The organism is Streptomyces sp. NPDC024555 (genome assembly GCF_055559335.1).
In genome coordinates this window covers 56,622-100,341 of sequence record NZ_JBVHKV010000028.1, presented here as the reverse complement: position 1 = coordinate 100,341, position 43,720 = coordinate 56,622, and the positions used below count along the sequence as shown (strand labels likewise).

General features: G+C 72.6%; 42 protein-coding genes and 1 riboswitch (1 of these 43 running past the window's edge). Of the genes, 26 read left to right on the top strand and 16 right to left on the bottom strand.

Features of this window, described 5'->3' with window-relative positions; all coding sequences use genetic code 11:
* Nucleotides 1–157 precede the first annotated feature (157 nt).
* Nucleotides 158–1,693, top strand: coding sequence for a long-chain-fatty-acid--CoA ligase (locus ACZ4FH_RS33940; protein ID WP_467309609.1), 1,536 nt, complete (start codon nucleotides 158–160; stop codon nucleotides 1,691–1,693).
* Nucleotides 1,694–1,776: 83 nt separating this feature from the next.
* On the opposite strand, the gene ACZ4FH_RS33935 is transcribed toward ACZ4FH_RS33940, so the two are convergent.
* The 6 genes from ACZ4FH_RS33935 to ACZ4FH_RS33910 form a co-directional block, all read right to left on the bottom strand.
* Nucleotides 1,777–2,898 (bottom strand): LLM class flavin-dependent oxidoreductase, encoded by a 1,122-nt coding sequence (locus ACZ4FH_RS33935; RefSeq protein WP_467309608.1) that lies wholly within the window; start codon nucleotides 2,896–2,898, stop codon nucleotides 1,777–1,779.
* 42 nt (nucleotides 2,899–2,940) lie between these two features.
* On the bottom strand, nucleotides 2,941–3,663 hold the full coding sequence (locus ACZ4FH_RS33930) for a ketosynthase (protein WP_467309607.1): 723 nt from the start codon (nucleotides 3,661–3,663) through the stop codon (nucleotides 2,941–2,943).
* Nucleotides 3,664–3,718: 55 nt separating this feature from the next.
* Nucleotides 3,719–4,912 carry a beta-ketoacyl-[acyl-carrier-protein] synthase family protein gene (locus ACZ4FH_RS33925; RefSeq protein ID WP_467309606.1) on the bottom strand — a complete coding sequence of 398 codons (1,194 nt, stop codon included), beginning with the start codon at nucleotides 4,910–4,912 and terminating at the stop codon, nucleotides 3,719–3,721.
* On the bottom strand, nucleotides 4,902–5,165 hold the full coding sequence (locus ACZ4FH_RS33920; RefSeq protein ID WP_467309605.1) for a hypothetical protein: 264 nt from the start codon (nucleotides 5,163–5,165) through the stop codon (nucleotides 4,902–4,904). The genes ACZ4FH_RS33925 and ACZ4FH_RS33920 overlap by 11 nt, the downstream gene beginning before the upstream one ends.
* Entirely contained in the window at nucleotides 5,162–5,437 is a 276-nt protein-coding gene (locus ACZ4FH_RS33915; RefSeq protein WP_467309604.1) for an acyl carrier protein, read from the bottom strand. Before ACZ4FH_RS33915 ends, ACZ4FH_RS33920 begins: the two co-directional genes overlap by 4 nt.
* Nucleotides 5,438–5,518: 81 nt before the next feature.
* On the bottom strand, nucleotides 5,519–6,355 hold the full coding sequence (locus ACZ4FH_RS33910; RefSeq protein ID WP_467309603.1) for a 2-amino-3,7-dideoxy-D-threo-hept-6-ulosonate synthase: 837 nt from the start codon (nucleotides 6,353–6,355) through the stop codon (nucleotides 5,519–5,521).
* A gap of 348 nt (nucleotides 6,356–6,703) precedes the next feature.
* Between ACZ4FH_RS33910 and ACZ4FH_RS33905 the strand changes: the two genes are divergently transcribed.
* The 14 genes from ACZ4FH_RS33905 to ACZ4FH_RS33840 all read left to right on the top strand — a co-directional run bounded on the left by ACZ4FH_RS33905 (nucleotide 6,704) and on the right by ACZ4FH_RS33840 (nucleotide 23,189).
* The gene (locus ACZ4FH_RS33905) at nucleotides 6,704–7,396 is read left to right on the top strand and encodes a thioesterase II family protein (protein WP_467309602.1); all 693 of its coding nucleotides are present in this window, start codon (nucleotides 6,704–6,706) and stop codon (nucleotides 7,394–7,396) included.
* 156 nt (nucleotides 7,397–7,552) lie between these two features.
* Nucleotides 7,553–9,046 carry an MDR family MFS transporter gene (locus ACZ4FH_RS33900; protein ID WP_467309601.1) on the top strand — a complete coding sequence of 498 codons (1,494 nt, stop codon included), beginning with the start codon at nucleotides 7,553–7,555 and terminating at the stop codon, nucleotides 9,044–9,046.
* 324 nt (nucleotides 9,047–9,370) lie between these two features.
* Complete coding sequence (locus ACZ4FH_RS33895; RefSeq protein ID WP_467309600.1) at nucleotides 9,371–10,093, top strand: AfsR/SARP family transcriptional regulator; 723 nt, start codon at nucleotides 9,371–9,373, stop codon at nucleotides 10,091–10,093.
* 438 nt (nucleotides 10,094–10,531) lie between these two features.
* Entirely contained in the window at nucleotides 10,532–11,452 is a 921-nt protein-coding gene (gene hpnC, locus ACZ4FH_RS33890; protein ID WP_467309599.1) for a squalene synthase HpnC, read from the top strand.
* Nucleotides 11,453–11,481: 29 nt separating this feature from the next.
* Complete coding sequence (gene hpnD, locus ACZ4FH_RS33885; RefSeq protein WP_383638185.1) at nucleotides 11,482–12,402, top strand: presqualene diphosphate synthase HpnD; 921 nt, start codon at nucleotides 11,482–11,484, stop codon at nucleotides 12,400–12,402.
* A 119-nt stretch (nucleotides 12,403–12,521) separates the two neighbouring features.
* A complete protein-coding gene (gene hpnE / locus ACZ4FH_RS33880; protein ID WP_467309598.1) occupies nucleotides 12,522–13,907 on the top strand; it encodes a hydroxysqualene dehydroxylase HpnE in 1,386 nt (461 codons plus the stop codon).
* Nucleotides 13,904–15,007, top strand: a complete 1,104-nt coding sequence (locus ACZ4FH_RS33875; protein ID WP_383638179.1) for a polyprenyl synthetase family protein — start codon at nucleotides 13,904–13,906, stop codon at nucleotides 15,005–15,007. The genes hpnE and ACZ4FH_RS33875 overlap by 4 nt, the downstream gene beginning before the upstream one ends.
* 107 nt (nucleotides 15,008–15,114) lie before the next feature.
* Nucleotides 15,115–17,118 (top strand): squalene--hopene cyclase, encoded by a 2,004-nt coding sequence (gene shc, locus ACZ4FH_RS33870; protein WP_467309597.1) that lies wholly within the window; start codon nucleotides 15,115–15,117, stop codon nucleotides 17,116–17,118.
* The gene (locus ACZ4FH_RS33865; RefSeq protein ID WP_385108069.1) at nucleotides 17,118–17,777 is read left to right on the top strand and encodes a phosphorylase family protein; all 660 of its coding nucleotides are present in this window, start codon (nucleotides 17,118–17,120) and stop codon (nucleotides 17,775–17,777) included. Before shc ends, ACZ4FH_RS33865 begins: the two co-directional genes overlap by 1 nt.
* A gap of 5 nt (nucleotides 17,778–17,782) precedes the next feature.
* A complete protein-coding gene (gene hpnH, locus ACZ4FH_RS33860) occupies nucleotides 17,783–18,802 on the top strand; it encodes an adenosyl-hopene transferase HpnH (protein WP_383638170.1) in 1,020 nt (339 codons plus the stop codon).
* A 157-nt stretch (nucleotides 18,803–18,959) separates the two neighbouring features.
* Complete coding sequence (dxs, locus tag ACZ4FH_RS33855) at nucleotides 18,960–20,888, top strand: 1-deoxy-D-xylulose-5-phosphate synthase (RefSeq protein ID WP_467309596.1); 1,929 nt, start codon at nucleotides 18,960–18,962, stop codon at nucleotides 20,886–20,888.
* On the top strand, nucleotides 20,885–22,282 hold the full coding sequence (locus ACZ4FH_RS33850; protein WP_467309595.1) for an aspartate aminotransferase family protein: 1,398 nt from the start codon (nucleotides 20,885–20,887) through the stop codon (nucleotides 22,280–22,282). The genes dxs and ACZ4FH_RS33850 overlap by 4 nt, the downstream gene beginning before the upstream one ends.
* A gap of 76 nt (nucleotides 22,283–22,358) precedes the next feature.
* Nucleotides 22,359–22,967, top strand: a complete 609-nt coding sequence (locus ACZ4FH_RS33845; protein WP_383638161.1) for a helix-turn-helix domain-containing protein — start codon at nucleotides 22,359–22,361, stop codon at nucleotides 22,965–22,967.
* Nucleotides 22,968–23,012: 45 nt separating this feature from the next.
* Nucleotides 23,013–23,189: a DUF6126 family protein gene (locus tag ACZ4FH_RS33840; protein ID WP_467309594.1), complete on the top strand. Its 177-nt coding sequence runs from the start codon at nucleotides 23,013–23,015 to the stop codon at nucleotides 23,187–23,189.
* A 43-nt stretch (nucleotides 23,190–23,232) separates the two neighbouring features.
* Here the strand turns inward: ACZ4FH_RS33840 and ACZ4FH_RS33835 are convergent, their stop codons facing one another.
* Nucleotides 23,233–24,045, bottom strand: coding sequence for a tyrosine-protein phosphatase (locus tag ACZ4FH_RS33835; protein ID WP_467309593.1), 813 nt, complete (start codon nucleotides 24,043–24,045; stop codon nucleotides 23,233–23,235).
* Between the two features lie 489 nt (nucleotides 24,046–24,534).
* A riboswitch (cyclic di-AMP (ydaO/yuaA leader) is annotated at nucleotides 24,535–24,690 on the top strand.
* Between the two features lie 3 nt (nucleotides 24,691–24,693).
* On the opposite strand from ACZ4FH_RS33835, the gene ACZ4FH_RS33830 reads away from it, so the two are divergent.
* A complete protein-coding gene (locus tag ACZ4FH_RS33830) occupies nucleotides 24,694–25,638 on the top strand; it encodes a M23 family metallopeptidase (protein ID WP_467309592.1) in 945 nt (314 codons plus the stop codon).
* Nucleotides 25,639–25,824: 186 nt separating this feature from the next.
* On the top strand, nucleotides 25,825–26,661 hold the full coding sequence (locus ACZ4FH_RS33825) for an SGNH/GDSL hydrolase family protein (RefSeq protein ID WP_383638149.1): 837 nt from the start codon (nucleotides 25,825–25,827) through the stop codon (nucleotides 26,659–26,661).
* A gap of 15 nt (nucleotides 26,662–26,676) precedes the next feature.
* Here ACZ4FH_RS33825 and ACZ4FH_RS33820 read toward each other — a convergent pair whose 3' ends face one another.
* From ACZ4FH_RS33820 to ACZ4FH_RS33800, 5 genes are all read right to left on the bottom strand, one after another.
* The gene (locus tag ACZ4FH_RS33820) at nucleotides 26,677–27,591 is read right to left on the bottom strand and encodes an STM4011 family radical SAM protein (RefSeq protein ID WP_467309591.1); all 915 of its coding nucleotides are present in this window, start codon (nucleotides 27,589–27,591) and stop codon (nucleotides 26,677–26,679) included.
* A gap of 7 nt (nucleotides 27,592–27,598) precedes the next feature.
* Complete coding sequence (locus ACZ4FH_RS33815) at nucleotides 27,599–28,963, bottom strand: STM4012 family radical SAM protein (RefSeq protein ID WP_467309590.1); 1,365 nt, start codon at nucleotides 28,961–28,963, stop codon at nucleotides 27,599–27,601.
* Nucleotides 28,960–29,775 (bottom strand): STM4013/SEN3800 family hydrolase, encoded by an 816-nt coding sequence (locus ACZ4FH_RS33810; RefSeq protein WP_467309611.1) that lies wholly within the window; start codon nucleotides 29,773–29,775, stop codon nucleotides 28,960–28,962. Before ACZ4FH_RS33810 ends, ACZ4FH_RS33815 begins: the two co-directional genes overlap by 4 nt.
* Before the next feature lie 37 nt (nucleotides 29,776–29,812).
* Entirely contained in the window at nucleotides 29,813–30,931 is a 1,119-nt protein-coding gene (locus ACZ4FH_RS33805) for an STM4014 family protein (RefSeq protein WP_467309589.1), read from the bottom strand.
* Between the two features lie 78 nt (nucleotides 30,932–31,009).
* Nucleotides 31,010–31,960 carry an STM4015 family protein gene (locus ACZ4FH_RS33800; RefSeq protein WP_467309588.1) on the bottom strand — a complete coding sequence of 317 codons (951 nt, stop codon included), beginning with the start codon at nucleotides 31,958–31,960 and terminating at the stop codon, nucleotides 31,010–31,012.
* 174 nt (nucleotides 31,961–32,134) lie between these two features.
* Between ACZ4FH_RS33800 and ACZ4FH_RS33795 the strand changes: the two genes are divergently transcribed.
* Nucleotides 32,135–32,461 (top strand): hypothetical protein, encoded by a 327-nt coding sequence (locus tag ACZ4FH_RS33795; RefSeq protein ID WP_383638134.1) that lies wholly within the window; start codon nucleotides 32,135–32,137, stop codon nucleotides 32,459–32,461.
* Between the two features lie 65 nt (nucleotides 32,462–32,526).
* Nucleotides 32,527–33,528: a DUF6745 domain-containing protein gene (locus tag ACZ4FH_RS33790; RefSeq protein WP_467309587.1), complete on the top strand. Its 1,002-nt coding sequence runs from the start codon at nucleotides 32,527–32,529 to the stop codon at nucleotides 33,526–33,528.
* Between the two features lie 50 nt (nucleotides 33,529–33,578).
* On the opposite strand, the gene ACZ4FH_RS33785 is transcribed toward ACZ4FH_RS33790, so the two are convergent.
* From ACZ4FH_RS33785 to ACZ4FH_RS33775, 3 genes are all read right to left on the bottom strand, one after another.
* Nucleotides 33,579–34,169, bottom strand: coding sequence for a TetR/AcrR family transcriptional regulator (locus tag ACZ4FH_RS33785; RefSeq protein WP_383638128.1), 591 nt, complete (start codon nucleotides 34,167–34,169; stop codon nucleotides 33,579–33,581).
* Between the two features lie 93 nt (nucleotides 34,170–34,262).
* A complete protein-coding gene (locus ACZ4FH_RS33780) occupies nucleotides 34,263–35,471 on the bottom strand; it encodes a Glu/Leu/Phe/Val dehydrogenase dimerization domain-containing protein (protein ID WP_467309586.1) in 1,209 nt (402 codons plus the stop codon).
* A 200-nt stretch (nucleotides 35,472–35,671) separates the two neighbouring features.
* Nucleotides 35,672–36,259, bottom strand: a complete 588-nt coding sequence (locus ACZ4FH_RS33775) for a carboxymuconolactone decarboxylase family protein (protein ID WP_467309585.1) — start codon at nucleotides 36,257–36,259, stop codon at nucleotides 35,672–35,674.
* Between the two features lie 205 nt (nucleotides 36,260–36,464).
* Here ACZ4FH_RS33775 and ACZ4FH_RS33770 point away from each other — a divergent pair, with 205 nt between their 5' ends.
* The 7 genes from ACZ4FH_RS33770 to ACZ4FH_RS33740 all read left to right on the top strand — a co-directional run bounded on the left by ACZ4FH_RS33770 (nucleotide 36,465) and on the right by ACZ4FH_RS33740 (nucleotide 42,754).
* Nucleotides 36,465–36,905, top strand: a complete 441-nt coding sequence (locus ACZ4FH_RS33770) for a PPOX class F420-dependent oxidoreductase (protein ID WP_467309584.1) — start codon at nucleotides 36,465–36,467, stop codon at nucleotides 36,903–36,905.
* Nucleotides 36,906–37,003: 98 nt separating this feature from the next.
* On the top strand, nucleotides 37,004–38,266 hold the full coding sequence (locus ACZ4FH_RS33765) for an MBL fold metallo-hydrolase (RefSeq protein WP_467309583.1): 1,263 nt from the start codon (nucleotides 37,004–37,006) through the stop codon (nucleotides 38,264–38,266).
* A gap of 363 nt (nucleotides 38,267–38,629) precedes the next feature.
* On the top strand, nucleotides 38,630–40,600 hold the full coding sequence (locus ACZ4FH_RS33760) for a sensor histidine kinase (RefSeq protein WP_467309582.1): 1,971 nt from the start codon (nucleotides 38,630–38,632) through the stop codon (nucleotides 40,598–40,600).
* 7 nt (nucleotides 40,601–40,607) lie between these two features.
* Nucleotides 40,608–41,042 carry a roadblock/LC7 domain-containing protein gene (locus tag ACZ4FH_RS33755; RefSeq protein WP_383638109.1) on the top strand — a complete coding sequence of 145 codons (435 nt, stop codon included), beginning with the start codon at nucleotides 40,608–40,610 and terminating at the stop codon, nucleotides 41,040–41,042.
* Between the two features lie 2 nt (nucleotides 41,043–41,044).
* Nucleotides 41,045–41,416 (top strand): DUF742 domain-containing protein, encoded by a 372-nt coding sequence (locus ACZ4FH_RS33750; RefSeq protein WP_467309581.1) that lies wholly within the window; start codon nucleotides 41,045–41,047, stop codon nucleotides 41,414–41,416.
* Nucleotides 41,394–42,176 (top strand): GTP-binding protein, encoded by a 783-nt coding sequence (locus ACZ4FH_RS33745; RefSeq protein WP_383638103.1) that lies wholly within the window; start codon nucleotides 41,394–41,396, stop codon nucleotides 42,174–42,176. The genes ACZ4FH_RS33750 and ACZ4FH_RS33745 overlap by 23 nt, the downstream gene beginning before the upstream one ends.
* Entirely contained in the window at nucleotides 42,173–42,754 is a 582-nt protein-coding gene (locus tag ACZ4FH_RS33740) for a GAF domain-containing protein (RefSeq protein ID WP_383638100.1), read from the top strand. The genes ACZ4FH_RS33745 and ACZ4FH_RS33740 overlap by 4 nt, the downstream gene beginning before the upstream one ends.
* Before the next feature lie 86 nt (nucleotides 42,755–42,840).
* Here the strand turns inward: ACZ4FH_RS33740 and ACZ4FH_RS33735 are convergent, their stop codons facing one another.
* On the bottom strand, nucleotides 42,841–43,720 hold the 3' portion of the coding sequence (locus ACZ4FH_RS33735; RefSeq protein WP_467309580.1) for a transketolase family protein. 26 nt of this gene lie beyond the right edge of the window; only the last 880 of its 906 coding nucleotides appear in the window; its start codon lies off the right edge, out of view — the gene reads right to left on this strand; it ends in the stop codon at nucleotides 42,841–42,843.

Here is a 43,720-nt window from a genome sequence, read left to right as displayed (position 1 = left end):
GGGGGGGGCGGGCCCCCCCCCCCCGGGGGCCCCGGGGGCGGGGGGCGCCCCCCCCCCCCCGCCCCCCCCCGGGGGGGCCCCCCCCCCCCCCCCGGCGCCGGCGTCTTCGGCGGACCCGGCGGCGGTCGCCGGGCAACAATCGACGAACGGAGTCCTGATGTCTCTCTCGGTGGCGGCGGTACTCGCCGAGTCCGCGGCACGGCGGCCGGACCATCCGGCGCTGATCCTCGGTGAGCGCGAGCTGACATACGCTCAACTCTGGTACCACGCAAGGCAGTACGCGACGGTTCTGGCCGACCGAGGGGTGGGGCCGGGCGACCGGGTGGCACTGCTGCTGCCCAACACGGAGCACTTCCCGATGGCCTACTACGGGGCCCTGGCGATCGGGGCGGTCGTGGTGCCGGTGCACATCCTGCTCAAGGCCGAGGAGATCGCGTACGTCCTGGGCGACTGCGACGCCGCGGTGCTGATCTGCGCCGGGCCGCTGCTGGACGAAGGCCGCAAGGGCGCCGAGATGGCCGCGGTGCCGGTCGTCACCGTCCTCGACGAGGAGGGGCCGGCGGAATCCCGGCTCGACGTGTCCGCGGAACGGGCGGCCCCGCTCGCCCACTGCCTGCCCCGCCGGCCCGACGACCTGGCGGTGGTGCTCTACACCTCGGGCACCACCGGGCGCCCCAAGGGCGCCATGCTCACCCATCTCAACGTCACGATGAACATCGGCGTGACGATGCTCTCCCCGTTCGGCTTCACGGCCGACGACGTCCTGCTCGCCGTCCTGCCGCTGTTCCACACCTTCGGCCAGATCTGCGGCATGGGCGTCTGCTTCCGCGCCGGCGCGACGATGGTGCTGACGTCCGGTTTCGACGCGGCGGGGGCGCTGGACCTGATGGTGCGCCGCCGCTGCACGGTGTTCATGGGCGTACCGACGATGTACATCGCCCTGCTCGACGCTGCCGCGCACGACTCGCGCCGGCCCGCCCTGGGCCGGGCGTTCTCGGGCGGATCGGCACTGCCCGTGACCATCCTGGAGGAGTTCCAGCGGACCTTCGGCTGCACCGTGTACGAGGGGTACGGACTCACCGAGACCTCGCCCGTGGTCGCCTACAACCAGAGTGCCTGGCCGCCGCGCCCCGGAACCGTCGGGAAACCGGTCTGGGGCGTCGACGTGGAGATCGCCGGGGCCGATGTCGAGGGCCGGATCGAGGTGCTGCCGGCCGGGGAGGTCGGAGAGATCGTGATCCGGGGGCACAACGTGATGGCCGGCTACCTCAACCGGCCCGAGGCCACCGCCGAAGTGCTGGTGGACGGCTGGTTCCGCTCCGGCGACCTCGGCGTCAAGGACGAGGACGGCTACCTCAGCGTCGTGGACCGCAAGAAGGACATGGTGCTGCGCAACGGGTACAACGTGTACCCCCGGGAGATCGAGGAGGTGCTGATGCGCCACCCCGCCGTCGCGCAGGTCGCCGTCGTGGGAGTGCCGGACCCGCGCCACGGCGAGGAGGTCTGCGCCGTGGTCGTCGCCGGCCCGGGATCGTCGCCCGGCGCCGCACTCGGGGAGCGGCTCGTCGACTGGAGCAGGGAGCGGCTGGCGGCGTACAAGTACCCGCGCCGGGTGGAGTTCGTGGACGCGCTGCCGCTCGGCCCCAGTGGCAAGGTACTCAAACGGGAACTGGTGGCCCGGTTCGGCGGGTGACCCCGTGAACGCGCTGTCCCGCCCGTGCTCCGGAGCACGGGCGGGACAGCGCGTTCACGGGACCGGTCCTCGCCGGCCGCCCTCTATCCGGCGGCGGCGCGCCGGGCCTGGGCCCGCGCCTGCTCGGCGACCCACCCGTACGATGCCGAGACGCCGTCCAGCGAGCCGTTGAACCGGGGTGCCACGAAGCGGGCGAACAGCTCGAAGCTGCGCTTCATCGCTTCCCGGTCGGCCCAGTCCAGGACATTCACCAGCAGCCGGCCGAATCCACCGGTCGCCTCCTGCACGTCGCGTACCGCGTCGATGCACTCGTCGACGGAGCCGACGATCGTGCTGCGCCGGTCGATCAGCTCGGCCAGGGCCTTGCGGGCCTCGGTCCGCGAGTGCACCGGCGGTGTGCCGAGCAGCGCCCAGTACTCGTTGCGGTAGCGCATCCAGCCGTCGACGAGGTCGTCGAGCGCCTGCTCACGGCTGTCCGCGACGTGCACCGACAGGGCGACCCGCCAGTCGGCCCGGTCGATCGTGCGTCCGTGCTCGGCCGCCGAGTCCACGGCGTGCTGCCACTGGGCGGCCAGGTCGTCGACGGAGGAGCCCGGGCGGGGCGGGACGCCGAAGGAGAGCGGGGCGGCACCGTACTGTCCGGCCAGCCGCATGCCGAACGGGGAGACGGCGCTGGAGACCGCCAGCGGCAGTCCGGCGGCCCGGCGCGGACGCAATTGGAGGCGGGCGTCGTGCAGTTCGAACCAGTCGGTGACCCGGGTGACCGGCTCGTCGCCGGTGAGCAGCCGGTGGATCACGTCCAGCGACTCGGCGGTGCGGCGGCGGGTGTCCGCGGGGTCGATGCCCAGGAAGTGCATGTCGGACGGGATCGAGCCCGCGCCGACCCCGAGGGCGAAGCGCCCGCCGGTCAGATGGTCGAGCTGCACGGCCCGCGAGGCCACCATGAACGGGTGGTGGTAGGGGAGGCTGACGACCCCGGTGCCGAGCCGGATGCGCCGGGTCCGCTCGGCCGCGGTGGCGATGAACAGCTCGGGCGAGGAGACCGTCCCCCAGCCGGCCGAGTGGTGTTCGCCGACCCACAGCTCTTCGTAACCCAACTGGTCAAGCCACTCGGCGAGTTCGAGGTCGCGCCAGAGGCTCAGTGCCGGGTCCTCGCCCAGCGGGTGGAGGGGTGACAGGAAGGCACCGAAGCTGATTCTTTCCATGGGACGCTCCTTGTGCGGTCGGGTGGTCGGACGGTCGTGAGGTCAGACGGTGGGCCGCTGCCCGGTCGCCGGACAGAGGGCGACCAGGGGGGCCAGCCAGCCGTACTCGGCAGACTGAGGTGCGGTGAGGGACCGGTCCGGCGCCGGCCCGTCGGCGTCCGGGCCGCGGCGGAGCAGCAGTGCGACGACGGCGTCCCCGTGCGGCAGCGGGCCCAGCGGGTACGTCCCGTCCAGATGGTCGCGTACCCAGCCGACGCGTTCGGCGGCCTCGATGTCGACGCCGATCAGCAGCACCTGGTCGAGCCAGTCGTCCTCAAGCATGATCCCGGCCAGCTCCAGCGCCCGCGGGGCGAGACCGTCGCCGTTCGCGACGCAGCTGACCGGGCCGGTGATGCCGTAGCGCTTGCTGACATGACCGAGCACCGAGGTCGTCACCGACTGGAAGAACAGCAGCGGGCTGTGCACCTGCCCGTCGACCATGCGCCGGGTGGCGGTGTCCGTCGTGGTGATGTCCCCGCAGGCGGTGGCGAGTACGATCGCGGTCCGCTCGCCGCGGCCGGCCACCGGGCCGGATTCGTCCTGCGGTCCGCCCAGGCAGGCGTCCACGGCCGCGGCGACCAGCGGACTGAACCGCGAGGTCACGAAGCCGGGGACGTTGGGCAGCGGGACCGGTGCCGCACCGGGCAGGCCGTCGGCGGCCGCTCCCCAGGGTGCCCGGCAGGCCCCGGCCACGACGGACATGGGCTGTACGAGCGGCATCGTCATCGGGTTCCTCCCGTGGAGCTGTGGCGGAGCGGGCGCCGGCGGCCGGTCACCGCGCTCACACCCGCTTCAGCACGAGTGCGGCGTTGACCCCGCCGAAGGCGGCGTTGAGCGAGAGCGCGTGGGTGATCTCGGCGGGCCGGGCCCGGTTCGGGACGTAGTCCAGGTCGCAGGCGGGGTCGGGCTCCTGGTAGCCGATCGTGGGCGGCAGCAGGCCGTCGCGCAGCGCCAGGAGAGTGATGACCGCCTCCACGGCGCCGGTGGCCTCCAGCATGTGACCGGTGCTGCTCTTGGTCGAACTGACCGGCACACGGGGCGCGTGCGCGCCGAAGACGCTGTGCAGCGCGGCCGTCTCCGCCACGTCGTTCAGCGGGGTGCCCGTCCCGTGCGCGTTGACGTAGCCGATGTCCTCCGGCGCCAGACCCGCACGGCGGAGCGCGGCGTTCGCGGCCCGTGCCAGGCCCTCGCCCCGCGGATGCGGTTTGACCACGTGGTAGGCGTCCGCCGCCATGCCCCAGCCGGCCACCTCCGCCAGCACCTCGGCACCGCGGGCCCGTGCGCGTTCGGCGGACTCCAGCACCAGGACCGCGGCGCCGTCGCCCTGGAGCAGACCGGCCCGGCCCGCGGCGAACGGGCGCACCACACCCTCCTTGCTGAGCGCCCGGCCGGAGTCGAACTTGGCGAAGACGTCCTCGGTGACCAGGTACGCGCCGCCGCAGACCACGGTGTCGGCCGAGCCCCGCCGGATCAGCTCCGCGCCGTACGCGATGCTGTTGGTCGAGGCGACGCAGGCGTTGACGAAGGCCAGGCGCAGGCGGCCCAGGCCGAATGCCTCGCCGATCCGCTGGGGCAGTGCCGCCGGAAGGCTGTCCAGGACGCGCGGGTCGGTGCTCTCCCGGCCCTCGGCCTGGTCCGTCCAGAACGTCCGGGCCGCCGAGTGGTCGCCGTTGGTGCCCAGCAGGACGGGGGCGCCGACGGCGTCGGTGCCCGCGACCCGGAGCGCTTCCGCGGTGCAGGCGTGCAGCACCTCGGCCTGGGTCGGTGTGTAGCCGGGTTTGACCACGACGCCCGGAATCTCCGGCCCGGCGCCCTCGAAGGTGGCGGCCAGGCCGGCGTGGAAGGGAGCCGGGTCGAAGCGGCTGACGGGGACGAAACCGGGTCTGCCCCCGAAGACGCCTCGGCGCAGGGCGTCGGCGCCGAATCCGAAGGCCGTCAGGACGCCGTAGCCGGTGATCGCCACCTCACGAGGCACGCCGGGCCTCCTCCCGGCGGGTTCCGGCGGACTGCAGCCGGAGCACGTTGCGGTGCAGCGTGCCGACGGAGTCGCTCGCGCCCAGTGCCTCCTCGTCCTCCTCCGCGACGAGGATTCCGTGGCGTTCGTCCAGCAGATGGATCAGCCAGGTGAAGGCCAGTGAGTCGAGGACCAGTTCGGTGCCGCTGTCCCACTCGCCCAGCGGCAGGCCGCTGTCCTCCAGGAGTCGGACGAGCTCCGTCTGAGTGATCACCGGGCCACGCTCTCCGCCGTCGCCGCGCGCCGCTCGACCACGGTCCGCACGAAGGTGCGGAGGTCGGGGACGAGGGCGGGGTCGAGCTCCTCCTCGGGCAGCTCGATGCCGTACCGGCCCTCCAGCTGCAGCACGAGCTCGATCGTGGCGAGCGATTCCAGGCCCAGGCCCTCCTCGCCGAGCGGCAGGCCGTCCTCGACCTCGGCGGGCAGCGGGAGGTTGATCACGTCCCTGATCACGGTCAGGATGAAATCGCGGGTCTCTTCATACATGGGGTGTCTCCGTCGGTGGTTGTCCGAGGCGGTGGGCCGGCCGGAGGCCGGATCCTGCGCGGTGGCCGCGGCCTGTCCCGCTCAGCGGACCGGTACGGGCCGGGCCGGTTCGAGCGGGTCCGTGGGCAGGGTGTCGTGCCCGGCGCCGTCCGGGGCCCGGTGGACCACGGCCGCGAGCGCGCGGATCACGCGGGCGGGCGAGCTGCTCTCGAAGAAGGTGCGGCCGATGGCCAGACCGGCGCAGCCGGCCGCCATCACCCCGGTCGCGTATGCCACCGGATCGACACCGGGATTGCTCGGACCGCCCGCCGTGAGCACCGGTATCGGGCAGCTCTCCACGACCTCCGCCAGCCGTTCCAGCGGTGTCGCCCAGGTCGTCTTCACCAGGTCGGCGCCGAGGTCGGCGGCCACGTTGACGACGTGGGAGAGCAGCGCCGGATCGTGCGGATCGGCGATCCGGGGCCCGCGGGGGTACACCATGGCCAGCAGCGGTACGTTCCAGCGCCGGCAGGCGTCGGCCACGGAACCGAGGTCGGCCAGCTGGCGGCTCTCGGTCTCGGAGCCGATGTTCACCTGCACGCTCACCGCGTCGGCGCCCAGCCGGACGGCCTCCTCGACATCGCCGACCAGCACCTTGGCGTCCGCGTCGCGGGCGTGCGCCGTGCTGGCGCTCAGGTGCACGACCAGGGAGCAGTCGCGCAACAGGCCCGCCTCGATGCTCGCCGCCCGCCCCTTGTGCACCACGACGGCGTCGGCGCCGCCCTCCACGGCCGTGCGGACGAGTCCGTTGAACCGCGCGGCCGGGACGATGGGACCGTCCGCCACCGAGTGGTCCATGGGGACGAACAGGAATCGTTCGTCGCGGTGCCGGGACAGCCGCGCCAGGCGGACCGCCGTCCCTCCGGAACTTGGTCTCATGATCCACCCTTCAGCACAGGAAGTTGACGTTCGCGGGTCGAGTCTCACCTGGTGGGCCGGTGCTGTTACCCCTCGAACGGACTGCTCCTGCGAGTGCTCGTGGCGGCTCTCATCGAGGTACCCGACCGGTCAGGTCGTACCGGTCCGCCGCTCGGCCTGCTCGTCCGCCGCTGTTCCGGCGCTACGGGCGGTGGAACGCTCGGCGGGAGACCGTCCGGTCGGTGACGGTGTCGGTACCCGGACAGGGAGGGCGGCCGGATGGCGGCGGGGACACGGGCGAGGACGGACGGAACACGGAACCCCTGGCTCCGGCAGCTGCCCGGCCGGGGCGCGGCGAGGCGGGTCCGCTTGATCTGCCTGCCGTACGCGGGCGGTGGCGCCGGGGTCTACCGCGACTGGCTGCACGCCGGGCCGGACATGGGGGTGGAGGTCCTCGCCGTGCGGCCGCCCGGACGCGAACAGCGGTTGGCGGAGCCCGCGTTCGACGATGCCCGGTCCCTGGCCGCCCGCCTCGCCGTCGTACTGGATCCGTATCTGGACGGCCCGTACGCCCTCTACGGCCACAGCGTGGGCAGCGTCGTCGGTCTCGCCCTGGCGCACGAACTGGCACGCTCACCCCGGTCGCGGCAGCCGCTCGGGCTGTTCGTCGGAGCCGGCGTCGCACCGGACGTGCTGCGTCCGCAGCCGGAGTGGAGCGGTTCGGACGCCGAACTGACCGAGTGGCTGCGGCGCACCGGCGGCACGCCCGGGAGCGTGCTGGCCCGGCCGGGGCTGGTCGCACGGGTGCTCCCGGCGCTCCGGGCCGATCTGGCGATGGCGGCCGGCTACCGCAAGCGGCCGAGGGAGCGGCTGGCCGTGCCGATCCAGGGATTCGCGGGGGACGCCGACCCGATGGCCACCGCGGCGGCGATGGCCGGCTGGGGTGCCGAGACCACGGCCCGCTTCCAGCTCTCGCAGGTGCCGGGCGGCCACTTCTTCCTGGCGGAATCGGGGCGGCACGTGCTCGCCCGGATCGCGCGGGAGCTGCGCGCCACGGCCTGACGGGAGCCCGGCGGACACCACCCGGAGCATCTATCCAACACTTGTTGCACAGATGACAGGTGTTGTGGAAGCATGGCGCTCCAGGGCAAGGTCCACGAGGGAAGGCCAGTTGTGAAAGCGAAAAAGGCTCCGGTCGAGGCCGGTGGGTCCGACCGTGTGACTCCGGAACTCTGGTGGCTGAGCGGCATCATGGCCCTGGGCGGCTTCGCCAGCCTGCTGGACGCGACGATCATCAACGTCGCCATCGGGCCGCTCGCCAAGGTGTTCGATTCCGACCTGGCCACGGTCCAGTGGGTGGTGACCGGGTACCTGCTCGCCATCACCGCGGCGATTCCGATGAGCGGCTGGGCCACGGCCCGGTTCGGAGCGAAGCAGACGGTCATCTTCTCGCAGGTCGTCTTCCTGGTCGGCTCGTTGCTCTCCGGATTCGCCTGGTCCGCGTCCAGCCTGATCGTCTTCCGGGTGATCCAGGGCATCGGCGGCGGCCTGGCGGTTCCGGTGGGCCAGGCGCTGCTGGCTCAGGCGGCGGGGCCGAAGCGGCTCGGCAGGCTGATGTCCATCGTCACCGTCCCCGCCCTGTTCGCCCCGCTCATCGGCCCCTCGCTCGGCGGCGTCCTCATCGACCACCTCAGCTGGCGCTGGATCTTCTTCATCAACGTCCCGTTCTGTGTCGTGACCATCGCGCTCGTGCTGGCCAAGGTGAAGAACGTCGTCGCCCCCTCGGCCGGAGCCCGGCTCGACCTGACCGGCCTGGTGCTGCTGCTGCCCGGCCTGGCGCTGCTCGTCTACGGACTCTCCGAGGCCGGCTCGGCCGGTGGCTTCGGGTCGGGCAAGGTGATCGGCGGCCTGGTGGCCGGGGCGGTGCTGCTGCTGGCCTTCGGTGCGCGGGCGCTGAGGAGCCGGACCGAGGGCCTGCTGGACCTGAGGCTGTTCAAGGTCCCCGACTTCAGGTCCGGCACCCTGGCCGGTTTCCTGATGAGCATGGCGATGTACGGCGTGCTGATCCCGTTGCCCATGTACTACCAGGTCGTACGGGGCACCAGCGTGCTGAACTCCGCGCTGCTCCTCCTCCCTCAGAGCCTGGGGTATCTGCTGGCGATCGTCCTGATGAACGCGCTCACCGCCCGGCTGGGGGTCCGGAACCTCACCGTCATCGGCATCGTGCTGGCCCTGGTCGGCACCCTCCCGTACGCGCTCATCGACGCCCACCCGAACCAACTGCTCCTCGGCGTCACCCTGGTGGTCCGCGGATTCGGGCTGGGCGCGTCGATGATGCCGACCATGACGATCGCCTTCGCGAGCGTGCCGAAGGAGACCGCGCCGAGCGCGACCAGCGCGTTCAACGTCTTCCAGCGGGTCGGTGCCTCCCTGGGCACCACGATCCTCGCCGTCGTGCTCCAGCAGCGGCTGAAGGACGAGCTGCCCGCGAACGTGCACTCCCTCGGTCAGGTCGAGCCCGGCGGGACGATGGCCCGAGGTCTGGCCGAATCCTTCGGCGCGCCGTTCTGGTGGGCGATGCTCTTCACTGCTCTCGCCCTGCTCCCGGCCTTCTTCCTTCCGGGACGACGGCCGGCCGCCGACGCCTCCGGGGGCGGTGCGCCCGATGTCCCGCCCGCACGGGAGAGCGAGAGCGCGATCCTGGCCGACTGACCGCCTCCGGTCGTCCCATGAGCTGCCGTCGGCGCCCGGGCCCGTGCGCCGACGGCGTCGGCGTGCCGCCAGCCCGACCGCGGACGAGTCACGGGTGCTCAGCCGAGAAAGACGACATGTGTCGGCGACTTCTTGCCATATTCCCCAGGGGGGTCGTCCGGACACTGGTCCGGTTGCAAGGATGGAGGCGGGATGGCGTGGGGTTCGAGAGGGACGAGTGACGCGATTCCTGTGGAATGCTCGACCGCTGTCCCCTCACGCTTGTTATGGGGGCGAAGAATGTGTGATTTTCGGGTTCTAGGCGCGTTGGAGATACTTGACGGATTGACGTGGAAGTCCGCGGGAGGACCGAAGGTCCGGATACTCCTGGCAGTGCTGCTGGCCGCCGCCGGCCGGACCATATCCATCGACCGGCTGGTCGAGGAGCTGTGGAGCCCCGGTTCCCATCCGAAACGGGACCAGCGCAACCTGGTCCAGCAGTACGTGATGCGCCTGCGCCGCCAACTCGGCGACCGGGACCGCACGGTGCTGGTCACCAAGGCCCCGGGCTACCGGTTGGTCTTCGACCCGGCACGACTGGACGCCTGCCGCTTCGAGGCCCTCCACGCCAAGGGCCAGGGACTTTTTGCCGAGGGTGCCTACGAGAAGGCGTTCACCGTCCTGGGCAGCTCCCTCGAGCTCTGGCGCGGTCCCGCCATGGAGGACGTCCCGGTCTCGCCCACGGTCCGCACGGAGGCCGAGCGCCTTGAAGAGGCTCGCCTCGCCGCCGCGGAGCTGCGCATCGACGCCAGTCACCGCATCGGTGGTCACATCGCCACCCTTGCGGAGCTCCGCGCCCTGCGCGACGGCAATCCGCTCCGTGAGGGGCTCTGGGAGAAGGAGATGATCGCGCTGCTCGAATCCGGCCGCCGGGCCGAGGCCCTCGACGTCTACCAGCGTGCGCGCCGGGTCTTCCAGGACGAGCTCGGCCTGGAACCCGGCACCGCCCTGCGCGATCTCCAGCAGGTCATCCTCACCGATGGCGGCGTCGGCGGCGGGCGGCCCTGAGCGCTCTGGTCCGAGGCGCCCCGAGCCCCCGTCGGCACCCCCGGCGGGGCCGCTCCGTCTCCCGGGAGGAGCGACGGGTTTCGGACATCCGCGTGTCGTCGTACGTGGGCCCGCCCGATCTCCTCCCGCCGGATGACGTCAATCTCCTTGCGCAAGGGGAAAGTTGACCACGCCATGTGCGCACCCCCGGTGTGCGTCGCCCCCCGGGGTATGGATGAGCGTTGTACAACGTAAGCTGTACCGGTGCTGATTCGTTGCAAGTGGGGCGATACCGCCTGGGTGGGCCGCCCGTAGCCGTCCGCCGCACTCGGAAGGGCGGGCGGCGTGTCCGGAATGGGATGTTTTGGGTCAGCAGTGTAGAACGGGAGATGTGACGGCTATGACGGAAGATCTCCAGCTCCGAGGTGCTCACGCCGTCCCCGCGCAGGGCGGTCGGCAGTGACCCGCACCGAACGGACGCGGCTGGATTCCGCCGTTCCCGCGACCCTCGACAAGGCCGCCGACGAGAACTTCCCGGTGGCCCCCTTCTTCCTGCCGCGCGCCTGGCGCGACGATCTGATGGCGGTCTACGGCTTCGCCCGGCTCGTCGACGACATCGGCGACGGCGATCTGGCCCCCGGCGGCGCCGACGCCCGCCATCTCGGGCTCGGCCCGGACGGGGCCGAGGACCGCGTCGCCATGCTCGACGCGCTGGAGCGGGACCTGGGACGGCTCTTCGGGACCGCCGGCGAGACCCCGCACCACCCCCTGCTCGCGGCCCTGCGCCCCACCGTGCGGCGCCGCGCGCTCACCCCCGAACCCTTCGTCGGCCTCATCGAGGCCAACCGGCAGGACCAGAAGGTCCGCCGCTACGGGACGTACGAGGAACTGCTCGCCTACTGCGAGCTCTCCGCCAACCCCGTCGGCCGCCTGGTCCTCCAGATCACCGGCACCGCGAGCCCCGAGCGCATCCGCCGCTCCGACGCCGTCTGCACCGCCCTGCAGATCGTCGAACACCTCCAGGACGTCTCCGAGGACCTGGGCCGCGACCGGATCTATCTGCCCGCCGAGGACCTGGCCAGGTTCCATGTCTCCGAAGACGACCTGGCCGCCCCCTCCGGGAACGCCTCGGTGCGCGCACTGATCGCGTACGAAGCGGAACGAGCCGCACATCTGCTGAATGAAGGCACCCCCTTGGTGGGTAGCGTCCACGGCAGGCTCAAGCTGCTTCTCGCCGGATTCGTGGGAGGGGGGCGCGCCGCCCTCTCCGCGATCGCGGCCGCCGGGTTCGACGTACTGCCCGGACCACCCAAACCCACCAAGCCCAGCCTTCTGCGCGAGGTGGGAGTTGTCTTGCGAAGCGCGCGTAGAGAGGGGTGAGCCGGACCGTGGAGGGACAGACGACGTACATGTCGGCACCGGTGCAGGCCGCATACAGTTACTGCGAGGCGGTCACCGGACAGCAGGCGCGTAACTTCGCGTACGGCATCAGGCTGCTGCCCGCGGAGAAGCGACAGGCCATGTCGGCGCTGTACGCCTTCTCCCGCCGGGTCGACGACATCGGCGACGGCGAGCTGGATCCGGAGACCAAGCGCGTCCGGCTGGAGGGCACCCGCACCCTGCTCGACCGGATCCGGGCCGGCGCGGTCGACGAGGACGACACCGACCCGGTGGCCGTCGCGCTGGCCGACGCGGCCCGCCGCTTCCCGCTGCCGCTCGAAGGGCTCGACGAGCTGATCGACGGCGTGCTCATGGACGTGCGTGGCGCCACCTACGAGACCTGGGACGACCTCAAGGTCTACTGCCGCTGCGTCGCCGGTGCCATCGGCCGCCTCAGCCTGGGCGTCTTCGGTACGGAACCGGGCGCCCCGGGCGCCGAGCGCGCCGCCGAGTACGCCGACACGCTGGGCCTCGCGCTCCAGCTGACGAACATCCTGCGCGACGTCCGCGAGGACGCCGGCAACGGCCGCACCTATCTGCCGGCCGACGACCTCGCCAAATTCGGCTGCTCGGCCGGATTCCACCGCGCCACCCCGCCGCCCGGCTCCGACTTCGCCGGGCTCGTCCACTTCGAGGTGCGGCGCGCCCGCACCCTGTTCGCCGAGGGCTACCGGCTGCTGCCGATGCTCGACCGGCGCAGCGGGGCCTGTGTGGCGGCCATGGCCGGCATCTACCGCCGGCTCCTGGACCGCATCGAGCGCGACCCCGAGGCCGTGCTGCGCGGCCGGGTGTCGCTGCCGGGCCACGAGAAGGCGTACGTCGCGGTGCGCGGACTGTCCGGTCTCGACGCGCGCCACATGTCCCGGCGCACGACCCGGGGGCGTGTCTGAATGCGTCACGGGGACATCTCGCGCACCATGTGCATCATGGATGATCTCTCCGTACGCCGGGCAACCCTCCGCCGCACGGATGCGTCACTGACGGAAAAGACCTGGCGAGAGGGGGACGCATGACCGGCGGAGCGACACGTTCCTCCCGGGCGGTCGTGATCGGCGGCGGACTCGCCGGGATCACCTCCGCCCTGCGTCTGGCCGACGCCGGGCTTGACGTGACCCTGCTCGAAGGACGGCCCCGTCTCGGCGGCCTGGTCTTCTCGTTCCGGCGCGGCGAGCTGACCGTCGACAACGGCCAGCACGTCTATCTGCGCTGCTGCACCGCCTACAGCTGGTTCCTCGACCGCGTCGGCGGGACCTCGCTCGCACCGCTGCAAAACCGTTTGGACGTGCCGGTACTCGATGTCGGGCGGCCCTCGGGACCCCGCCTCGGACGGATCCGCCGCAACGGGCTGCCGGTGCCGTTCCACCTGGCCGCCGGGCTCGCCGGCTATCCGCACCTCTCGCTCGCCGAACGCGCGAGCGTCGGCCGCGCCGCGCTCGCGCTCGGCCGGCTGGACCCGGAGGACCCCGCGCTCGACGGAGTCGACTTCGGCAGCTGGCTCGCCCGGCACGGCCAGTCGCCCCGCACCGTCGAGGCGCTCTGGGACCTGGTCGGTGTGGCCACGCTGAACGCCACCGCGCCGAACGCCTCCCTCGGCTTGGCCGCCAAGGTCTTCAAGACCGGGCTGCTCTCCGAGCCGGGCGCCGCCGACATCGGCTGGGCCGCCGTCCCGCTCGGCGCCGTCCACGACACCCTGAGCCGCGCGGCCCTGGACGCCGCCGGAGTCCGCACCGCGCTGCGGACCAAGGCCGGCGCGCTCACCCGCGACGAGGGGCACTGGACGGTCGACACCGGGAGCGAACGCATCGAGGCGGACACCGTCGTCCTCGCCATCCCGCAGCGCGAGACCCACGCCCTGCTGCCGCCCGGAGCGCTGGACGCCCCCGAACGGCTGCTGGAGATCGGCACCTCGCCGATCCTCAACGTGCACGTGGTCTACGACCGCAAGGTGCTCCGGCGGCCGTTCTTCGCGGCGCTTGGCTCCCCGGTCCAGTGGGTCTTCGACCGGACCGAGGCGTCCGGTCTGACCGGCCCCGGCCAGTACCTCGCGGTCTCCCAGTCCGCCGCGGGCGACGAGATCGACCTGCCGGTCGCGGAGCTCCGCGCCCGCTACCTGCCCGAACTCGAACGACTGCTGCCCGCCGCTCGCGGGGCGGGGATCCGGGACTTCTTCGTCACCCGGGAGCGCACGGCGACCTTCGCCCCCGCGCCCGGCGTCGGCCGGCTGCGGCCCGGCACGCGGACCCGCGCCCCCGGCCTCTTCCTGGCCGGAGCATGGACCGCCACCGGCTGGCCCGCCACGATGGAGGGCGCCGTGCGCAGTGGCTCCGTCGCCGCGGACGCCGCGCTCCGGGCGCTCGGCCGCCCCCATGAACATCCGCTGCAGGAGGCGGCATGAGCAGTACCACCGGAACAAGAGGAGAGTCAGTGACCCCGGCGAATCCGGCTTCCGACACCGTGGCGGAGACCACGGACGTCACCGCGCTTCTGGAGCGCGGGCGGGCCCTTTCCACGCCGGTGCTGCGCGCCGCGGTCGACCGGCTCGCACCGCCCATGGACACCGTGTCCGCCTATCACTTCGGCTGGATCGATGCCCAGGGCAGGCCCTCGGACGGTGACGGCGGCAAGGCCGTCCGCCCCGCGCTGGCCCTGCTGTCCGCGGAGGCGGCCGGTGCCGCACCCGAGGCCGGCGTCCCCGGCGCCGTGGCCGTCGAACTCGTGCACAACTTCTCGCTGCTGCACGACGACCTGATGGACGGCGACGAGCAGCGCCGCCACCGCGACACGGTGTGGAAGGTGCACGGCCCCGCCCAGGCGATCCTGGTCGGCGACGCGCTGTTCGCCCTGGCCAACGAGATCCTGCTGGAGCTGGGCACCGTGGAGGCGGGCCGCGCGGCCCGCCGGCTGACCACGGCCACCCGCAAGCTCATCGACGGGCAGGCCCAGGACATCTCCTACGAGCACCGCGAGCGGGTCACCGTCGAGGAGTGCCTGGAGATGGAGGGCAACAAGACGGGCGCCCTGCTCGCCTGCGCCTGCTCCATCGGCGCGGTGCTCGGCGGCGCGGACGACCGCACCGCCGACGTGCTGGAGGCCTACGGCTACCACCTGGGGCTCGCCTTCCAGGCCGTCGACGATCTGCTCGGGATCTGGGGCGACCCGGAGTCCACGGGCAAGCAGACCTGGAGCGATCTGCGCCAGCGCAAGAAGTCCCTGCCGGTCGTCGCCGCGCTGGCCGCGGGCGGACCGGCCTCCGAGCGCCTGGGCGAACTGCTCGCCGCGGACGCCAAGAGCAGCGACTTCGACAGCTTCTCCGAAGAGGAGTTCGCCGCCCGTGCGGCGCTCATCGAGGAGGCGGGCGGCCGCGAGTGGACCGCCCAGGAGGCCCGTCGGCAGCATGCGGTCGCCATCGAGGCCCTGCATGGTGTGGACATGCCCGAATCCGTGCGGGCGCAGCTCACGGCGCTCGCGGACTTCGTCGTCGTACGAAAGAGATGATCATCATCCCCTCCATATGACTCGCAGTCGCCGGCCGGCGCCCCTGACGGGCGCCGGCCGACGGAGACCCCAGCACAGCAGCGCACCAACTGCACGAAGGGGAAGCCATGACAGCGACGACCGACGGAAGCACCGGGGCTGTGGACCCCCGAGCAGCCGCGGCCAGCGAACCGACAACCGAATCAACCATCGCCGCGGACGACGTCCTCACCGCCGCGCGGCGGGCCGCGGAACGCTCGGTGGAGCACCTCCTCGGCCGGCAGGACGAGCAGGGCTGGTGGAAGGGGGACCTCGCCACCAACGTCACCATGGACGCCGAGGACCTGCTCCTCCGCCAGTTCCTGGGCATCCAGGATCCCGAGACCGTCCGGACCGCGGCGCTCTTCATCCGCGGCGAACAGCTCGGTGACGGCACCTGGGCCACCTTCCACGGCGGCCCCGGGGAACTCTCCACCACCATCGAGGCCTATGTGGCCCTGCGCCTGGCCGGGGACCGGCCGGACGACCCGCACATGGCCCGCGCCGCAGGATGGATCAGGGAACAGGGCGGCATCGCGGCGAGCCGGGTCTTCACCCGGATCTGGCTGGCCCTCTTCGGCTGGTGGAAATGGGACGACCTGCCCGAGTTGCCGCCTGAGCTGATGTTCTTCCCGAAGTGGGTCCCGCTCAACATCTACGACTTCGGCTGCTGGGCGCGCCAGACCATCGTCCCGCTCACCGTCGTCTCGGCGAAACGGCCGGTGCGGCCCGCGCCCTTCGCGCTGGACGAACTGCACACCGATCCGGCCGACCCCAATCCGCCGCGCCGCCCGGCCCCCGCGACCAGCTGGGACGGGATCTTCCAGCGCCTCGACAAGGCCCTGCACCTCTACCACCGGGTCGCCCCGCGCGGACTGCGCAAGGTCGCGATGAACGCCGCCGCCCGCTGGATCATCGAACGCCAGGAGAACGACGGCTGCTGGGGCGGGATCCAGCCGCCCGCCGTGTACTCCGTCATCGCCCTGCACCTGCTCGGCTACGACCTCGACCATCCGGTGATGCGCGCCGGACTGGAATCGCTGGACCGCTTCGCGGTGCGGCGCGAGGACGGCGCCCGCATGATCGAGGCCTGCCAGTCCCCGGTCTGGGACACCTGCCTCGCGACCATCGCGCTGGCCGACGCCGGGGTCGCCCCCGACCACCCCGCGCTCGTCAGGGCGGCCGACTGGATGCTCGGCGAGGAGATCGACCGGCCGGGGGACTGGTCCGTGCGCAGGCCCCGACTGGCCCCCGGCGGCTGGGCGTTCGAGTTCCACAACGACAACTACCCCGACATCGACGACACCGCGGAGGTGGTCCTCGCCCTGCGCCGGGTCCGCCACCCCGACCAGGCGCGGGTGGACGCCGCCATCCGGCGCGGAGTGCGCTGGAACGTCGGCATGCAGTCCCGCAACGGAGCCTGGGGCGCCTTCGACGCCGACAACACCAGCGCCTTCCCCAACCGGCTGCCCTTCTGCGACTTCGGCGAGGTCATCGACCCGCCCTCGGCCGACGTCACCGGCCATGTGGTGGAGATGCTGGCCGTCGAGGGCCATGCCCAGCACCCGGCGACCCGCCGGGGCATCGAGTGGCTGCTCGCCGAACAGGACGCCGGCGGCGGCTGGTTCGGCCGATGGGGCGTCAACTACGTGTACGGGACCGGGTCGGTGGTCCCCGCCCTGATCGCCGCCGGACTGCCCGCCTCGCACCCCGCCGTCCGCCGGGCGGTCGGCTGGCTGGAGTCCGTCCAGAACGACGACGGCGGCTGGGGCGAGGACCTGCGCTCGTACACCGAGGAGAAGTGGATCGGCCACGGCGCCTCGACCGCCTCCCAGACCGCCTGGGCGCTGCTGGCCCTGCTCGCCGCCGGACGGCGCGACACCACCGCCGTCGCCCGGGGCATCGCCTGGCTGACCGACAGCCAGCAGGCCGACGGCTCGTGGGACGAGCCGTACTTCACCGGGACCGGCTTCCCCTGGGACTTCTCCATCAACTACCACCTCTACCGGCAGGTCTTCCCGCTGACCGCGCTCGGACGGTACGTGCACGGCGACCCGTTCGCCGGCCGGGTCCCGCTCGGCGAGGGGGCCTGATGGGCGATGCCCGGGGGGCACCCGGCCCCGCCGCCCCGCTGCTCGTCGCCTGCGCGCTGGGCATCGAGCAGCTGGCCCTGCGCAGCGGCCGGGGCCGCGCGGGCGCCGCACCGGGCCCGGTGACCGTCCTGCGTACGGGCATGGGACCCAGGGCCGCCGAGGCGGCCGTGGCACGGGCGCTCGACGGCGAACGGGCGCGCGGCGCCGCCGTCATCGCCTCCGGGTTCTGCGCCGGACTCGCCCCCGGAATGCACCCCGGCGATCTGGTGGTGGCCGACGAGACCCGCGCCGCCGGGCAGCCGGTCCCCTGCACGGGTACGGAACTGCTGGCCGAGGCGCTGGCCAGGGCCGTCCCCGGACGCACCGTCCACACCGGTCCGCTGACCGGCTCCGCCCATGTCGTACGCGGACACGAGCGGGCCGAGCTGCGGGCCACCGGAGCGATCGCGGTGGACATGGAGTCCGCCGCGACCCTGAGCACCGCACTGCGGGCCGGGCCGCGCCCTGTTGCCGCCGTACGGGTGGTCGTGGACGCTCCGGAGCACGAGCTCGTCCGCATCGGCACGGTCCGCGGTGGAATATCGGCATTCCGCGTTCTTCGTGCCGTCCTTCCCGCTTTCTATGAATGGCACCGATCTTTGCTGCTCCCCAGGAGGTGAGCCAGATGGCCATGCCGCTCCGTCAGTCCATCAAGGTTGCGACGTACCTCATTGAACAGAAGCTCCGAAAGCGGGACAAGTTTCCGCTGATTGTCGAGTTGGAGCCCTTGTACGCGTGCAATCTCGCCTGCGAGGGCTGCGGGAAGATCCAGCATCCGGCCGGAGTGCTCAAGCAGCGCATGCCGGTGGCCCAGGCGGTCGGCGCCGTGCTCGAATCGGGCGCGCCGATGGTCTCCATCGCCGGTGGCGAACCCCTGATGCACCCGCAGATCGACGAAATCGTCCGCCAGCTCGTGGCCAGGAGGAAATACGTTTTCCTCTGCACCAACGCCATGCTGATGCGCAAGAAGCTCGACAAGTTCACGCCCTCGCCCTACTTCGCCTTCACCGTGCACATCGACGGACTGCGCGAACGGCACGACGAGTCGGTCGCCAAGGAAGGGGTGTTCGACGAGGCGGTGGCGGCCATCAAGGAGGCCAAGAGCCGCGGCTTCCGGGTCACCACCAACTCCACGTTCTTCAACACCGACACCCCGCAGACCATCATCGAGGTCCTGAACTACCTCAACGACGACCTCAAGGTCGACGAGATGATGATCTCGCCCGCCTACGCCTACGAGAAGGCACCCGACCAGGAGCACTTCCTGGGCGTCGAGCAGACCCGCGAACTGTTCCGGAAGACCTTCGCGGGCGGCAACCGGACCCGCTGGCGCCTGAACCACTCCCCGCTCTTCCTGGACTTCCTGGAGGGCAAGGCGGACTTCCCCTGCACGGCCTGGGCCATCCCCAACTACTCGCTGTTCGGCTGGCAGCGCCCCTGCTATCTGATGAGCGACGGCTATGTGCCGACGTACCGGCAGCTCATCGAGGACACCGACTGGGACAAGTACGGCCGGGGCAAGGACCCGCGCTGCGCCAACTGCATGGCGCACTGCGGCTACGAGCCGACCGCCGTGCTCGCCACCATGGGATCGCTCAAGGAGTCCCTGCGGGCCGCACGGGAGACCGTCGGCGGAAACCGCTGAGGTGACGACCGCCTGAGGACCGGCACCGCCGGTCTCCGGGAACTGCCGGCCCGGCCCCTCGCGACGGGCCGGGCCGGCGGGGTCACGGACGCGCGGGCACCCCGCGGGGGTCCCGCCGTCGTCGGGTGTGGAAACAGGAGCAGAGAGGGGGCCCGGAATGTCGCTGTTGCCGTCCATCCGGGGGCCGCACGATCTCAAGGCGCTGAACGGAGCGCAGCTGGACGAACTGGCCGAGGACATCCGGACCTTCCTGATCCGGGCGGTGGCCAGGACGGGGGGCCATCTGGGGCCCAACCTCGGCGTGGTGGAACTCTCCATCGCCCTGCACCGGGTCTTCGACTCGCCCGTGGACCGGATCCTGTGGGACACCGGCCACCAGAGCTATGTGCACAAGCTGCTCACCGGCCGTCAGGACTTCTCCAAACTGCGCGGCAAGGGCGGTCTGTCGGGCTACCCCTCCCGCGAGGAGTCCGAGCACGACGTCATCGAGAACTCGCACGCCTCGACCGTGCTGGGCTGGGCGGACGGCCTGGCCAAGGCCAACGAGGTCCTGGGCAGGGAGAACCACGTCGTCGCGGTCATCGGCGACGGAGCCCTCACCGGAGGCATGGCCTGGGAGGCGCTGAACAACATCGCCGCCGCCAAGGACCGCCCGCTGATCATCGTCGTCAACGACAACGAGCGCTCCTACGCCCCCACCATCGGTGGCCTGGCCGACCACCTCGCCACCCTGCGCACCACCGACGGCTACGAGCGCTTCCTCTCCTGGGGCAAGAACGTGCTCCAGCAGACCCCCGTGGTGGGCAGGCCGCTGTACGAATCGCTGCACGGCGCCAAAAAGGGGTTCAAGGACACCTTCGCCCCGCAGGGCATGTTCGAGGACCTGGGGCTCAAGTACCTCGGCCCGGTCGACGGCCACGACACGGCGGCCGTCGAGTCAGCCCTCCAGCGCGCCAAGCGCTTCCACGGCCCGGTGCTGGTCCACTGCATCACCGAGAAGGGACGCGGTTACGCCCCCGCGCTGGAGGACGAGGCCGACCGCTTCCACACGGTCGGCGCGATGGATCCGCTGACCTGTGTGCCGCTCGGTCCGGCCCCCGGGCCCTCCTGGACCTCGGTGTTCGGGGACGAGATCGCGGCCATCGGCGCGGAGCGGCCGGACGTCGTCGCGCTCACGGCGGCGATGCTGCACCCCGTCGGGCTGACCAGGTTCGCCGAGGCCTTCCCCGACCGGGTCTGGGACGTCGGCATCGCCGAACAGCACGCGGCGGTCTCCGCCGCCGGACTGGCCACGGGCGGACTGCACCCGGTCGTCGCCGTCTACGCGACCTTCCTCAACCGGGCCTTCGACCAGCTGCTGATGGACGTCGCCCTGCACCGGTGCGGGGTGACCTTCGTCCTGGACCGGGCCGGCGTCACCGGTCCGGACGGCGCCTCCCACAACGGCATGTGGGACATGTCGATCCTCCAGGTCGTCCCCGGGCTGCGGATCGCCGCCCCGCGCGACGCGGTGACGCTGCGCGAGGAACTGCGCGAGGCGGTCTCCGTGGACGACGCCCCGACGCTCCTGCGGTTCCCCAAGGAATCCGTCGGCGAGCCGGTTCCGGCGGTCGGCCGGATCGGCGGGATGGACGTCCTGCACCGCGCGGAGGACGCCGACGCGCTGCTGGTCGCCGTCGGCGTCATGGCCCCGGTCTGCCTCCAGGCCGCCGATCTGCTGACCGGCGCCGGCATCCGCTGCACCGTGGTCGACCCCCGCTGGGTCAAGCCGGTCGACCCGGCCCTGGCCCCGCTCGCCGCCGCGCACCGGCTGGTCGCCGTCGTCGAGGACAACAGCAGGGCGGCGGGCGTCGGCTCCGCCGTCGGCATGGCGCTGCGGGACGCCGACGTCGACGTACCGCTGCGCACCTTCGGCATTCCCGACCAGTTCCTCGCCCACGGCAAACGAGCCGAGGTGCTGGCCGACATCGGACTCACACCGGTCGAGATCGCCGGCCGGATCGGCGCCGTACTGGCCGCCCGGGACGCGGCGGACGGCACGGGGCGGAGCGCCCCGGACCACGGTCACCAGGGGAGCGGAGCATGAACGACGAGGGGCCCAAGGGCTTCGATCTGGCACGGCTCCTCGCGGAGCGAGGCGCCGAACGCTACGAACTGCACACCAAGCACCTCAACCACCAGCTGCCGCGCATGCTGCACACCATCGGCTTCGACAAGGTCTACGAACGGGCCGAGGGCGCCCACTTCTGGGACGCGGAGGGCAACGACTACCTGGACATGCTGGCCGGCTTCGGCGTGATGGGTCTCGGCCGCCACCACCCCGTGGTCCGCCGGGCGCTCCACGACGTCCTGGACGCCTCCCTCGCTGACCTCACCCGCTTCGACTGCCAGCCCCTGCCGGGTCTGCTGGCCGAGAAGCTGCTCACGCACAGCCCGCACCTGGACCGGGTCTTCTTCGGCAACAGCGGTACGGAGGCGGTGGAGACCGCGCTCAAGTTCGCCCGGTTCGCCACCGGGCGGCCCAGGGTCCTGTACTGCGCGCACGCCTTCCACGGGCTGACGACCGGCTCCCTCTCGGTCAACGGGGAGTCCGGTTTCCGCGACGGCTTCGCCCCGCTGCTGCCCGACACCGCCATCGAACTGGGCGACCTCGACGCGCTGCGCCGCGAGCTGAAGCGCGGCGACGTGGCCGCCCTCGTCGTCGAGCCGATCCAGGGCAAGGGGGTGCACGCGGCGCCGCCCGGCTTCCTGCGCGAGGCCCAGGAACTGCTGCACCGGCACAAGGCGCTCCTGATCGCCGACGAGGTGCAGACCGGGCTCGGCAGGACCGGCGACTTCTACGCGTACCAGCACGAGGAGGGCGTGGAGCCCGATCTGGTCTGTGTCGCCAAGGCGCTCTCCGGCGGCTACGTACCGGTCGGCGCGACCCTCGGCAAGGACTGGATCTTCAAACGCGTCTACTCCTCGATGGACCGCGTCCTGGTCCATTCCGCGAGCTTCGGGGCCAATGCCCAGGCGATGGCGGCCGGGCTCGCCGTCCTCTCGGTGATGGAGGACGAGGAGACCGTCGCCCACGCCCGGCGTACCGGCGATCTGCTGCGCGAACGGCTGGCCGCGCTGGTCGGCCGCTACGAGCTGCTGCACGAGGTGCGCGGACGCGGGCTGATGATCGGCATCGAGTTCGGGCGGCCGTCCTCGCTGAAGCTGCGCAGCCGCTGGACCATGCTCCAGGCGGCCCGCAAGGGGCTCTTCGCGCAGATGGTGGTCGTCCCCCTGCTCCAGAAGCACCGCATCCTGACCCAGGTCTCCGGCGACCACCTCGAAGTGATCAAACTGATCCCGCCCCTGGTGATCGACGACGCGGACGTGGACCGGTTCGTGACCGCGTTCACGGCGGTGATGGACGACGCGCACAACGGCGGCGGACTGATGTGGGACTTCGGGCGCACCCTGGTCAAACAGGCGGTCGCCAACCGCTGAGCGGCCGGACCGCGGAGGGATTTGCCTCGGAGGCAAGAAATTTGCCTCCGAGGAAAGTTCCTGGCCCAATAAGAGTATGAATCCTCCGGAAGGAGGGGTGGCCGACGAGCTGCCCGGGGTCGCGCCCCGCCTGCGCGACCTGCGCCGCAGCCGTGGTCTCACCCTGGAGAGCGCCGCCCAGCGGGCCGGACTCTCGCCCGCCCATCTCTCCCGGCTCGAAACGGGACGGCGCCAGCCCTCGCTGCCGATGCTGCTCGGTCTGGCCAGGATCTACGGTACGACGGTCTCCGAGCTGCTGGGAGAGATGCCCCCGGAACGTGACGCGATCGTCCGCGGCCGGAGGTTCGAAGGTGCCGAGGCCGACGGCTGGACGTACCAGCAGGCGGGCGGCTCCGGCCGGGCGATGCAGGCACTGCGCGTCCTCGTCCCCCACGGGGCCCAGGGCGATCTGGTGCGCGTCCATCCCGGCGAGGAGTGGCTGTACGTCCTGACCGGGCACCTCCGGGTCGTCCTCGGTGAATCCGTGCACGACCTCGCGCCCGGCGACAGCGCGCACTTCGACTCGCTCACCCCGCACCGGATCACGGCCGCGGGCCGCGAGGGTGCCGAACTGCTCTTCGTCCACACCCTGCTGCAGAGCCCCGCCGCCGAGCTGTGTCTCGGCGGCGCCGTCCACCGTCCCTGAGGCACCGCCCGCCACCGGCCCCCGGGCTGGCAGAGAGGAACCGTCATGTCGGATTCCGAGAACTACGACCCGCTCACCCCGACGCGGACCAAGAACTACGACCCGCAGGAGAAGAAGATGCCCCGCGGGCTCGTCATCAGGCTCTTCGCCTATCTGGTGGCCGGGCACGTCATCGCGGGCTTCCTCTATCTGCTCTTCGCCGTGGGGATGCACAACCAGTAGCGGCTCGTGGTGCCCCCGCCGGGCGGGGGCACCACGCCCGCGGTCAGACCCCGTCGAGCAGGCGCTCGCGCAGCCGCTCGCGCGTCGGCGCGGCGAGCTTCAGCCCGTCGGCGAGGTAGCGGTCGGTGCCGCCCCAGGTGGAGTCGATCGTGTCGAAGGCCGCGGCCAGGTAGTCGCGGTGGGCGCCGAAGAGCGGATTGAGCAGTTCCATCACCTCGGGCGAGGTGCCGGCCGGTGAGGTGTCGCTGCGGCGGACCCGGTAGCGGCGGTGGGCGTCGTTGGACTTCAGGTAGTCGGCCTCGATGGCGTCGCGCTCCACGCCGACCGCGAGCAGGGCCACGGCGATCGAGAGCCCGGCCCGGTCCTTGCCCGCCGCGCAGTGCATCAGCGCCGGCACGCTGTCCTCGGCGAGGGCGTGCAGCACGCGGCTGTGCTCGGCCGTGCGGTCCAGGATGGTCCGGCGGTACGAGGCGATCATGCGGTCGGTGCCCTTGCCGTCGGCCAGGATCGACCGCAGCTCGGCCATGTTCCCGTCGCGGACCATCCGCCAGAACTCGGCTCCGTCCGCGGGGTCGCTGAGCGGGATGCTCACATTGCGCACGCCCGGCAGCTCCACGTCCCGTCCGTCGAGCTTGTGGTCGGCGCTGTTGCGGAAGTCGAAGACCGTGTGCAGGCCGAGGCCCGAGAGGAAGGCGGCGTCCTCGGGGGTCGCGTGCGCCAGATGACCGCTGCGGTAGAGCCGTCCGAAACGCACCCGGCGCCCGTCGGCGGCGGGGAGCCCGCCCACGTCCCGGAAGTTGCGGACCCCCGTCAGCTCGGGCTCCGTCGGCGGGGTCTGCGGCAGCTGCTGCGTCACGTTCACTCCTGGAGGCTCGGTCGCCGGCGCGGGTCGCCGGAGCGTTCACTTCCGTGACGATACGACATTGTTTCGTCGGGCAATCATCTCGGCGTCCGCCTTCTTCCGCGCTTGTGGCGGGTGCCCGGAGGTGCCGCGCGGGCCGTATCGGAACGCCGGCCGTACCCGCGGAGTGCCGGTCCGGTACGGGCGGTGGCCATGACATGTCCGATTTGATGTATTTAGTCGAACGTGCCCTGATTGCGCGGGAGATGGCCGGCCCCTCGTGAGCGGGATCATATCCGTGACGGTGTGTGGTGGCGCGGCCGTGGGGTATTCCCCGGCACCTCGCGGAAAGCCAAGATCCGTAATCCACGGAGGGTGACCGGAATTCCGTGCCGGGATTCGGGTGTGGAATCCGCGGCGGAAGCGATGGCTTGTTTCCGCCGTCCCGGCTCGCTTACGTTCCATGTCAATCCGGACGGACCGCCTAATCCTGCCGCCGACCGGAATTCGCACTCACTCACCGCGTGGCAGGAGCGGGGGAACCAGGTAGGCCGCCGTCCGGGAATTCCCGACGGCTAGGGGTGAAGTCGCGCCCGGCGCGACCGGACATCTCCAGTCCGAACCCGACAGCTCACCTCGCAGGCGCCGGAGAGGAAATCCTTCATGCCCATCTCGGGTAAGCACCGCCGTCCCAAGTCCAGCACCATCGCCCGCGGCGTCGTCGTCGCCAGCGCCGGCGGAGCCGTCATCGCGCTCCCGCTGCTCGGCGCCACCGGTGCCAGCGCCGCGGAGCAGACCGCTCCCGCCGCGAAGACGGCCGCCGCCGCGCACGCCACCCCGGCCAAGCCGGTCGCCGCCCACCAGGCCGGCACCACCACCTACTCCGTGGTCTCCGGCGACTACCTCTCGAAGATCGCCGCCGAGCACCACGTCAAGGGCGGCTGGCAGAAGCTGTACCAGGACAACCGCGAGGTCGTCGGCGAGAACCCGAGCCTGATCTTCCCGGGGATGAAGCTGACCCTCGGTGCGAAGAGCTGGGGCCACTCCGCCGGTGCGTCCGCCGCCGCGAAGGCCCCCGCCGCGAAGACCCCGGCCAAGGCCCCGGCCGCCGCCGAGTCCAAGGCCCCCGCGACCACGGCCCCGGCCTCCTCCGGCTCCTCGGACGCCCAGGAGAGCACCGCCCCGGCCACCCAGAGCAACGACTCCGGTTACGTCCACCCGGTCCCGGGCAACCACACCACCGCCTACCGCGCCTCCGGCTCCAACTGGTCCAGCGGCAGCCACACCGGCATCGACTTCCCCGTCTCCACCGGCACCAGCGTGAAGGCCATCACCTCCGGCACCGTCGTCACCGCCGGCTGGGGCGGCGCGTACGGCAACCAGGTCGTCATCAAGCACGCCGACGGCCACTACTCCCAGTACGGCCACATGTCCTCGCTCTCCGTCTCGGCGGGCCAGACCGTGACCGCGGGCCAGCAGGTCGGCCTCTCCGGCTCCACCGGCAACGCCACCGGCCCGCATCTCCACTTCGAGGTCCGCACGGGCCCGGAGTACGGCTCGGACATCGACCCGATCGCCTACCTGGCGTCGCACGGGATCAACGTCTGATTCCCCCGGCAGTACGGGTCCGGTGAACCGGACCCCGGCAATACGGAGAGGGACGGTGCGCGGCGGCGCACCGTCCCTCTGCTTATTCCCCCTTTACCAAAACCTGACCGGGTGGTCTATCTCACCACCCGTCAACCCCTTATTACGGTCGCGTAGGTCACATTCGGCGGTGCAGGATATGCCCTTGTGGCAGACGATTCGAACAACATCAAGCAGGGCGCCGGACGACGACAGGGCGCCATCGAGTCGTACGCGGCGATTGGCGACAGCTTCACCGAGGGCGTCGGCGACCCCGGCCCCGACGGAACCTTCGTCGGCTGGGCGGACCGCTTCGCGGTCCTCCTCGCGGACCAGCTCCCGGACCAGTTCCCGGACCCCGGAACGGCCCACGGGAACTTCCGCTACGCCAATCTCGCCGTACGAGGACGCCTCCTCGACCAGATCGTCGAGGAGCAGGTGCCGCGCGCCAAGGAACTCGCCCCCGACCTGGTGAGCTTCTGTGCCGGCGGCAACGACATCATCCGACCGGGCACCGACCCGGACGACGTGGCCGAGCGCTTCGAGCGCGCGGTCGCCGATCTGACCGGCGCGGTCGGCACCGTCATGGTGACCACCGGCTTCGACACCCGCGGGGTGCCGGTCCTGCGCCATCTGCGCGGCAAGATCGCCACGTACACCGCCCATGTGCGGGCCATCGCCGACCGCTACGACTGCCCGGTGCTCGACCTGTGGTCGCTGCGCTCGGTCCAGGACCGGCGCGCCTGGGACGACGACCGGCTGCACCTCTCGGCCGAGGGACACACCCGCGTCGCCCTGCGCGCCGCCCAGGTCCTCGGCTACGAGGTGCCCGCCGACCCGGACCAGGCCTGGCCGCCGCAGGACCCGCGCGGCACGCTCGAAGTGCGCCGCGACGACATCCACTGGGCGCGCGAATACCTCGTGCCGTGGATCGGCCGGCGGCTGCGCGGCGAATCCTCCGGCGACCACGTCGAGGCCAAGCGCCCCGATCTGCTGCCGCTCTGAGCGGCCCCGCTGTCCTCAGTCGCCCAGGGCCGGCACCCCGGCCGGGGGGACGGGGGACAGCGGCAGCAGCCGGGATGCCACAACCGCCGGTACACGTTCCAGCACCCCGCCCGCGAAGACGTCGTACAGGGGCAGCGTCTCCAGGTGGACGTATCCGATGTGGCAGTCGCAGACCGCCCGCGGACAAGCCCGCGGACGCAGCGCCGCCCGGTAGCTCCCGTCGTACAGATTGCCCAGCTCCGCGCGGACGAAGTGGCAGCGGCGCACCTTACCCTCGCCGTCGACCGAGATCACCGACTCACCCGTCCGGCAGGGCAGCCCGGCCGAGCGGTGCGGATGGCGGCTGTACGGGAACAGCGGGTCGATCTCCGTCCACCGCCCGGCCTCCTCGTCCGTGTAGGTCACGCCCTCGGCGGCGTTGATCCAGAGATAGACCTCCTCGGGCAGCGCCGCGCGCAGCCGCCGGGCCTCGGCCAGATGCCCGTCGAGCCCCACCACCCCCACGCTGTACCGGATCCCCAGGGCCCCCAGCTCCTCGCAGCGGCCCAGGAACCGTTCGTACGGCGTCTGCCCCGGGTGGTACGTGCACCAGAGCGCGATCTTCTCGCGGCCCGCCGCGCCCGCCTCGGCCAGCCAGCGCGTACGGCCGCCGAGGTTGGTCTGGATCGCGACCCGGCGCACCTGCGGCAGCCCGGCCAGCTCGACCATCGCCCGGCGGTACCACGACCGCACCAGCCCCTCGCCCCACGGGGTGAACAGCACCGAGATCCGGTCCCCGGCCTGCTCCGCCACCCATGCGGTGAACCGCTCCAGCGCGGCCCGGTCCGCCCGCAGCTGCTCCCGGCTGTCGCGCCGCTTGGCGAACGGGCAGTACGGACAGTCGTAGTCGCACGAGGCCAGCGGGCCCCGGTACAGGATCGTCAGGTCCACGCCCCGCTCACCTCGTCTCGTACGCGGCCATCGCGGCCCGCACGGCGGGGGAGAACAGCTCCGGGCCCAGCGCGTCCGAATACGCCAGCCCCTCGGCCGTCAGCCGCAGCAGCCCCCGCGCGGGAGCCGCCGGATCCAGCCAGCCCCGCTCCTCGAAGCGGGCCAGCTCCCCGGGGAAGTCCTCGTACGGAGAGCCGCCGAACCGCTCGCGGTACCCCGCCAGGTCCATGCCCTCCGCCTGGAGGACCGACTGGAGGAGATGGCGGCGCCGCGCCTCGTCCCCGTCGGTGTACCGCCCGACCTCGGCCCGGGAGAAGTCCTCGGTGGCCGTGTAGCGGTCGATGATGGACCGCACCTCGCGCATGTCCACCGCGTAGTCGAAGGAGTAGTGCAGCCGCGAGGTGTACGACCGCGCGCCGCAGCCCAGGCCGATCATGCCGTCGGTCTGGCAGGCGTAGTCGTCCGGGCCCTCCGCGCGCGGGGCGTCGCGGCGGCGGAACATCCGCATCGACACCTGCTCGTACCCCCGCTCCAGGAGGTGGTCGCGGCCGGTGCGGTACAGCCGCAGCCGCTGCTCGTCCCAGTCCGGGTCCGGCGCCGTCTCCCCGGCGGCCGCGGCCCTGTCGAGACCGGTCAGGGGGCGGACGTACAGCGGGTAGAGGTACAGCTCCTCGGGGCGCCACCGCAGGGCCGTGTCCAGCGAGCCGAGCCAGCTGCGCTCGGTCTGGCCGTCGATGCCGTAGATCAGGTCGATGTTGAGCACGGGGATGCGGGTGGCGCGGATGAGATCGAGGGCCTGCTCCACGTCGCGGAGGCGCTGGGGGCGCACCGCCGCCCTGGCCTCCTCCTCCACGAAGCTCTGCACCCCGATGCTGATCCGTGTCGTCCCCCGGTCCGCGAGGACGGCCAGCCGGTCGGCCGTCGCCGTCGACGGCGAGGTCTCGACGGACAGCGGGACCGCCCGCAGATCGGCGCCCATCCGCTTCTCCGCGATGTCGCACAGCCGCTCCAGCTCGCCCGCCGTCAGGAACGTCGGCGTCCCGCCGCCGAAGGCGGCGGCGGCGAACCGCACCGGCTCCGCGTCGCCCAGCGCGTCCCGCACCGCCGTCGCCTGCCGGTCCAGTGCGTCGAGATAGCGGGTGGTCAGCTCGCCGGGCGCGCCGATCCGGGTGAAGAGATTGCAGAAACCGCAGCGGACCTCGCAGAACGGTATGTGCGCGTAGAGCGAGAGCGCGTCCTTGCTCTCGTCCGCCCACAGCGTGTCGAGCGCGGGCCGGCCGGCGGGATGCGCGTCGAGGTCGGTGTAGGCCGTCTTGTGCGGATAGGCGTACACGTAGTTCTGGTACGGCCGTGCGGTGGTCTGGCTGGTCATCGTGCGGTGGCTCCCGGTTCCAGGAAGAAGTGCGCGTAGGGAACGGTCCAGACGGACTCGTGGCCGAGCCGGTGGCCGGTGAAGCCGTCGTCGCCGTAGGCCGTGCCGTGGTCGGAGCAGACGATGGCGAACGCGCGGCGCCGGCTGCTCATCGCGGCGAAGAGCCGCCCGATGTGCGCGTCCACGTACTCCAGGGCGGCCGCGTGCGTGGCGCGGCTGTCGCCGTCCTCGGGCGTCGCCCCCGGGAGGTGGAACCAGTTCGGCTGGTGCAGCGCCGCCACGTTGACGAACAGGAACAGCTTCCGGTCGGCCGGCAGCCGGGCGACGACCTGCTCGGCACGGGCCACCTGCGCCTCGAACGAGGTCGGCGAGGCCACCCCGAACTCCGGCTCCCAGTGGGCCTCCTGAAAGAGCCCCGGCAGCACCGAACCGAGCGGCGGTTGTTTGTTGAAGAACCCCACCCCGCCGATGCACACCGTGCGGTAGCCGGCCGCGGCCAGCGCCGAGACCAGATCGGGCGTGTCGAAGACGAAGGTGCCCTCGGCCGTGGTCTCGCTGCCCGCGAACTGGGCGGCGAACAGCCTCGGGTGCGGTCCCGGGGAGGCCGGGGTGGGCAGGAATCCGGCGAAGATCGCCTGGTGGGAGGCGTAGGTGAAGCTTCCCGGGGCGTGCCGCTTCTCCCACACCCCGCCGGGCAGATACCCGGCCAGGTGGGGGATGCGCCCGGCGGCGGCCAGCTCGGCCGCCACGTCGTACCGCAGGGTGTCCAGGGTGACCAGGAGAAGGTCGTGGCTGCCCACGACCTCGCCCATGTCGGGACGGGCGGCGCCGGTGGTGCCGGAAGGTGGTTCAGGACGGTGCGCTGACACGGTGGTTCCTTGTTCGGTCCAGTACGGCGGCGACCTGCGCCGCATAGGTGTCCAGTCCCTCGGCGCCGCTGCCGGGCAGACCCGTCAGCCGGGGCAGCAGATCACCGAAGGCGTTGACCTCGCCGACGGCGAAGCGCCGCCAGCCGGTCGAGGGCAGCAGATCCACGCCGACGCACAGGGTGCCGGGGAAGGCGGCCGCCGCCCGTTCGCAGACGGCCGTCGCCCGCTCCCAGCCGCCGCCCGCCTCGATGCGCTCCCGCGCCTCGTCCAGATCGCCGCGGGCGCCCCCGAGATGGAGATTGGTCATGGGGGAGCGGCTGGTGCGCACCACCGCGTGGGTGGCCCGCCCGTCGACCACCACGACCCGCAGGTCCGCGACCCGGCCGTGCAACGCGGCCTTGGGCAGCCACCGTTCGACATGCAGACCGTCCGGCGCCAGCGCGTCGACCAGCGCCGCGACCTCGCGCTCGGTCGTGCAGTGGCGCACCCGCAGCGAGTTGAAGAGGCGGCCGGCCGCGTCCCGTTCGACCGAGGTGGCCGCCCGCACCCGGCCGGGGCCCGCCGTCTCCAGGGCCAGCACCCCGGAGGCGGAGGAGCCGTGCGCGGGCTTCACGAACACCCTGGGCATCCGGTGGCCCGCCATCAGCGCGCGCAGCCCGTCCCAGTCCCGCACCGGGGCGGCGTCCGGCCCCGAGGTCGGCGAGGCGGGGACGGGCACGCCCGCCGCCTCCAGGACGCCGTGGCACAGCCGCTTGTCGAACAGCACGGCGATGTCCGCCGCACGGTCCAGCAGCCGCGCCCCGGCGTCCGTCGCCGCCCGCTCCACCTCCCGCACGGCGGAGGTGAACCGCGCGTACCAGAGCGCGGAACCCTCCACCCGCGTCGGGTCGTCGACGCCGCGCAGCAGCCGCTCGACCTCGGCGTCCTCCCCGGGCGATTCGACGCGCACGGTCTCGCCGGGCAGGAACTCCGCCCGCCCGGCGAGCACATCGCGCCACGCCACCGTGCGGGCCCGGGGCAGCCCGGCGTCCCGCACGGCGGCCCGGAAGAGGTCCACCCGGCGGCTGCCCGGATTGCCGACCACCGCGAACCGGAGCACGTCAGACCCCTGCCCCGGTACGACGGGACCCGCCGCCCCGGCACCCGGCCGGACCGGGCACGGGCCGCCCGCGCCCGGTCACTCCGACACCGTGACGTACCGGCCGGCCGCCCCGCGGTCGCCCCACGGCTCGCGGCGCTCGGACACGTCCACCCGCACTCCGTGCGGCTCCAGGGCCTCGACGACCCGCCGCTCCATCGGCTCGGTGAGGAAGTGGTGGTGCAGGTCCAGCACATCGAGATGGGTCAGCGGCTGACCCTCCAGCAGCGCCGCCGCGCCCTCGTCGCCGAGCACCCCGCAGGACAGGTCGAGGCCCGTCAACCGCGCCACGACCGGGGCCGAGGCGATCGCCGTGGCGATCTCGTTCTGCACCTCGCTGTTGCGCAGCCCCAGATGGCGCAGGGCGGGGAAGCGCGTCCCGGACAGCAGCGGCGCCAGGTCCGAGACGTTGGCGTCGCCCCCGTAGGCGAAGACCCCGAGCCAGAGGTCCAGACGCTCCAGCGCGGGCAGTTCACTCTCGAGCACCCCGCGCACCACCTCGGCCGGCAGCCCGCCGGTCTCGATGGTCAGCGACTTCAGGCGCCCGTGCTTCGTGGCCGGGAAGACCAGATCGGACCCGCCGCGCACCCCCAGCTCCACCAGCCCGGGGAAGGCGGTGAGCAGCGCGGTCACATCGCTCTGCTGGATCCAGGAGATCTCCGCTTCCTCCTGCACCAGATCGCCGACGAACACCGCCTCCAGCGAGGTCAGCCGGTCCGCCGCCGCGATGACCAGCCCGATCGGGTACGAGGACGTCTCCTCGTACGACTCGCCCCACTGCCCGATGATCAGCGCTCGGACACCGGCCGGGTCCACCTCGTCCAGGAACGCGGTGAACTCCTCCTCCCAGGTCTGCTCGTCCTCGTACGCGTCGACCGAGACGCGCCAGGCCGCGGCGTCGGCGGCCGGCCGCGGCCCGCCCTCCGCACCGGACTGGAAATCGACGGCCGGAAGGCCGAGCAACTCGTTCAGGTGGTCCGCATCGGACATGGCCCTGATCTCCTGATGACGACGTCGGATTGATGTCCGCAAGGTCTATCAAGGACCACTGACAATGCCGCGACCGGGCCCGGCGAACGGCGGCCGCGACCGATTGTCAGACCCCCGCCGTAGCGTTTTCGATGTGGCCGGCACACCGGGTGCCACCATGGAGGGGAGAGGTCTGTGTACCGGCAGGGCGATGTACTGATCATGGCGCTGGAGGAGTCCGCGGTGCCCCCGCACCTTCTGGACGCGCCGGGTGAACTGCGCGACGGGCGCGGCCGGCTGGTCCTCGCGCTCGGTGAGGTCACCGGGCACGCCCACGCGGTGCCGGGGCCGGGCCGGCTGATCCGGGAGGCCGGGGTGTTCGGCCCGATGCTGCTGCATCTCCCCGACGGCGGCCGGGTGGTGCACGAGGAGCACGCGGTGATCACGCTGCCGCAGGGCTGGTTCCGGGTGGTGCGCCAGCGGGAGTACGCGCCGGGGGCGGTGCGCATCGTCGCCGACTGAGCGGCGGAGAGCACATCGGGGACGCACGGATGTCAGTGATTCAGGAACAGGGGACGGGAAGACCGATGCAGTACGTGGACTCATGGCGGGCCGTGGCGGCGGCGACGGGTGCGGCGGACCGGGCGGCGGCCGAGGACGGGGTGCGCCTCGCCTACCGGCTGGCGGGGCTGGCCGAGCCGGAGGAGTTCGTCTGGGCCGATTCGCCCAGGGCCGCCGTCGAGGCGGTGGAGAAGCTGACCGACGCGGGGCGCTCGGTCCGCGACGACGTTCGGACCCGCCCCTGGGCGGAGGAACGCCGCCGGATGTACGACGAACTGGGCCCGGCCGGCTGGTCGGCGCTCTGGTCGGCCACCGGCGCCCAGCTCTGGGAGACCACCGCGGCCCTGGCCGACCGGATACGCGCGGGGGTCGTCGCCGATCTCACGGAGCGCCCCGAGGACGAGACCGATGTCCGCCTCGTGCTGCTCGACGCCGTCCTCGGCCAGCACGACGCGGCCTGGCTCGCCGCGTTCGACGGCAGGGGCGAGCGCCTGGAGGGACTGGCCGCCGTCGCGCGGAACGCCGGATGGTGGTGGCCCTACGAGCGGGCCGTGGTGCTCACCGAACGGCCCGAGGCGCTGCACCGGGACGAGGCGGGCCGCCTGGACCGCGGCGACGGACCGGCCCTGGCCTACCGTGACGGCTTCGCCCTGTACGCCTGGCGGGGCATGCCGGTGCCCGCCGAGTTCCTGGCCGAACTGTCCGCGCTGACGCCCGCACGGATCCGCGAGGAGGAGAACGCGGAGCTGCGCCGCGTGATGCTGGAGTTCTACGGCTACGACCGCTATCTCGCCGAGTCCGGTGCCGAGCCGGTCCACCGCGACGAGACCGGGGTGCTCTGGCGGATCTCCCTCGTCGGCGACGAGGACGTGGCGATGGTCGAGGTCGTCAACTCCACACCCGAGCCCGACGGGACGTCCCGCACCTACTGGCTGCGGGTGCCCCCGAGGACCCGCACCGCGAAGGAGGGAGTGGCGTGGACCTTCGGTCTCCGGGGCGAGGACTACACGCCCCTGCGCCAGACCTGAGGAGGACCCGGCCGGGCGGGGGAGACGGGAACCGGGGAGGGGAGTCGCCGTCAGGCCGTCAGGGCGGCGTGGTCGATGCCCAGTTCCCGGGCGAGCGCCTCCTCGGCCCACTCCAGCATGGTGGCGCGGGACAGCGGACCGGCGTACGAGGTCATCTGCACCGCCAGACCGTCCAGCAGCGCGGTCAGCTTCCAGGCCACCGACATCGGGTCGTCGCAGTGGAACTCGCCCGCTGCCGCGCCCTCCTCGATGACCTCGGCCAGCTCCGCCTTCCACTGCTGGTCGAGATCGCCCGCCACATTGCGCAGCGCCGGATCGCGCAACGAGGCGGCCCAGCCCTCGATCCACAGCCGCCAGCCCTTGGCCTGTCCCGTCGGCGCGTACCAGCGCACGGCGGCGCGCAGCCGGCGGACGGCGGTGGTGCGCCGGCTCAGCAGTCTGCGCAGATGGGCCAGATCGGCCTCGGCGGCGTGCGCGAAGGCGGCGGCGACCAGCTTCTCCTTGGTGGAGAAGTGGTACAGGACGAGGGCGTTGCTCACACCGAGCACCGAGGCCACATCGGCGATGCGCACCGCGGCGACACCCCGTACCTCGATCTGCTCGACGGCGGCGCGCAGCAGTTCCTCGCGTCGCTCCGCCACTCCCAACCGCACTCTCGCCACTCCGTCACCCTAACGAATTCCGGTGCCGGGGGCGGGCGGGGGCGTCCGGGCGCCGGGCGGTGCGGGTCCGGTTCAGCGGTACCAGCCGTAGCGGCCGGCGATCACCGGGAGCCGGTCGGCCACCACGGCGTGCGCCGCTGCGCGCGGGGTGCAGCGGTCCCGTGCGGCGCGCTCCAGGACCAGTCCGACCAGGTCCCGCATGGCACGCCGCACGTGTGCGAACGCCTTCTCGGCGTCGGCGTCGACGTCCCCGAACAGGGTCCACCACCACCAGGCGTTGGTGCAGGAGTTGACCACGACGTCGGGCAGGACGGTGATCCCCCGCGCGGTGAGCTGTTCCTCCGCCTCCGGCAGGACCGGCATATTGGCGGCCTCCACGACCCAACGGGCCCTGACGGCGGCCTGGTTGGTCAGGTCGATGGCGTAGGAGACCGCGGCCGGCACCAGGACGTCCGCGTCGGTGTCCAGCCAGGCGTCGGCGGGCAGTTCCCGGTCGTCGGGGCGCAGGGCACCGCGGTCCACGGTGCCGTGGGCGTCCCGGGCGGCCAGCAGCGTCTCGACGTCGAGCCCGTCCGGATGGGCGAGGGTGCCCTTCACATCGGCGACGGCCACCACGCGCAGCCCGGCCCGGGACAGGAAGCGGGCGGTCGCCCCGCCCATCGTGCCGAAGCCCTGGAGCGCCACCCGTGCGTCGGTGTGCGCGATCCCGGCGCCGTCCAGCGCGGCGAGCACCGACTCGGCGACCCCGCAGCCGCCGACCAGTTCGTCGAGGCCGATGCCGTCCACCTCGACGGCGAAGGCGTCGGCCAGCCGCTTGCGGGCGGCGGCCTCGTCGTCGAGGAGCGGGTAGACCGCCTGGACGGTGGAGACCAGCCCGGCCTCGGCGGCGGCCCGGTCGACCAGGTCCTGGGTCAGCCCCAGGTCCTCACCGGTCGTCCAGACCTGCTCGACGTAGGGCCGGACCGCGCGCAGATAGCGGACCAGGATGCCGTACGCGGCGGGGTCGCGGGGGTCGCAGTCGATGCCTCCCTTGGCGCCGCCGAGGGGTATGTAGCGGGCATCCGGGCGGTCCGCGTCGAAGTGCAGGGCCTCCTTCATGGTCATGCCCCGCGCCAGCCCCGCCACCTCCTCCAGCGTGCAGCCGGCCCGCATCCGCAGCCCTCCGCTGGACACCCCGCGCACCAGCCGGTCGACGACCAGGTGCCCCTGGCGGCCGGTGATGTGGTCCGTCCAGGTCAGCGAGATCAGTGGGGCGGGAGGGGATGCCGGGGGTGTGGTCATCGGTGGGGGCTCCTCGGTCACGGCGAGCGGGCCGGGCCCGGGGGCGGCGCCATGGTCCAAGGGGTGCGGACCCACCGCCCCCGATGTCCGGCCGACGTACTTCTACTGAATCGCCAGTCAGTATCAGGAGGCGGGGCCGCACTGTCAACGAGGCCCGGGGCCCGCCCGGCCGATCATGGCCGGACAGCCCCTGCCCGGGATCAGCCCCCGGCGGCCCCGGTACGGCGCCCGGCGGCCGGCGGCGGCACCTCGCACTGGTCCTTGAAGCCCTGGCTGGCGATCCCGAGGGCGTCATTGGTCCGCGCCCGCATGTTCTCCACCGCGATCACCGCCGTCAGCTCCACCAGCGCCGGCTCGCCGACCGCGACGCGCAGCCGCTCCACCAGGTCGTCCTCCACGTGCGGGGGCGTGACGGACATGCCCTCCGCGTAGGCCAGCACATCGCGCTCCAGCGGTGTGTAGGCATCGCTGTCCTGCCAGGCCGGCACGTCGGTGAGCTTGCGCGGGTCCATGCCATCGTTGTGGTGCAGCCAGTACCCGAAGTCCATGCACCAGGCGCAGCCCACGGTGGCCGCCGCCCCCATCACGGCCAGCGCCGAGAGCTGCGGGTCCAGCTTCTTCCAGCGGGCCACGGACATCTCGTACCGGGAATTGGCCCACAGCACCCCGGTGTGGTGGGCACCGGCCCGCAGCGGGTCCATGACCTTTCCGTAGGTCCGCTTCGAGTACCAGGACACGGCGCGGAACAGGAGGCTGCGGGGCGGGTCGAGCGAGATACGGGCGGTCATGACCGGTCTCCTTCGGAACGGCTCGGTTCCGGACGGTGCGGCGGCGAGCCGGCGTCCGGACGTGCTTGCACGGATGGGACGGGCCGGGGCCGCCGGATGTGACATCGCTCCGAGGGCGGTGCACGAAGTGGCCGGAACCGCACGCCCGGGGCCGCCGGGGCCCCCGGGGCGGAATCCTGCGCGGGGGCCGTGCGTTGGACCGGGCATGACGGGATTCGACGCACGCCAGGAAGCGCTGCTGCGGCTGGTCGGCGAGGAGGACGGGGGCGTCCTCGTGACGCTCGGGAAGGACGGCAGACCGCAGCTGTCCAATGTGAACCACTTCTATTATCCCGAGGAGCGCCTGGTCCGCGTCTCGGTCACCGCGGACCGCGCCAAGACGCGCAACCTCCTGCGGGACCCCCGGGCGAGCTACCACGTGACCAGCCGGGACCGCTGGGCCTGGACGGTCGTGGACGGCACCGCCGACCTCACCCCGGTGGCCGCCCGGCCCGACGACGCCACCGTGGAGGAGCTGATCACGCTCTACCGCGACGTCCAGGGCGAGCACCCCGACTGGGACGACTACCGCGCCGCCATGGTCAGGGACCGCCGCCTCGTGGTGCGGCTCCACGTGGAGCACGTGTACGGGCAGCAGCGTGCCTGAGCCCTCTCCGGAGCGCCCTCCCGATGGCCGCTCCGCGCTCGCACAGCCGTACGCCCTGCCCATAATGAGAACGACACCGACGCCCCCAGGAGACCCTTGTGACCGGCGCTGACCCCCTTGCGTTCCGCACCCGGCTGCGCGCCCTGCGCCCCGCTGCCTTCGGAGCCGACCCGGACGGCGCCCGCATGGAGCGCATCCGGCGCTCCCCGAACTTCGCCGACGGCGTCTTCCAGAACCCGGTGGGGGCGCGGATCCGGCCCTCCGGTTCCCCGCTCGACTTCGCCAAGGTCTTCTTCCGCAAGGAGGAGCGGGCCCTCAGGACACCGACCGGCACCGTTCCCGTGCACGCGACGACCCTCGCCGATCTCGCCGAGCCGCCCGCCTCGGGTCTCCGGCTCACCTGGATGGGGCACTCCAGCGTCCTCGCCGAGATCGACGGCCGGCGGGTGCTCTTCGACCCGGTGTGGGGCGAGCGCTGTTCGCCCTTCCCGTTCGCCGGACCCAAGCGGGTGCACCCCGCGCCGCTGCCGCTGGGCGCGCTGGGCACGGTCGACGTCGTCGTGATCTCGCACGACCACTACGACCACCTGGACCTGCCGTCCATCCGCACCCTGGCGGGCACCGACACCGTCTTCGTCGTCCCGCTCGGCGTCGGCGCCCACCTGGAGCACTGGGGCGTGGCCCCGGACCGTATCCACGAGCTCGACTGGAACGAGTCCACCACGGTCCGGGACGTCACCCTGACCGCCACCCCGGCGCGGCACTTCTGCGGCCGGGGCCTGCGCAACCAGCAGCACACCCTCTGGGCCTCCTGGGTCGTCGCCGGGCCCGAGCACCGGATCTACCACAGCGGTGACACCGGATACTTCCCCGGATTCCGGGAGATCGGCGCCGCGCACGGCCCCTTCGACGCGACCATGATCCAGATCGGTGCGTACAGCCAGTTCTGGCCCAAGGACCGTACCGACAGCGAGCCCGAGCCGGGGGCCTGGCCGGACATCCACATGAGCCCCGACGAGGGCGTCCGCGCCCACCTCGACCTCCAGGGCGACGACGCGTCGGCGGGCGTCATGCTGCCGATCCACTGGGGCACGTTCAACCTCGCCCTGCATCCGTGGGCCGAACCGGCCGAGTGGTCGATGCGTGCCACCCAGTTCGCCGGGGTGACGATGGCGTCCCCGCATCCGGGCCAGCCCTTCGAGCCCGCCGATCCGCCGGCCGTCGAGCCGTGGTGGCGCGCGGTCGCCGCCGAACCGGCGCCCGGCTGGGGCAACTGGCCCCCGGTCCATGTGCCGCTGACCGGTCCGGCCCCGGCCGTCACCGCCCCGGACCACGACCGCGCGGGAGCCGCGCAGCCCTGACCCGCCCCCGGTAGCCCCCGCGGAGCAAGCCCTGCGGAGCAAGCCCCTTCGGCCGTCGCCGAGGGGGCTTGCCGCGTTTCCCGGAGGGGTCGGGAAGGAGCCCTTCACCGCCCGCCGGACGAACGGGGCACCGGAAAAATCGGCTGTCAGTGCGAGCGGTCATACCAGAGCGGGACGGATGGCGGGCAAGTTCCACAACTGCCCGCCACGGCCGCGCACGAGGCGACTACCGTGTGTGGCCGGTGATCAACGGTGGGCTCATATTCTCCGAGCCTGCCCGGCCGATGACCGGAGAATGACCGACCACCGTAGGTGTCACCGCATGGATGCCGATTCCTGGTGCCCCACGTACCGAGGACGCTGATGTCTCAACTTCGCGCACCCGACGCGCGACCGGAACGACGAGAGGGCGGGCGGCACGGCCGACCGGGTCCCCGTTCCCACTCGGCCGCGGCCCGGCCCCGCGCCACCCGGCCGTCCCCCGAGGCGCGCATACGCCCTCAACTCCTGCGGACCGCCGTCCTGCCGGCCGTCGCCGCCGCCCTGGCCGGCGCCGGCGCGGTGATCTTCACCGCCCGCACCGGCGGCGTACGGCCCACCCGGGAGCTCTGGATCGCCTACGGCACCGCCGGCGGGCTCGCGCTCGCCGCGATGATCGCCGCGTTCCTGGCGGCCAACCGGGTCGCCACCACTGTGCTGGGCCGCTGTCTGGCCCTGCGCCGCGCCAGCGTCCAGAACCAGGCCGACCTCCAGCAGGTGGTGGAACAGCTCCGCAACGGCGAACCCGTACCCGCCCGGCGCGCCCCGCAGCAGGCCGTGTCCGGCGGCGACCCCTTCGCACTGCTGGCCCAGGAACTGGGCCGCCAGCAGGAGGGCGCCGTGGCCGCCGTCGTGGAGGCGTCCCGGCTCGCCGAACCCAGCGGGGAGGACCAGAAGGTCGAGGTCTTCGTCAACCTGGCCCGCAGGCTTCAGTCCCTGGTGCACCGCGAGATCCAGCTGCTCGACGAGCTGGAGCACGAGGTCGAGGACCCCGACCTGCTCAAGGGCCTCTTCCACGTCGACCACCTGGCCACCCGCATCCGCCGGCACGCGGAGAACCTGGCCGTGCTCGGCGGCGCCGTCTCCCGGCGGCAGTGGAGCAACCCCGTCACCATGACCGAGGTGCTGCGTTCCGCGATCGCCGAGGTCGAGCAGTACCCCCGGGTCAAGCTCGTGCCCCCGATCGACGGCACCCTGCGCGGTCACGCCGTCGCCGACGTGATCCACCTGCTGGCCGAACTGGTCGAGAACGCCACGGTGTTCTCCGCACCGCAGACCCAGGTCCTGCTCCGCGCCCAGCGCGTCACCGCGGGCCTCGCCCTGGAGGTCGAGGACCGGGGACTCGGCATGCCCGGCAACGAACAGAAGCGGATGAACGCCCTGCTCGCCGACCCGGACCAGGTCAACGTCGCCCGGCTCCTCCAGGACGGCCGCATCGGCCTGTTCGTGGTCGCCTCCCTGGCCCGCCGGCACGGCATCGTCGTACGGCTGCAGAGCAACATCTACGGCGGCACCCAGGCCGTGCTCGTGCTGCCGCAGACCCTGCTCGGTGCCGACGAGGACGCCTCCGCCGAGCCCGGCGGCGCCCCCGTCCCGCCGCTCGGGCCCGCCCACCGCCCCGCTCCCCAGGACGACACCGGGACCCATCGGGCCGCCCCGGCCCAGGCGCCCGCGCCGGTGCCCGCTCCCGACCCGGAGCACCGCCCCTACGTGCCGAGCCAGCAGCCGCGTCCGCAGCCGATGACGGCCACGGCGGGGCAGCCGACCCGGACACCGCAGGGCGAGGCCCCTCCGCTGCCGATGCGCGCCGAGCGACTCGACCGGCCCGCCGCCGCGCGCCCCGACGAGGACGCGGCGCCCGTGCTCCCGCAGGACAACGCTGTCGCGCCCGGCACGGCGGGCCGCCCCCAGCTGCCCCGACGGTCCAACCAGGAGAACCTGGTCCCGCAGCTCAGGGAGGCGCCGGCGCCGCGTACCGACGAGGAGCCCAGCCTGCACGACCCCGGGCTGGTGGCGGCCTTCCGGCGCGGCATCGACCTGGCCGAGGCACGGGTCGAGACCGAGTTCGACGGCGACGCCGACGCCGAGCCGGTCGGCGGGAGCACCGGGTTCGGCCCGGCCGGCGGCGCGGGACTGCCCGTGGGAGCGGACGCGGGCACCTCCGCCGCCGCGGTCCGGGGACCCCTGGAACCGCTCCCCGTCCGCGGCGCCGCCCCGGTGCGGCTCTTCCGGGCCGGCCCGTACGCCGGCGACCACGACCCACTCGACGCCCACGCGAACACGACCAAGGAGTAGATGCACCATGGCCACCGAAATGCCGTCCGGCCAGGTCTCGGACCTCGACTGGCTGCTGAGCGGGCTCGTCCAGCGCGTGCCGTACACCCGCAGCGCGGTTCTCCTCTCGGCCGACGGGCTGGTGAAGTCCCTGCACGGCATGGACGCCGACAGCGCCGACCACATGGCGGCGCTGGCCGCGGGCCTGTACTCCCTCGGCCGCAGTGCCGGGGCCCGGTTCGGCGACAACGGGGAGGTCCGCCAGGTCGTGGTGGAACTCGATTCGACGCTCCTCTTTGTGGCCACGGCCGGATCCGGCACCTGCCTCGCCGTGCTCGCCGGGCGCAACGCGGACGCCGCCGTCCTCGGCTACGAGATGACCATGCTGGTCAAGAGCGTCCGGCCCTATCTCATGACCCCGACGAGACAAGCGGCCGGGTCGCCGGGCGCCACGGGGCTGTGACCGTGCCGGCCACGCAGGACGGGCCGTTGCTCGACGATGCGGCAGGCCGCCTCATCCGCCCCTACACGGTCAGCAACGGCCGTACCCGTCCCACCACCGTGCTCGACCTGCTGTCCCTGATCAGAGCCACCGGGGCCGTCCCGCAGACCCACCTGGGTCCCGAGCACTCCGTGGCGCTCGGCCTGTGCGGCGGCCCCACCTCGGTGGCCGAGATCGCCGCCCATCTGCGGCTGCCCGCCGTGGTCACCAAGGTCCTCCTCTCGGACCTGGTGGACTGCGGCGCGGTCACCGCCCACCCGCCCGCCTTCCATGACATGCCCACCGACCGATCCCTGCTGGAGGCAGTGCTCGATGGCTTACGACGACAGCTCTGACGGCTTCGACGGATCCGCCCCGTACGCGGGGACGGCGAGCCCCGGACATGTCGGCTACGCGGACGCACCGGCCCCGGGCGGATACGCGGATCCACCGGGGGACCCCGGATACGGCGGCGGCGACGCCTACGGATACGCGCACCCCGCCCAGCCGCCCGGAACGCCCGAGGGCTTCCCGGTCGCGCTCAAGGTGCTGGTGGCCGGCGGTTTCGGCGTCGGCAAGACGACCTTCGTCGGAGCGGTCAGCGAGATCGCGCCGCTCAGCACGGAGGAGCTGCTGACCCAGGTCAGCGCCGCCACGGACAGCCTCGAAGGCATCGAGTCCAAGACCTCCACGACGGTGGCGATGGACTTCGGCCGGATCACGCTGGACGAACAGCATGTGCTCTATCTGTTCGGCACACCGGGCCAGGAGCGCTTCTGGTTCATGTGGGACGAGCTGTCCCAGGGCGCGCTCGGCGCCGTGGTCATCGCCGACACCCGGCGCCTGGAGGAGTGCTTCGCCGCCGTCGACTTCTTCGAACGCCGTGGCATCGGCTTCATCGTCGCGGTCAACGAGTTCGACGGCGCCTTCCGCTACGGCCCCGAGGAGGTGCGGGCCGCCCTCGATCTGGCGCCCGAGGTACCGGTCGTCCTCTGCGACGCCCGGATCGCCAGCTCGGGCACCGGAGCACTCGTCACCCTCGTCCAGCATCTGATCAACGCGTCCGACGCCGCGGCCCCGCTCTCCGGTCACGGAAGCTACGGAGCACCCCGGTGACGACGCCGCACGCCCTGGGGCGCCTGCTGCTGACACCCGTCGACAGTGACGCCCGGGTCCGCAGCCGGCGGTTGCGCAGCCTCGGTCTGGGGGAACGGCCCGACGGCACCTTCGAGAACTTCGACGCCTTCGCCGACCGGGTGGCCGAAGTGACCGAGGTGCCGTTCTCGATGGTCAACTTCATCGACGGGAACCGCCAGTTCTACGCCGGACTGCACACCCCGGCCGGCACCCGCAAGGGCTCCGACCTGGGGGCGGCGGCCGCCGGGAGCGGGCGGTTCGTCGCCCTCGACCACGGCTACTGCCCCCATGTCGTCGTCCGCCGCAAGGCCCTCGTCCTGGAGGACGTCTGCGACTATCCGCGGTTCGCCGGCAATCCGGTCGTCGACGACATAGGCATCCGCTCCTATCTCGGGGCGCCGCTCATCGACCGTACGGGCCTCGCCCTCGGCGCCGTCTGCGCCGTCGACATCGTGCCCCGCTCCTGGGGCAGGGCCGGGCTCGACACCATCAAGTCCCTGGCCCAGGAGCTGGTCTGCCACCTTCACCGGCGGGAGGAGAACATCCTCGGGATCTGACCCGGCCCCCAGGCCCCCGGCCTCCGGCCTGCCGGATCCCCGGCCCAGGCGTTCCGCCCGCCGCTCGGGCCCGACGGCCGTGCGCCTCACTCGCCGCCGAAGAAGGCGCCGATCCGCTGCCGCAGACCGCGCGGGTCCAGTCCGTGTGCGGCCAGGTGCTCCTCCATCCGCCCGTACCGCCGCAGCTCCTCCCGGGCCACGCCCAGCCCCAGCACCCGGTGGGGTACGGCGGCGAGCGCGTCATTGGCCGCAGCCGTCGAGGTCCCCGCCAGATACGGCTCCACGATCACGACGTCCGCCGCGTCCCGGCCGGCCACCGCCTGCCGCAGGCCTGGCGCGTCGAACGGACGGACGGTCGTCGCGTACAGCACGGTCGTGTCCATCCCCTCGGTGGCGGCGAGGACGTTGTCCAGCATCGGCCCGACGGCGACGACCACACCCCGCCCGCCCTCCCGCACGGTGGCGAACCTTCCTGCTCCGCCCACCGGCCGCGCCCGGTCGTTCGCCTGCACGGAGAGCCGCACATACACCCGTCCGTCCCCGGCGGCCGCCTCCCTCAGCAGGGTCTCGGCCTCGTCCGGGTGGCCCGGCACGTGCACGGTCCAGCCGTCCAGGGTGTCCATGAGCGCCACATCGCCGGGTGCCATGTGCGTGAAGCCACCGGCCGGCCAGTCGTACGAGGCCCCGGCGCTCACCAGCACCCCGCCGACGCCCTGGTGCCCGAAGTCCAGCTTCACCTGCTCGAAGGGCCGCTCCACCAGGAAGCTCGCGAAGGTGTGCACGACGGGCCGCATCCCGGTGAGGGCCATCCCGGCCCCGGCCCCGATGAGCAGCTGCTCCCGGATGCCGACGTTGACGACCCGGTCGGGATGGTCCCGCTCGGCGCGGGCGAATCCGTCCCGGCTGATCTCCGCGAGGACGAGCGCCAGGCGCGGGTCCTCGTCGAGCAGCCGGGTGGTGGTGGCG

Coding starts and splice junctions, on each gene's coding strand:
- ACZ4FH_RS33940 (WP_467309609.1), top strand. CDS start 158: ATGTCTCTCTCGGTGGCGGCGGTACTCGCCGAGTCCGCGGCACGGCGG.
- ACZ4FH_RS33935 (WP_467309608.1), bottom strand. CDS start 2,898: ATGGAAAGAATCAGCTTCGGTGCCTTCCTGTCACCCCTCCACCCGCTG.
- ACZ4FH_RS33930 (WP_467309607.1), bottom strand. CDS start 3,663: ATGACGATGCCGCTCGTACAGCCCATGTCCGTCGTGGCCGGGGCCTGC.
- ACZ4FH_RS33915 (WP_467309604.1), bottom strand. CDS start 5,437: ATGTATGAAGAGACCCGCGATTTCATCCTGACCGTGATCAGGGACGTG.
- ACZ4FH_RS33910 (WP_467309603.1), bottom strand. CDS start 6,355: ATGAGACCAAGTTCCGGAGGGACGGCGGTCCGCCTGGCGCGGCTGTCC.
- hpnD (WP_383638185.1), top strand. CDS start 11,482: ATGTCGGCACCGGTGCAGGCCGCATACAGTTACTGCGAGGCGGTCACC.
- hpnE (WP_467309598.1), top strand. CDS start 12,522: ATGACCGGCGGAGCGACACGTTCCTCCCGGGCGGTCGTGATCGGCGGC.
- ACZ4FH_RS33875 (WP_383638179.1), top strand. CDS start 13,904: ATGAGCAGTACCACCGGAACAAGAGGAGAGTCAGTGACCCCGGCGAAT.
- shc (WP_467309597.1), top strand. CDS start 15,115: ATGACAGCGACGACCGACGGAAGCACCGGGGCTGTGGACCCCCGAGCA.
- ACZ4FH_RS33865 (WP_385108069.1), top strand. CDS start 17,118: ATGGGCGATGCCCGGGGGGCACCCGGCCCCGCCGCCCCGCTGCTCGTC.
- hpnH (WP_383638170.1), top strand. CDS start 17,783: ATGGCCATGCCGCTCCGTCAGTCCATCAAGGTTGCGACGTACCTCATT.
- dxs (WP_467309596.1), top strand. CDS start 18,960: ATGTCGCTGTTGCCGTCCATCCGGGGGCCGCACGATCTCAAGGCGCTG.
- ACZ4FH_RS33850 (WP_467309595.1), top strand. CDS start 20,885: ATGAACGACGAGGGGCCCAAGGGCTTCGATCTGGCACGGCTCCTCGCG.
- ACZ4FH_RS33845 (WP_383638161.1), top strand. CDS start 22,359: ATGAATCCTCCGGAAGGAGGGGTGGCCGACGAGCTGCCCGGGGTCGCG.
- ACZ4FH_RS33840 (WP_467309594.1), top strand. CDS start 23,013: ATGTCGGATTCCGAGAACTACGACCCGCTCACCCCGACGCGGACCAAG.
- ACZ4FH_RS33830 (WP_467309592.1), top strand. CDS start 24,694: ATGCCCATCTCGGGTAAGCACCGCCGTCCCAAGTCCAGCACCATCGCC.
- ACZ4FH_RS33815 (WP_467309590.1), bottom strand. CDS start 28,963: ATGACCAGCCAGACCACCGCACGGCCGTACCAGAACTACGTGTACGCC.
- ACZ4FH_RS33810 (WP_467309611.1), bottom strand. CDS start 29,775: ATGGGCGAGGTCGTGGGCAGCCACGACCTTCTCCTGGTCACCCTGGAC.
- ACZ4FH_RS33800 (WP_467309588.1), bottom strand. CDS start 31,960: ATGTCCGATGCGGACCACCTGAACGAGTTGCTCGGCCTTCCGGCCGTC.
- ACZ4FH_RS33790 (WP_467309587.1), top strand. CDS start 32,527: ATGCAGTACGTGGACTCATGGCGGGCCGTGGCGGCGGCGACGGGTGCG.
- ACZ4FH_RS33780 (WP_467309586.1), bottom strand. CDS start 35,471: ATGACCACACCCCCGGCATCCCCTCCCGCCCCACTGATCTCGCTGACC.
- ACZ4FH_RS33775 (WP_467309585.1), bottom strand. CDS start 36,259: ATGACCGCCCGTATCTCGCTCGACCCGCCCCGCAGCCTCCTGTTCCGC.
- ACZ4FH_RS33770 (WP_467309584.1), top strand. CDS start 36,465: ATGACGGGATTCGACGCACGCCAGGAAGCGCTGCTGCGGCTGGTCGGC.
- ACZ4FH_RS33760 (WP_467309582.1), top strand. CDS start 38,630: ATGTCTCAACTTCGCGCACCCGACGCGCGACCGGAACGACGAGAGGGC.
- ACZ4FH_RS33755 (WP_383638109.1), top strand. CDS start 40,608: ATGGCCACCGAAATGCCGTCCGGCCAGGTCTCGGACCTCGACTGGCTG.
- ACZ4FH_RS33745 (WP_383638103.1), top strand. CDS start 41,394: ATGGCTTACGACGACAGCTCTGACGGCTTCGACGGATCCGCCCCGTAC.